This is a genomic window from Pseudomonas sp. NFACC32-1 (assembly GCF_900101215.1).
Classification (GTDB): domain Bacteria; phylum Pseudomonadota; class Gammaproteobacteria; order Pseudomonadales; family Pseudomonadaceae; genus Aquipseudomonas.
This window is the reverse complement of the sequence record NZ_FMUL01000004.1, coordinates 340,559-398,009: the sequence shown is the minus strand read 5'-3', so window position 1 is coordinate 398,009 and position 57,451 is coordinate 340,559. Positions and strand designations below refer to the sequence as shown.

The 57,451-nt window shown below is 61.6% G+C and carries 51 protein-coding genes and 1 pseudogene (1 of these 52 only partly in view); 17 read left to right on the top strand and 35 right to left on the bottom strand.

The window, feature by feature from the left end:
* The 3 genes and pseudogenes from BLP99_RS26185 to fdxA form a co-directional block, all read left to right on the top strand.
* Positions 1 to 106 (top strand): annotated as a pseudogene (locus BLP99_RS26185) (IS110 family transposase); the annotation flags it as partial.
* 479 nt (positions 107 to 585) lie between these two features.
* A complete protein-coding gene (gene mutS, locus BLP99_RS09800) occupies positions 586 to 3,153 on the top strand; it encodes a DNA mismatch repair protein MutS (protein WP_172834647.1) in 2,568 nt (855 codons plus the stop codon).
* A 142-nt stretch (positions 3,154 to 3,295) separates the two neighbouring features.
* Positions 3,296 to 3,619: a ferredoxin FdxA gene (gene fdxA / locus BLP99_RS09795; protein ID WP_072387901.1), complete on the top strand. Its 324-nt coding sequence runs from the start codon at positions 3,296 to 3,298 to the stop codon at positions 3,617 to 3,619.
* 531 nt (positions 3,620 to 4,150) lie between these two features.
* Here fdxA and rpoS read toward each other — a convergent pair.
* The 8 genes from rpoS to BLP99_RS09750 all read right to left on the bottom strand — a co-directional run bounded on the left by rpoS (position 4,151) and on the right by BLP99_RS09750 (position 11,418).
* Entirely contained in the window at positions 4,151 to 5,161 is a 1,011-nt protein-coding gene (gene rpoS / locus BLP99_RS09785) for an RNA polymerase sigma factor RpoS (RefSeq protein WP_072387904.1), read from the bottom strand.
* Positions 5,162 to 5,266: 105 nt separating this feature from the next.
* Positions 5,267 to 6,115 (bottom strand): peptidoglycan DD-metalloendopeptidase family protein, encoded by an 849-nt coding sequence (locus BLP99_RS09780; protein ID WP_072387907.1) that lies wholly within the window; start codon positions 6,113 to 6,115, stop codon positions 5,267 to 5,269.
* A 211-nt stretch (positions 6,116 to 6,326) separates the two neighbouring features.
* Complete coding sequence (locus BLP99_RS09775; protein ID WP_172679635.1) at positions 6,327 to 6,962, bottom strand: protein-L-isoaspartate(D-aspartate) O-methyltransferase; 636 nt, start codon at positions 6,960 to 6,962, stop codon at positions 6,327 to 6,329.
* A 41-nt stretch (positions 6,963 to 7,003) separates the two neighbouring features.
* Entirely contained in the window at positions 7,004 to 7,753 is a 750-nt protein-coding gene (gene surE / locus BLP99_RS09770) for a 5'/3'-nucleotidase SurE (RefSeq protein WP_072387909.1), read from the bottom strand.
* Positions 7,741 to 8,799: a tRNA pseudouridine(13) synthase TruD gene (gene truD / locus BLP99_RS09765; protein WP_072387911.1), complete on the bottom strand. Its 1,059-nt coding sequence runs from the start codon at positions 8,797 to 8,799 to the stop codon at positions 7,741 to 7,743. The genes surE and truD overlap by 13 nt, the downstream gene beginning before the upstream one ends.
* Positions 8,796 to 9,269 (bottom strand): 2-C-methyl-D-erythritol 2,4-cyclodiphosphate synthase, encoded by a 474-nt coding sequence (gene ispF, locus BLP99_RS09760; protein WP_072387913.1) that lies wholly within the window; start codon positions 9,267 to 9,269, stop codon positions 8,796 to 8,798. Before ispF ends, truD begins: the two co-directional genes overlap by 4 nt.
* Before the next feature lie 92 nt (positions 9,270 to 9,361).
* Positions 9,362 to 10,222: an S-formylglutathione hydrolase gene (gene fghA, locus BLP99_RS09755; protein ID WP_176776498.1), complete on the bottom strand. Its 861-nt coding sequence runs from the start codon at positions 10,220 to 10,222 to the stop codon at positions 9,362 to 9,364.
* Positions 10,223 to 10,305: 83 nt separating this feature from the next.
* Positions 10,306 to 11,418: an S-(hydroxymethyl)glutathione dehydrogenase/class III alcohol dehydrogenase gene (locus BLP99_RS09750; RefSeq protein ID WP_072387917.1), complete on the bottom strand. Its 1,113-nt coding sequence runs from the start codon at positions 11,416 to 11,418 to the stop codon at positions 10,306 to 10,308.
* Between the two features lie 107 nt (positions 11,419 to 11,525).
* On the opposite strand from BLP99_RS09750, the gene BLP99_RS09745 reads away from it, so the two are divergent.
* Positions 11,526 to 12,422 carry a LysR substrate-binding domain-containing protein gene (locus BLP99_RS09745; protein ID WP_072387919.1) on the top strand — a complete coding sequence of 299 codons (897 nt, stop codon included), beginning with the start codon at positions 11,526 to 11,528 and terminating at the stop codon, positions 12,420 to 12,422.
* A 165-nt stretch (positions 12,423 to 12,587) separates the two neighbouring features.
* Here the strand turns inward: BLP99_RS09745 and ispD are convergent, their stop codons facing one another.
* The 23 genes from ispD to rpsB form a co-directional block, all read right to left on the bottom strand.
* Positions 12,588 to 13,295 (bottom strand): 2-C-methyl-D-erythritol 4-phosphate cytidylyltransferase, encoded by a 708-nt coding sequence (gene ispD / locus BLP99_RS09740; protein ID WP_072387921.1) that lies wholly within the window; start codon positions 13,293 to 13,295, stop codon positions 12,588 to 12,590.
* Positions 13,292 to 13,570 carry a cell division protein FtsB gene (ftsB, locus tag BLP99_RS09735; protein ID WP_072387923.1) on the bottom strand — a complete coding sequence of 93 codons (279 nt, stop codon included), beginning with the start codon at positions 13,568 to 13,570 and terminating at the stop codon, positions 13,292 to 13,294. The genes ispD and ftsB overlap by 4 nt, the downstream gene beginning before the upstream one ends.
* 171 nt (positions 13,571 to 13,741) lie before the next feature.
* Positions 13,742 to 15,031 (bottom strand): phosphopyruvate hydratase, encoded by a 1,290-nt coding sequence (gene eno, locus BLP99_RS09730; protein ID WP_072387925.1) that lies wholly within the window; start codon positions 15,029 to 15,031, stop codon positions 13,742 to 13,744.
* 154 nt (positions 15,032 to 15,185) lie between these two features.
* Positions 15,186 to 16,031 (bottom strand): 3-deoxy-8-phosphooctulonate synthase, encoded by an 846-nt coding sequence (gene kdsA / locus BLP99_RS09725; protein ID WP_072387927.1) that lies wholly within the window; start codon positions 16,029 to 16,031, stop codon positions 15,186 to 15,188.
* A 4-nt stretch (positions 16,032 to 16,035) separates the two neighbouring features.
* Positions 16,036 to 17,667 (bottom strand): CTP synthase, encoded by a 1,632-nt coding sequence (locus BLP99_RS09720; RefSeq protein ID WP_072459449.1) that lies wholly within the window; start codon positions 17,665 to 17,667, stop codon positions 16,036 to 16,038.
* Between the two features lie 274 nt (positions 17,668 to 17,941).
* Positions 17,942 to 19,270, bottom strand: a complete 1,329-nt coding sequence (gene tilS, locus BLP99_RS09715) for a tRNA lysidine(34) synthetase TilS (RefSeq protein WP_072430848.1) — start codon at positions 19,268 to 19,270, stop codon at positions 17,942 to 17,944.
* Between the two features lie 134 nt (positions 19,271 to 19,404).
* Complete coding sequence (locus tag BLP99_RS09710) at positions 19,405 to 20,352, bottom strand: acetyl-CoA carboxylase carboxyltransferase subunit alpha (RefSeq protein ID WP_072387933.1); 948 nt, start codon at positions 20,350 to 20,352, stop codon at positions 19,405 to 19,407.
* A 150-nt stretch (positions 20,353 to 20,502) separates the two neighbouring features.
* Positions 20,503 to 24,024 carry a DNA polymerase III subunit alpha gene (dnaE, locus tag BLP99_RS09705; protein WP_072387936.1) on the bottom strand — a complete coding sequence of 1,174 codons (3,522 nt, stop codon included), beginning with the start codon at positions 24,022 to 24,024 and terminating at the stop codon, positions 20,503 to 20,505.
* Between the two features lie 231 nt (positions 24,025 to 24,255).
* Complete coding sequence (gene rnhB / locus BLP99_RS09700) at positions 24,256 to 24,900, bottom strand: ribonuclease HII (RefSeq protein ID WP_165887910.1); 645 nt, start codon at positions 24,898 to 24,900, stop codon at positions 24,256 to 24,258.
* Positions 24,901 to 24,911: 11 nt separating this feature from the next.
* On the bottom strand, positions 24,912 to 26,042 hold the full coding sequence (gene lpxB, locus BLP99_RS09695) for a lipid-A-disaccharide synthase (protein ID WP_092180239.1): 1,131 nt from the start codon (positions 26,040 to 26,042) through the stop codon (positions 24,912 to 24,914).
* A 2-nt stretch (positions 26,043 to 26,044) separates the two neighbouring features.
* A complete protein-coding gene (lpxA, locus tag BLP99_RS09690; protein WP_072387942.1) occupies positions 26,045 to 26,821 on the bottom strand; it encodes an acyl-ACP--UDP-N-acetylglucosamine O-acyltransferase in 777 nt (258 codons plus the stop codon).
* Positions 26,818 to 27,258, bottom strand: coding sequence for a 3-hydroxyacyl-ACP dehydratase FabZ (gene fabZ, locus BLP99_RS09685; protein ID WP_072387944.1), 441 nt, complete (start codon positions 27,256 to 27,258; stop codon positions 26,818 to 26,820). The genes lpxA and fabZ overlap by 4 nt, the downstream gene beginning before the upstream one ends.
* A gap of 107 nt (positions 27,259 to 27,365) precedes the next feature.
* Positions 27,366 to 28,421, bottom strand: a complete 1,056-nt coding sequence (lpxD, locus tag BLP99_RS09680; RefSeq protein WP_072459451.1) for a UDP-3-O-(3-hydroxymyristoyl)glucosamine N-acyltransferase — start codon at positions 28,419 to 28,421, stop codon at positions 27,366 to 27,368.
* Positions 28,422 to 28,424: 3 nt separating this feature from the next.
* Entirely contained in the window at positions 28,425 to 28,928 is a 504-nt protein-coding gene (locus BLP99_RS09675; RefSeq protein ID WP_024779019.1) for an OmpH/Skp family outer membrane protein, read from the bottom strand.
* A 45-nt stretch (positions 28,929 to 28,973) separates the two neighbouring features.
* The gene (gene bamA / locus BLP99_RS09670) at positions 28,974 to 31,349 is read right to left on the bottom strand and encodes an outer membrane protein assembly factor BamA (RefSeq protein ID WP_072387948.1); all 2,376 of its coding nucleotides are present in this window, start codon (positions 31,347 to 31,349) and stop codon (positions 28,974 to 28,976) included.
* 74 nt (positions 31,350 to 31,423) lie between these two features.
* Positions 31,424 to 32,776 carry a sigma E protease regulator RseP gene (rseP, locus tag BLP99_RS09665; protein ID WP_072430846.1) on the bottom strand — a complete coding sequence of 451 codons (1,353 nt, stop codon included), beginning with the start codon at positions 32,774 to 32,776 and terminating at the stop codon, positions 31,424 to 31,426.
* Between the two features lie 52 nt (positions 32,777 to 32,828).
* Positions 32,829 to 34,019 (bottom strand): 1-deoxy-D-xylulose-5-phosphate reductoisomerase, encoded by a 1,191-nt coding sequence (gene ispC, locus BLP99_RS09660; protein ID WP_072387953.1) that lies wholly within the window; start codon positions 34,017 to 34,019, stop codon positions 32,829 to 32,831.
* A complete protein-coding gene (locus BLP99_RS09655; protein ID WP_072387955.1) occupies positions 34,016 to 34,822 on the bottom strand; it encodes a phosphatidate cytidylyltransferase in 807 nt (268 codons plus the stop codon). The genes ispC and BLP99_RS09655 overlap by 4 nt, the downstream gene beginning before the upstream one ends.
* Entirely contained in the window at positions 34,822 to 35,577 is a 756-nt protein-coding gene (gene uppS, locus BLP99_RS09650) for a polyprenyl diphosphate synthase (protein ID WP_072387957.1), read from the bottom strand. The genes BLP99_RS09655 and uppS overlap by 1 nt, the downstream gene beginning before the upstream one ends.
* Positions 35,578 to 35,590: 13 nt before the next feature.
* The gene (gene frr, locus BLP99_RS09645) at positions 35,591 to 36,148 is read right to left on the bottom strand and encodes a ribosome recycling factor (protein WP_072387959.1); all 558 of its coding nucleotides are present in this window, start codon (positions 36,146 to 36,148) and stop codon (positions 35,591 to 35,593) included.
* On the bottom strand, positions 36,145 to 36,888 hold the full coding sequence (pyrH, locus tag BLP99_RS09640; protein ID WP_003198235.1) for a UMP kinase: 744 nt from the start codon (positions 36,886 to 36,888) through the stop codon (positions 36,145 to 36,147). The genes frr and pyrH overlap by 4 nt, the downstream gene beginning before the upstream one ends.
* A 208-nt stretch (positions 36,889 to 37,096) precedes the next feature.
* The gene (gene tsf, locus BLP99_RS09635; RefSeq protein ID WP_072387961.1) at positions 37,097 to 37,963 is read right to left on the bottom strand and encodes a translation elongation factor Ts; all 867 of its coding nucleotides are present in this window, start codon (positions 37,961 to 37,963) and stop codon (positions 37,097 to 37,099) included.
* Between the two features lie 194 nt (positions 37,964 to 38,157).
* Complete coding sequence (gene rpsB, locus BLP99_RS09630) at positions 38,158 to 38,895, bottom strand: 30S ribosomal protein S2 (protein ID WP_003198231.1); 738 nt, start codon at positions 38,893 to 38,895, stop codon at positions 38,158 to 38,160.
* Positions 38,896 to 39,241: 346 nt separating this feature from the next.
* On the opposite strand from rpsB, the gene map reads away from it, so the two are divergent.
* From map to dapC, 3 genes are all read left to right on the top strand, one after another.
* On the top strand, positions 39,242 to 40,024 hold the full coding sequence (gene map, locus BLP99_RS09625) for a type I methionyl aminopeptidase (protein ID WP_053152730.1): 783 nt from the start codon (positions 39,242 to 39,244) through the stop codon (positions 40,022 to 40,024).
* A gap of 37 nt (positions 40,025 to 40,061) precedes the next feature.
* A complete protein-coding gene (locus tag BLP99_RS09620; RefSeq protein ID WP_072387963.1) occupies positions 40,062 to 42,764 on the top strand; it encodes a [protein-PII] uridylyltransferase in 2,703 nt (900 codons plus the stop codon).
* A 70-nt stretch (positions 42,765 to 42,834) separates the two neighbouring features.
* On the top strand, positions 42,835 to 44,034 hold the full coding sequence (gene dapC, locus BLP99_RS09615) for a succinyldiaminopimelate transaminase (protein WP_072387965.1): 1,200 nt from the start codon (positions 42,835 to 42,837) through the stop codon (positions 44,032 to 44,034).
* Positions 44,035 to 44,097: 63 nt separating this feature from the next.
* Here dapC and BLP99_RS09610 read toward each other — a convergent pair whose 3' ends face one another.
* A complete protein-coding gene (locus BLP99_RS09610) occupies positions 44,098 to 45,744 on the bottom strand; it encodes a Na+/H+ antiporter (RefSeq protein WP_072387968.1) in 1,647 nt (548 codons plus the stop codon).
* Between the two features lie 296 nt (positions 45,745 to 46,040).
* Here BLP99_RS09610 and BLP99_RS09605 point away from each other — a divergent pair, with 296 nt between their 5' ends.
* The 4 genes from BLP99_RS09605 to BLP99_RS09590 all read left to right on the top strand — a co-directional run bounded on the left by BLP99_RS09605 (position 46,041) and on the right by BLP99_RS09590 (position 49,152).
* On the top strand, positions 46,041 to 46,403 hold the full coding sequence (locus BLP99_RS09605) for an ArsC family reductase (RefSeq protein ID WP_072387971.1): 363 nt from the start codon (positions 46,041 to 46,043) through the stop codon (positions 46,401 to 46,403).
* 33 nt (positions 46,404 to 46,436) lie between these two features.
* The gene (dapD, locus tag BLP99_RS09600; RefSeq protein WP_072387973.1) at positions 46,437 to 47,471 is read left to right on the top strand and encodes a 2,3,4,5-tetrahydropyridine-2,6-dicarboxylate N-succinyltransferase; all 1,035 of its coding nucleotides are present in this window, start codon (positions 46,437 to 46,439) and stop codon (positions 47,469 to 47,471) included.
* Between the two features lie 74 nt (positions 47,472 to 47,545).
* Positions 47,546 to 48,751 (top strand): cysteine desulfurase, encoded by a 1,206-nt coding sequence (locus tag BLP99_RS09595; protein ID WP_092180237.1) that lies wholly within the window; start codon positions 47,546 to 47,548, stop codon positions 48,749 to 48,751.
* Positions 48,748 to 49,152 (top strand): SufE family protein, encoded by a 405-nt coding sequence (locus BLP99_RS09590; protein WP_072387977.1) that lies wholly within the window; start codon positions 48,748 to 48,750, stop codon positions 49,150 to 49,152. Before BLP99_RS09595 ends, BLP99_RS09590 begins: the two co-directional genes overlap by 4 nt.
* Before the next feature lie 110 nt (positions 49,153 to 49,262).
* Here the strand turns inward: BLP99_RS09590 and tcdA are convergent, their stop codons facing one another.
* The gene (gene tcdA, locus BLP99_RS09585) at positions 49,263 to 50,081 is read right to left on the bottom strand and encodes a tRNA cyclic N6-threonylcarbamoyladenosine(37) synthase TcdA (RefSeq protein WP_072387980.1); all 819 of its coding nucleotides are present in this window, start codon (positions 50,079 to 50,081) and stop codon (positions 49,263 to 49,265) included.
* 311 nt (positions 50,082 to 50,392) lie between these two features.
* Here tcdA and dapE point away from each other — a divergent pair, with 311 nt between their 5' ends.
* The 3 genes from dapE (at position 50,393) to BLP99_RS09570 (ending at position 52,811) form a co-directional block, all read left to right on the top strand.
* A complete protein-coding gene (gene dapE / locus BLP99_RS09580; protein ID WP_092180235.1) occupies positions 50,393 to 51,544 on the top strand; it encodes a succinyl-diaminopimelate desuccinylase in 1,152 nt (383 codons plus the stop codon).
* Positions 51,544 to 52,353, top strand: a complete 810-nt coding sequence (locus BLP99_RS09575; protein ID WP_092180233.1) for a putative RNA methyltransferase — start codon at positions 51,544 to 51,546, stop codon at positions 52,351 to 52,353. Before dapE ends, BLP99_RS09575 begins: the two co-directional genes overlap by 1 nt.
* Before the next feature lie 80 nt (positions 52,354 to 52,433).
* Positions 52,434 to 52,811, top strand: coding sequence for a hypothetical protein (locus BLP99_RS09570; protein WP_072387988.1), 378 nt, complete (start codon positions 52,434 to 52,436; stop codon positions 52,809 to 52,811).
* A 147-nt stretch (positions 52,812 to 52,958) separates the two neighbouring features.
* Here the strand turns inward: BLP99_RS09570 and BLP99_RS09565 are convergent, their stop codons facing one another.
* The gene (locus tag BLP99_RS09565; protein ID WP_072387990.1) at positions 52,959 to 53,168 is read right to left on the bottom strand and encodes a cold shock domain-containing protein; all 210 of its coding nucleotides are present in this window, start codon (positions 53,166 to 53,168) and stop codon (positions 52,959 to 52,961) included.
* Between the two features lie 239 nt (positions 53,169 to 53,407).
* On the opposite strand from BLP99_RS09565, the gene plsB reads away from it, so the two are divergent.
* The 3 genes from plsB to BLP99_RS09550 are packed head-to-tail and all read left to right on the top strand — an operon-like array spanning position 53,408 to position 57,082.
* Positions 53,408 to 55,909 carry a glycerol-3-phosphate 1-O-acyltransferase PlsB gene (gene plsB / locus BLP99_RS09560; protein ID WP_072430837.1) on the top strand — a complete coding sequence of 834 codons (2,502 nt, stop codon included), beginning with the start codon at positions 53,408 to 53,410 and terminating at the stop codon, positions 55,907 to 55,909.
* Positions 55,910 to 55,962: 53 nt separating this feature from the next.
* Positions 55,963 to 56,361 carry a YbaY family lipoprotein gene (locus tag BLP99_RS09555; protein WP_072387994.1) on the top strand — a complete coding sequence of 133 codons (399 nt, stop codon included), beginning with the start codon at positions 55,963 to 55,965 and terminating at the stop codon, positions 56,359 to 56,361.
* 31 nt (positions 56,362 to 56,392) lie between these two features.
* Complete coding sequence (locus BLP99_RS09550; protein ID WP_072387996.1) at positions 56,393 to 57,082, top strand: DUF4197 domain-containing protein; 690 nt, start codon at positions 56,393 to 56,395, stop codon at positions 57,080 to 57,082.
* Between the two features lie 133 nt (positions 57,083 to 57,215).
* Here the strand turns inward: BLP99_RS09550 and BLP99_RS09545 are convergent, their stop codons facing one another.
* A protein-coding gene (locus BLP99_RS09545) for an efflux RND transporter permease subunit (protein ID WP_072387998.1) crosses the window boundary here: on the bottom strand, positions 57,216 to 57,451 show its 3' portion. Its footprint extends 2,830 nt past the window's final position; only the last 236 of its 3,066 coding nucleotides appear in the window; its start codon lies off the right edge, out of view — the gene reads right to left on this strand; the stop codon is at positions 57,216 to 57,218.

The following is a 57,451-nucleotide window of genomic DNA, read 5'->3' as shown; positions in this document are numbered from 1 at the left end:
TCGCCACTCCAATGTCGTCGCGTGTGCGCTAGCAAACAAACTGGCGCGAATCGTGTGGGCGGTACTGGCCAAAGGCGGCCAGTACGACCCACATCCGAACGCTTGAATGCACAGCGTTACCACCGGCTTTTGCGACGTCACTGACTGATGACAGTAAACGGCAAACGGCCCGACTGAGAACCTGGCAATAAAATCAGCTTTAGAAGCTGAGGGTTTTTTCAGGACAGTTGGGAGCGGCTACTCATCGAGGGCCGAGCGTTGTTGCAGCAACGCTCACAACGAGCCCGGATACATTAGCGCAAGCCAGCTTTACCGAAAACAGCCCATGAGGTTGCAGGAGAAGGGCTGACCATACATTTTATTATCTCCAGCCCATGCTCCGTAAGGCGACTGCAGGCACCTCGGCGGCAAGAAATACCCAAGGGTCAGAAATCCTGCTTTACCAAAGCGATGGAAGACGCTCATCCCTGGGTCCCACCAGACCACCCATGTTAACCTTGCGCCCATCGCGGAAAAGCCGGGCCAATGCCCCTCCTTTTGCCCCACCCCTTTCAACGAGCTTGCCTGACACCCATGAACACCGCCGTGAACGACCTGTCCTCCCACACGCCGATGATGCAGCAATACTGGCGCCTGAAGAACCAGCACCCCGACCAGTTGATGTTCTACCGCATGGGCGACTTCTACGAAATCTTCTACGAGGATGCGAAGAAGGCCGCCAAGTTGTTGGACATCACCCTGACGGCGCGTGGGCAATCGGCGGGCATGGCGATTCCGATGTGTGGGATTCCTTACCATGCGGCGGAAGGTTACCTGGCGAAGCTGGTCAAGCTCGGCGAATCCGTGGTGATCTGCGAGCAAGTCGGCGACCCGGCCACCAGCAAGGGCCCCGTGGAACGCCAAGTCGTGCGGATCATCACCCCGGGTACGGTCAGTGACGAGGCCTTGCTGGATGAACGCCGGGACAACCTGATCGCCGCAGTGCTGGGGGACGAGCGTCTGTTCGGCCTGGCGGTGCTGGACATCACCAGCGGCAATTTCTCGGTGCTGGAAATCAAGGGTTGGGAAAACCTGCTGGCGGAGCTGGAGCGGGTCAATCCTGTGGAACTGCTGATTCCCGACGACTGGCCCAAGGATCTGCCGGCAGAAAAACGCCGTGGCGTACGTCGCCGCGCGCCGTGGGATTTCGAGCGTGATTCGGCGCTGAAAAGCCTCTGCCAACAGTTCGCCACCCAGGACCTCAAGGGCTTCGGCTGTGAAAACCTGACCCTGGCCATCGGCGCGGCCGGCTGCCTGCTGGCCTACGCCAAGGAAACCCAACGCACCGCCCTGCCCCATTTGCGCAGCCTGCGCCATGAGCGTCTGGACGACACGGTGGTGCTGGACGGTGCCAGCCGCCGCAACCTGGAATTGGACACCAACCTGGCCGGCGGGCGCGACAACACTTTGCAATCGGTGGTCGACCGCTGCCAGACCGCCATGGGCAGCCGCTTGCTCACCCGCTGGCTGAACCGCCCCCTGCGAGACCTGACGGTGTTGCTGGCCCGACAGACGTCGATTACCTGCTTGCTGGACCGGTACCGCTTCGAACAATTGCAGCCACAGCTCAAGGAAATCGGCGACATCGAGCGGATCCTGGCGCGTATCGGCCTGCGCAACGCCCGTCCCCGTGACCTGGCGCGCCTGCGCGACGCCCTGGGCGTCTTGCCCGAACTCCAGGCAGCGATGACCGATCTCGAGGCCCCGCACCTGCAGCATCTGGCGCGCAACACCAGCACCTACCCGGAGCTGGCCGCGCTGCTTGAAAAAGCGATCATCGACAACCCGCCGGCAGTGATCCGTGACGGCGGCGTCCTGAAGACCGGCTACGATGCCGAGCTCGACGAACTGCAAGCCCTGAGCGAAAACGCCGGCCAGTTCCTCATCGACCTGGAAGCCCGGGAAAAAGCTCGCACCGGCCTGACCAACCTCAAGGTCGGCTATAACCGCATCCATGGTTATTTCATCGAGTTGCCGAGCAAGCAGGCCGAACAGGCCCCGGCCGACTACATTCGTCGCCAGACCCTCAAGGGTGCCGAGCGCTTCATCACCCCGGAACTCAAGGCGTTCGAAGACAAGGCCCTGTCGGCCAAGAGCCGCGCCCTGGCACGGGAGAAGATGCTCTATGACGCCCTTCTCGAGGATCTGATCAGCCAACTGCCGCCGCTACAGGACACCGCTGCCGCGCTGGCGGAGCTGGACGTATTGAGCAACCTGGCCGAACGAGCCTTGAACCTGGACCTGAACTGCCCGCGCTTCGTCAGCGAACCGTGCATGCGCATCAGCCAAGGTCGTCACCCAGTGGTCGAGCAGGTACTGACCACCCCGTTCGTGGCCAACGACCTGAGCCTGGACGACAATACCCGCATGCTGGTAATCACCGGTCCGAACATGGGCGGTAAATCCACCTACATGCGCCAGACCGCCCTGATCGTGCTGCTGGCTCACATCGGCAGTTTCGTACCGGCGGCCAGCTGCGAGTTATCCCTGGTGGACCGCATCTTCACCCGGATCGGCTCCAGCGATGACCTGGCCGGGGGACGCTCGACCTTCATGGTGGAAATGAGCGAGACCGCCAATATCCTGCACAACGCCACCGAGCGTAGCCTGGTGCTGATGGACGAAGTGGGACGCGGCACCAGCACCTTCGACGGCCTGTCGCTGGCCTGGGCGGCGGCGGAACGACTGGCACAGCTGCGCGCCTATACGTTGTTCGCAACTCACTATTTCGAGTTGACGGTGCTGCCGGAAAGCCAGCCGCTGGTGGCCAACGTCCACCTCAATGCCACCGAGCACAATGATCGAATCGTGTTCCTGCACCATGTACTGCCCGGCCCGGCCAGCCAGAGCTACGGCCTGGCGGTGGCACAGCTGGCCGGCGTGCCTGGCGACGTGATCAGCCGCGCCCGGGAGCACTTGAGCCGCCTGGAAACCACCAGCCTGCCCCACGAAGCACCGCGCCCGGCCAAGGGCAAACCCGCCGCCCCGCAGCAAAGCGACCTGTTCGCCAGCCTGCCGCATCCGGTACTCGATGAACTGGCCAAGCTCGACCTGGACGACTTCACCCCACGCCGGGCATTGGATTTACTCTATACATTGAAGACACGGATCTAACGCACAGGCTTTCAAGCTGTTAGAATCTCGCGCGGTTTGGGATGCTGCAGGCAACTAGCCTGGTCTGCAGACTATCGCTCCCAAACCTGGCGAGCCCACCGTGAAGGGTCTTCGCTGCCGCCGCCTGAGGAGAAAACTAGAAATGACCTTCGTCGTCACCGACAACTGCATCAAGTGCAAGTACACCGACTGCGTAGAAGTCTGTCCGGTGGACTGCTTCTACGAAGGGCCTAACTTCCTGGTCATTCACCCGGACGAGTGCATTGACTGCGCCCTGTGTGAACCGGAATGCCCGGCACAAGCCATCTTCTCGGAGGACGAAGTGCCGGCCGGCATGGAGAACTTCATCGAGCTGAACGCCGAGCTGGCGGATATCTGGCCGAACATCACCGAGAAGAAAGACGCCCTGCCAGACGCTGAAGAGTGGGATGGCAAGCCAGGCAAGATCGCGGACCTCGAACGCTGATCCTTCCTGCGCTCATCGAAAAGGCCCCTTGCGGGCCTTTTTGCTTTTGCGAATTCAAGGAATTACAGGCAAAAAAAGGGGCGGTTTGACCCGCCCACATTTTTTCCCTAATCCCTTTGATCCTTTTCATCATCCTGATGAATCGCATCCTGCGATGTCCTTCCTTCCCCATCGTCCGTGACGGGTGTGTCTGTCCGTCGACACAGGACTGATATTAGTGTTTTCCCAGGTGAGTGCAACGTGGCTGATACAGGTGGCTTGCTCTGTCACGCCACATTCACAAAATAAAAAACCTTACAAATCATATAAATACAAAAAAATCACAGTGCTTATAGCTGTCTGTCCCGCCAATGAGAAACCGATCACTTACGCAACACTAGGCAAAGGCTTACACGCTGAATCTATAAATAGAGAAGGCGTAGAAATCCCTCGCCACAAGCGTGCATCGCAGAGCGTAGTGCTCGATACATCTGCTCAAAAACGGAAAAACCCCGAACCAGTCGGGGTTTTTCTCGCTGCTCTGCACTCGGGTTACTGAAACAGCGACTCACTCGACAGGCCATTCTTCTCCAGGATCTCCCGCAAGCGCTTGAGGCCTTCCACCTGGATCTGCCTGACCCTTTCCCGGGTCAAGCCAATTTCCAGGCCGACGTCTTCGAGGGTGCTGCTTTCATGGCCGCGCAGGCCAAAACGCCGGATCACCACCTCCCGTTGCTTGTCCGTCAGTTCCGAGAGCCACTGATCAATGCTCTGGGACAAGTCGTCATCCTGGAGCAGTTCGCAAGGGTCGGTGGGGCGTTCGTCAGTGAGGGTGTCCAGCAGGGTCTTGTCCGAATCCGGCCCCAGCGAGACGTCCACGGAGGAAACCCGCTCGTTGAGTCCGAGCATGCGCTTGACCTCGCCCACCGGTTTTTCCAGCAGGTTGGCGATTTCTTCCGGTGAAGGCTCATGGTCGAGCTTCTGGGTCAGCTCGCGGGCGGCCCGCAGGTAGACATTCAGCTCCTTGACCACGTGGATCGGTAGCCGGATCGTACGGGTCTGATTCATGATCGCCCGTTCGATGGTCTGGCGAATCCACCAGGTGGCATAGGTCGAGAAACGGAACCCCCGTTCAGGGTCGAATTTCTCGACGGCGCGGATCAATCCCAGGTTGCCCTCTTCGATCAGGTCCAGCAACGAGAGCCCACGATTGACGTAACGTCGGGCGATTTTCACCACCAGGCGCAGGTTGCTTTCAATCATGCGTTTTCGACCGGCCGGATCGCCACTTTGCGACAGCCGCGCAAAATGAACTTCTTCCTCTGGGGAGAGCAGTGGCGAGAAACCGATTTCGTTGAGGTACAGCTGAGTGGCGTCCAGCGCCCGGGTGTAATCGATGTACTTATGTTGTTTAAGTGAAGCGGAGTGTCTGGATTTGGCACGAACGGAAGGTGGAGATGACGCCCCTTCATCATTCGACATCGAATCCATAGCGATGCCGGTCTCCATAAGGAGAACCTCATCGTCGATGTCAAACTCCGGCACTTCTTTACTGAGAGCCATTGTTATAGTCCTTTGGTGAGTTCGACCTCAAGCTCGAGCGACGCCTTTATCCTTGGCAACGCTGGAGCCTGTTCCCTCTACGTGACGGAACAGGCTGACAACCTATCAACGACGTGGCAGGAATTGCAGCGGATCTACCGGTTTACCTTGTCGGCGAATCTCAAAATGCAGTTTCACCCGGTCTGTACCCGTCGACCCCATTTCGGCAATTGTCTGTCCGACCTTGACCTGCTGCCCCTCCCGAACCAACAGCCTGCGGTTGTGACCGTAGGCACTGACGTAGGTATCGCTGTGTTTGATGATCACGAGTTCGCCGTAGCCCCTCAAACCACTCCCGGCGTACACAACCGTGCCATCAGACGCGGCTAAAACAGGCTGTCCCAAATCTCCGGCGATATCAATTCCTTTATTCAAACTACCGTTTGAAGAGAATTTTCCAATAAGAACGCCATTAGAAGGCCATCCCCAGCCTGTCGGGGCGGGGCCTGCCGGAGGCAGTGGAGCGGGGGCCGGTTTGTTCGCGACGGACGGTACTGTCGCCGTCGCAGCCCCCACTGGCCGGCGTATCACCGTGGTTTTACTCGAAGACGAAGGCGTCGATCCGGACTGGGTGACCACCGCGGTTGGCGTTGAACCGCTGCGACCATCGAAGCGAATCGTCTGACCTGGATGAATGGTATAGGGCGCAGGAATGTTGTTACGCGCCGCGAGAGCCTTGTAGTCCCAGCCATAGCGAAAAGCGATGGAAAACAGCGTATCGCCGCGACGGACTACATACTGACCGGTCGTTACTGTAGGACGTTGCGGCGCAGCATTGTTGCGATCGACGACCCGGACATTACCCGATGGTGTACTGGAACAACCGACCAGCAAGAAGCTGCTCAAGACAAGGCCAGTCAACAGGCGCTGAAAGCTCGTGATACTCATACGCTGCGCAATGACTGTGAGACTCACCCGCCGCTCCCTTTGTGGTGGCTGAAAAAATGGAAACTGCCTGTCCAGGCAGAGGTGGCGCGAGTATAACGGGCCGCGCCCACCCTTCTATCAATGACGCGCGGGACGCTACCGCACACGTTTGCTCGCCGCCGTTGAAGCGTATTCGACAAATCGATGCCGCTGTAAGACACAGCCAGCGTCACGGAATTCAGCCTCTGTTTATAAATGCTCAGGCCAACGGCCCATTGAGTAACGGCACGAACCGCACCGCCCCCAGGACGTGTCGCGAAAAGCCATGTTCTTCCCGCACGATCAGCATCAATTGCTGTACTTCGCCGGCGCCCACCGGGATGACCATGCGTCCACCCGGTGCGAGTTGATCCAACAGGGCCTGGGGCACATCGGTCGCCACGGCCGTGACGATGATTCCGTTATAAGGCGCCAGGGCTGGCCAGCCTTCCCAGCCGTCGCCCCAGCGAAATACCACGTTGCGCAGGTTCAGCTCCACCAGGCGCTCCTTGGCGCGATCCTGCAGCACCTTGATCCGTTCCACGGAAAACACCCGCTCCACCAGTTGCGACAAGACCGCCGTCTGGTAACCCGAACCGGTGCCGATCTCCAGCACCTTGTCCAGCGGGCCCGCCTCCAGCAGCAACTCGCTCATGCGAGCCACCATATAAGGCTGGGAAATGGTCTGGTTATGGCCGATCGGCAACGCCGTGTCTTCATAGGCCCGATGGGCCAGGGCTTCATCGACGAACAGATGCCGCGGCGTACGGCGAATCACTTCCAGCACCTGGGCGTTGGACAGACCTTCTTCGTAGAGCCGCTGGATCAGTCGTTCACGGGTCCGCTGGGAAGTCATGCCGATCCCGCGGCGTAGCATATCGTCTTGCTCACGAGCCATCAGTGCAGCCCCTCCAGCCAGCCATCGAGATGTCGGAAGGCATCATTGAAGGTGCGGTCGAGCTGCAACGGCGTGATCGAGACATAACCTTGCATCACCGCATGGAAATCCGTGCCCGGCCCGCCATCCTCGGCATCACCGGCGGCGGCGATCCAGTAGCCGGCCTTGCCCCGCGGGTCGACCACATGCATGGGCCGGGCGGCGCGGGCGCGGTGGCCCAGGCGGGTCAGCTGGATGCCGCGGATATGGTCCAGAGGCAGGTTCGGGATATTCACGTTCAGCACCGTGCGTGGCGGCAGGTCCAGTTCACCGTGGGCCTGCACCAACTTACGGGCGAAATAGGCGGCAGTGGGCAAATTGTCGACCTGCCGCGAAACGAACGAGAAAGCAAACGACGGATGATCGAGGAAGCGACCTTCCAGGGCAGCGGCGACCGTACCGGAATAAAGCACGTCATCGCCCAGGTTGGCCCCCAGGTTGATACCCGAAACCACCATGTCCGGTTCGCGTTCCAGCAAACCGTTGAGGCCCAGGTGCACGCAGTCGGTGGGGGTGCCGTTGAGACTGATGAAACCGTTATCCAGGTAGCAGGGGTGCAGCGGACGGTCGAGCGTCAGCGAGCTGCTGGCGCCGCTTTTGTCCTGGTCCGGGGCGATGACCACGCACTCGGCAAAATCCGCCAGCGCAGCATAAAGCGCGGCAAGACCGGGTGCTGTCACCCCGTCGTCGTTAGAAATCAGAATACGCATGGGCTGTCCGTCTGCCCTACCGGCACCAGATCGACGAGTTCGCGCACCAAGGCAGTGGCGAAACATCCGGCCGGCAGGACGAATTCCAGTTGCAGAATGTCAGGCTGGGGATAATGCCACGACAGCCCGCCAATGGGCAGTCGCAGGATGCGACGTTCGTGATTCATTCCCGCGTTTATCAACCAGTCCCGCAGATCGGCCTCCCCCTCGGCAACAGCCTGTTCCAGCTCGAAGGTGGCGCCAGCGGCGGGCGAAGGCCCCTCGCCCCACTGCGGTCCGGTCGGGTGCAGGTCGAGGATTGCCAGGCGCGGATCGCTGCATTCGGCTTCGCCGGCAGGGAAAAAACTGCGGCTGTCGGTGAAGGCCAGCAAGTCGCCAACCTGTGCCTTTTGCCAGGTTCCATCGGCTACCCGTGCCGCCAGTACCCGATTGAACAGATAACTGCGCGCGGCGGATAACAGCCTCGAGCGTACATTGCGCTGCTCCGGCAGGGCGCTGCGGGCAGCCCAGGCGCGCGCATCCACGACATTGCCGCCATCGTGCCCGAACCGCTGGGCGCCGAAATAGTTGGGGATGCCCTGGCGAGCGATCGTCTGCAGGCGAGCATCGACCGCCGCGCTGTCGCCCTTGAACCCAGTGAGCCGCAAGGTAAAGCCATTGGCCGAATGCGCGCCACGTTGCAGCTTGCGCCTGTGGCGGGCGGTCTTGAGAATCTTCAGTGTGTCGTTCTGCGCCGCCGAAAGGTCCGGGTCGGCCTTGCCGGGCAACTGGATGCTGAACCATTGCCGGGTCAGGGCCTGGCGGTCCTTGAGTCCCGCGTAGCTGACGGTGCGCAACGGCACGCCGGCAGCCTTGGCAATGCGCCGGGCGGCCTCCTCGGTGTTCAGGTCACGCTTTTCAACCCAGAGCCACAGGTGCTCGCCATCGCCGGTCAGTGGAATATCCAGCACTTCATCGACCTGGAAATCCTCGGCGGTGGCTTTCAGTACCGCACTGCCCAGCGACTCACCATAGGCACGCGGCCCCAACAGTTCCAGTTCGGTCATGGGCGCAGCAACAAGGCAACGGAATGGACGGCGATGCCTTCTTCGCGGCCGACGAAGCCCAGCTTCTCGGTGGTGGTGGCCTTCACGTTCACCTGGTCGATGCCGACCTGGAGATCCTCGGCGATCAACTGGCGCATCGTTTCGATGTGCGGTGCCATCTTCGGAGCCTGGGCCACGATGGTGTTGTCGACATTGCCGACCGTCCAGCCCTTGGCGTGGATCAGCGACACCACGTGGCGCAGCAGCGCACGGCTGTCGGCGCCCTTGAATTGCGGATCGGTATCAGGGAAATGCTTGCCGATATCGCCCAACGCGGCGGCGCCGAGCAAGGCATCGCTCAAGGCGTGCAGCAAGACGTCACCATCAGAATGCGCGAGCAGCCCGAAACCATGTGCGATCCGCACACCGCCCAGAGTAATGAAATCGCCTTCAGTGAACCGGTGAACATCATAGCCGTGGCCAATACGCATAAAAAAACGCCCTGATTTCTGTCAGGGCGTGATTCTACCTGCATTAGAGGTAGGGGTGTTCTCAATTAGTCTTCCCGACGTGGTGGAAAAAACTAACCGATTGCCCTCCCGAGCGCGCGGGCATGATGTTGCAGGTGATCGTCGATGAAACTGGCGATGAAGTAGTAGCTGTGGTCATAGCCCGGTTGCAGGCGCAACTCCAGGGGATGGCCGGCCGCCTTTGCCCCCTGCTGCAAGGCTTCGGGCTTGAGCTGGTTGGCCAGGAAGTCGTCACGGTCGCCCTGGTCCACCAGCAAGGGCAGCTTCTCCTCCGCTTCGGCGATCAGCGCACAGGCATCCCATTCCCGCCATTTGGAACGGTCCTCTCCCAGGTAACGGGAAAAAGCCTTTTGCCCCCAGGGGCAATCCATCGGATTGGTGATCGGCGAAAATGCCGACACCGACTGGTAACGACCCGGATTGCGCAAGGCGCAGACCAACGCCCCATGCCCACCCATGGAGTGCCCGCTGATACTGCGCTTGTCCGAGGCGGGGAAATGGGTCTCGACGAGCGCAGGCAACTCCTGCACCACGTAGTCATACATCCGATAGTGCCGCGCCCAGGGTTCCTGCGTGGCATTCAGATAAAATCCCGCGCCCAGGCCGAAGTCCCAGGCACCGTCCGGATCCCCCGGTACATCGGCCCCACGGGGGCTGGTGTCCGGCGCGACAATGATCAACCCCAGCTCGGCGGCCATGCGCTGGGCGCCGGCCTTCTGCATGAAGTTCTCGTCGGTGCAGGTCAGCCCCGACAGCCAGTACAGCACAGGCAGCTTGCCGCCCTGCTCGGCCTGGGGTGGCAGGTAGACGGCGAATACCATGTCACAGCCAAGCACTTCGGAACGATGCCGGTAACGCTTGTGCCAGCCGCCGAAGCTTTTCTGGCAAGAGATGTTTTCGAGGTTCATGGACATTCCAGTGGCAAGCGCCAAGCTTCAAGCTGCAAGAGAGTGCCAGGCCTACTTGCAGCTTGTAGCTCGCCGCTTGCCGCTGCTCCTTAGAAATGAATGACGGTGCGGATGCTCTTGCCTTCATGCATCAGGTCGAAAGCCTTGTTGATGTCTTCCAGGCCCATGGTATGAGTGATGAAAGTATCCAGTGGAATCTCGCCCTTCTCGGCCATTTCCACGTAGCTCGGCAGTTCGCTGCGACCACGCACGCCACCAAACGCCGAACCGCGCCAGACGCGCCCCGTCACCAACTGGAATGGACGGGTGGAGATTTCCTGGCCGGCACCGGCCACGCCGATGATTACCGACTCGCCCCAGCCCTTGTGGCAGCACTCCAATGCGGCACGCATCAGCTGGACGTTGCCGATGCATTCGAAGGAAAAGTCCACGCCGCCATCGGTCATGTCCACAATGACCTCCTGGATCGGACGGTCGAAGTCCTTCGGATTGACGAAATCGGTGGCGCCCAGTTGCCGGGCGATTTCGAACTTGGACGGGTTGATGTCGATGGCGATGATGCGCGAGGCCTGGGCTTTCACGGCGCCGATCACAGCCGACAGGCCGATGCCGCCCAGGCCGAAGATCGCCACGGTATCACCCGGCTTGACCTTGGCCGTATTGAGCACCGCGCCGATACCGGTGGTGACGCCACATCCCAACAGGCAGACTTTTTCCAGCGGTGCATCCTTGGCGATCTTGGCGACGGAGATTTCCGGCAACACGGTGTACTCGGAGAAAGTCGAGGTTCCCATGTAGTGGAAGATCGTCTCGCCCTTGTAGGAAAAACGCGAAGTGCCATCCGGCATCAGGCCCTTGCCCTGGGTAGCACGGATGGCCTGGCAGAGGTTGGTCTTGCCCGACTTACAGAATTTGCACTGGCCGCACTCGGGTGTGTACAGCGGAATCACATGGTCGCCCACCGCCACGGAGGTCACGCCTTCGCCAATGGCCTCGACGATGGCGCCGCCTTCATGACCGAGGATCGACGGAAAAATCCCTTCCGGGTCGGCACCCGACAGCGTGTAGGCGTCAGTGTGGCAGACACCGGAAGCCACCACGCGCAGCAACACTTCGCCAGCCTTGGGCATGGCGACGTCGACTTCAACGATTTCCAGGGGTTTCTTGGCCTCGAAGGCAACGGCGGCGCGCGACTTGATCATCCTGTAGCTCCAGCAAATAAAAACGAGACAGGGAGTGTAATCCGCCTGCAGCCAGGGAATAATCCAGCCAAAAGCAAAACATTATTGCCATACAGGGATAATCCTCCATGTCCGATAATCGCTGGGAAGGGATCGACGAGTTCGTCGCCGTGGCCGAATGCAGTCAGTTCACCGCCGCAGCGGAGCGTCTTGGTGTGTCGTCTTCCCACATCAGCCGCCAAATCGTACGGCTTGAGGAGCGTCTTCAGACCCGACTGCTTTATCGCAGCACCCGCCGCGTCACGCTCACCGAGGCCGGGCAGACGTTCCTGCAGCACTGCCAACGCCTGCAGGATGGCCGCGAGGAAGCCCTTCGCGCGGTGGGCGACCTCGCCAGCGAGCCCAAGGGCATGCTGCGAATGACTTGTGCCGTGGCCTATGGCGAACGTTTCATCGTGCCGCTGGTGACACGTTTCATGGGACTTTATCCACAACTGCGGGTGGACATCGAACTGAGCAACCGCCCCCTCGATCTCGTCCATGAAGGACTGGACCTGGCGATCCGCCTGGGCCGCTTGCAGGACTCACGTCTGATTGCCACCCGCCTGGCGCCACGGCGCATGTACTTGTGTGCCTCGCCGTCCTATCTGGAACGGTATGGCCGGCCCCATAGCCTGTCGGAGTTGAGCCGCCACAATTGCCTGATCGGTAGCTCCGATCTTTGGCAACTGGAACAGAACGGGCGGGAATTTTCCCAACGAGTGCAGGGAAACTGGCGCTGCAACAGCGGGCAAGCGGTGCTGGATGCGGCGTTGCAAGGGGTGGGGTTGTGTCAGTTGCCGGATTACTACGTGCTGGAGCATCTGCACAATGGTGCGTTGATCTCGCTGTTGGAAGCCCATCAGCCGCCGAATACGGCAGTATGGGCGTTATATCCACAGCAGCGACATCTGTCGCCCAAGGTGCGCAAGTTGGTGGATTACTTGAAGGAAGGGTTGGCGCAGCGGCCGGAATATCGGGGGTGACCGGGTCTTTGTTGCCTGGGCTGAGGTTATCGCGAGCAAGCTCGCTCCCACAGGGGTTTATCGTCGAATGATGGACAACTGTTCACACCGGTTCATTGTCGGAGCGAGTTTGCTCGCGATGACGTCGGCCCAGATGATGACAATCCAACGAGGGGCAGATCCCGCTTAATGCCGATTCGCCCAACGCTGGCGCAACCACTCCAGGTCTTCGGGTCGAGTGACCTTGATATTGTCGGCCCGCCCTTCGATCAACCGTGGTGCCTGTCCCGCCCATTCCATGGCGGAGGCTTCATCGGTAATCACCGCGTCCGCGACCAGGCTGTCGGCAAGGGCCCGATGCAAGGCACCGAGGCGAAACATCTGCGGTGTATAGGCTTGCCAGATCACGCTGCGGTCGATGGTTTCCAGCACTCGGCCATGCCGGTCGACCCGCTTGAGGGTGTCGCGCGCCGGAACAGCCAGCAGGCCGCCGACCGGATCGCTCGCCAGCTCGCCGAGCAATGTATCGAGATCGTCCCGGGCCAGGTTGGGCCGGGCCGCGTCATGCACCAGCACCCAATCGTGATCGTCGGCACCCTGGGCATGCAGGTGCAACAAGGCATTGAGCACCGAGTCCGAACGCTGCGCGCCGCCGTCCACGCGCTGGATGCGCGGGTCGTTGGCGCAGGCCAGGGTTGGCCAGTAGGGATCGTCGCATGCAACGCTGACCACCACGCCCTTGACGGTCGGATGATCGAGGAAACAGCCAAGGCTGTGTTCAAGAATTGTGCGTCCGCCCAGTTGCAGGTACTGCTTGGGACGGTCCGCGGCCATACGGGCTCCGACGCCCGCGGCAGGAATCACGGCCCAGAAGGCCGGCAAACGAATACTCATTGGGCCAACTGGTAGAGGGTCTCGCCCTCCTTGACCATGCCCAACTCATGGCGAGCCCGCTCTTCGACGGTCTCCATGCCTTTTTTCAGCTCCATCACTTCGGCGTCCATCACCCGGTTGCGCTCCAGCAGTGCCTCGTTCTCGGCACGCTGCTCGGCAATCTGCTGAGTCAGGTCGGCCACTTGCGCCAGGCTGCCATTACCTACCCACAGGCGGTACTGCAGGCCGGCCAGCAACAGGAGCAAGACAAGAAACAACCAATTGGGACTGCGCATCGAATATCGGGTATCCAGTGAAAAAAGACCGCCATGCCAAACTTTGAAGCACCTGATAGCACGAAGCCTGGAAAACCCAGGCTTGTGCTTGATAAGGCATCAGATTAGAGGGAAAGCCACCGTTATGGCGACTTTTCCGACACAATCCGCTGTCTTTTTACCATTTACCGCTTAACCGCGAAACTCGGCACGACCGTTGTACTTGGCCTTGCCATTCAACTGCTCTTCGATACGCAGCAGTTGGTTGTACTTGGAAACGCGGTCGGAACGGCACAGCGAACCGGTCTTGATCTGGCCCGCCGCGGTGCCCACCGCCAGGTCGGCGATGGTCGAATCCTCGGTTTCACCGGAGCGGTGGGAGATCACGGCGGTGTAGCCGGCAGCCTTGGCCATCTGGATGGCTTCCAGGGTCTCGGTCAGGGTGCCGATCTGGTTGAACTTGATCAGGATCGAGTTGGCGATCTGCTTGTCGATGCCCTCTTTCAGGATCTTGGTGTTGGTCACGAACAGATCGTCACCCACCAGCTGGGTCTTGGCACCGATCTTGTCAGTGAGGATCTTCCAGCCAGCCCAGTCGGACTCGTCCAGGCCATCTTCGATGGAGATGATCGGATAACGCTCGGTCAGGCCCTTGAGGTAGTCGGCGAAACCTTCGGCGGTGAACACCTGGCCTTCGCCGGACAGGTTGTACTTGCCGTCTTCGAAGAATTCACTGGCGGCGCAATCCAGGGCCAGGGTCACGTCGGTGCCCAGCTTGTAGCCGGCGTTGGCCACGGCTTCGGAGATGACTTTCAGGGCGTCTTCGTTAGAGGCCAGGTTCGGTGCGAAACCGCCTTCGTCGCCCACCGCGGTGCTCAGGCCGCGTGCCTTCAGCACTGCCTTGAGGTGATGGAAAATCTCGGTGCCCATGCGCAGGCCTTCGGAGAAGGACTTGGCGCCAACCGGCTGCACCATGAACTCCTGGATGTCGACGTTGTTGTCGGCATGCTCGCCGCCGTTGATGATGTTCATCATCGGCACCGGCATCGAGTAGACGCCAGGGGTACCGTTGAGGTTGGCGATGTGCGCGTACAGCGGCAGGTCCTGGTCCTGGGCGGCGGCCTTGGCGGCGGCCAGGGATACGGCGAGGATCGCGTTGGCGCCCAGGGAGGCTTTGTTCTCGGTACCGTCGAGCTTGATCATGGCCTGATCGAGGGCTTTCTGGTCGGCAGGGTCCTTGCCCAGCAACAGGTCGCGGATCGGACCGTTGATGTTGGCGACGGCTTTCAGCACGCCCTTGCCCAGGTAACGGCTCTTGTCGCCATCACGCAGCTCCAGCGCTTCGCGCGAGCCAGTGGAAGCACCGGACGGCGCGCAGGCGCTGCCGATGATACCGTTATCGAGAAGCACGTCCGCTTCGACAGTGGGGTTGCCACGGGAGTCGAGAACTTCACGACCTTTGATGTCGACGATTTTTGCCATTGTTGTAAACACTCCAAAGTTGACGAAAACGACGCAGCGAGAGGAAATCTTTTACCGTCGGCGGGAAGACAGCAGCGGGCAGGCTTGCCGACGATAACGCCCGGCCCGCAGGCCAGAGCGTTTGTCGAGCGGTACTTTACCGGAGAAAACCGGGTTACGCGGTTTCTATCGTCGGAAAACCCTTGACCAGCTCATCCAATGCCTTGAGCTGAGACAGGAATGGTTCCAGCTTGTTCAAGCGCAAGGCGCAAGGACCGTCGCACTTGGCATTGTCAGGGTCCGGGTGGGCCTCCAGGAACAGGCCCGCCAGGGACTGGCTCATGCCGGCCTTGGCCAGGTCGGTCACCTGGGCGCGGCGTCCGCCAGCGGAGTCGGAACGACCGCCAGGCATCTGCAGCGCATGGGTGACGTCGAAGAACACCGGATACTCGAACTGCTTCATGATGCCGAAGCCGAGCATGTCCACCACCAGGTTGTTGTAGCCGAAGCTGGAGCCGCGCTCGCACAGGATCAACTGGTCATTGCCGGCCTCTTCGCACTTGCTCAGGATGTGTTTCATTTCCTGGGGCGCGAGGAACTGGGCTTTCTTGATGTTGATCACCGCGCCGGTCTTGGCCATCGCGACCACCAGGTCGGTCTGGCGCGACAGGAAGGCCGGCAGCTGGATGATGTCGCAGACCTCGGCGACGACCGCAGCCTGATAAGGCTCGTGGACGTCGGTGATGATCGGCACGCCGAAGGCTTGCTTGATGTCCTGGAAGATCCGCATGCCCTCTTCCAGGCCCGGGCCACGGTAGGAAGTCACCGACGAGCGGTTGGCCTTGTCGAAGCTGGCCTTGAAGACGTAGGGGATGCCCAGCTTCTGGGTCACCTTCACGTATTCCTCGCACACCTGCATCGCCATGTCGCGGCTTTCCAGCACGTTCATGCCGCCGAACAGCACCATGGGCTTGTCGTTGGCAATCTCGATGTCGCCGACGCGGATGATCTTCTGGGCCATCGTCTTATGCCTTTTTCCGGTGTTGAGCCAAAGCGGCCTTCACGAAACCGCTGAACAGCGGGTGGCCGTCCCGTGGCGTCGAGGTGAACTCGGGATGGAACTGGCAGGCCACGAACCATGGATGATCCGGGGATTCCACCACTTCCACCAGCGCGCCGTCACCGGAGCGACCGGAAATCTTCAGGCCCGCCTCGATCAGCTGCGGCAGCAGGTTGTTGTTCACTTCGTAGCGATGACGGTGACGCTCGACGATCACGTCCTTGGCATAGCACTGGTGCACCAGGGAGCCTGGCTCGAGCAGGCATTCCTGGGCGCCGAGGCGCATGGTGCCACCCAGGTCGGAGGCTTCGGTACGGACTTCGACGGCGCCGGTGGCATCTTCCCACTCGGTGATCAGGCCCACGACCGGGTGGCCGCTGGCACGATCGAATTCGGTGGAGTTGGCGTCCTTCCAGCCCATCACGTTACGGGCGAACTCGATGACGGCCACTTGCATGCCCAGGCAGATGCCCAGGTATGGCACCTTGTTTTCACGTGCGTATTGGACGGCGGTGATCTTGCCTTCCACGCCCCGCAGGCCGAAACCGCCCGGTACCAGGATCGCATCGGCGCCTTCCAGCAGGCCGATGCCCTGGTTCTCGATGTCTTCGGAATCGATGTAGCGCAGGTTGACCTTGGTGCGGTTGCTGATGCCGGCGTGACTCATCGCCTCGATCAGCGATTTGTAGGCATCCAGCAATTCCATGTACTTGCCGACCATGGCGATGGTGACTTCGTGCTCCGGGTTGAGCTTGGCATCGACCACGGCGTCCCATTCGGACAGGTCGGCGCCAGCGCATTGCAGGCCGAAACGCTCGACGACGAAATCGTCCAGGCCCTGGGAGTGCAGGATGCCGGGGATCTTGTAGATGGTGTCGGCGTCTTCCAGGCCGATGACCGCGCGCTCTTCAACGTTGGTGAACTGGGCGATCTTGCGGCGCGAAGAGATGTCGATCGGGTGGTCGGAGCGGCAGATCAGCACGTCCGGCTGCAGGCCGATGGACCGCAGTTCCTTGACCGAATGCTGGGTCGGCTTGGTCTTGGTTTCGCCGGCGGTGGCGATGTACGGCACCAGGGTCAGGTGCATGAGCATCGCACGCTTGGCGCCGATTTCGAAACGCAACTGGCGGATAGCCTCGAGGAACGGCTGGGACTCGATGTCGCCCACGGTACCGCCGATCTCCACCATCGCCACGTCGGCATCGCCGGCACCCTTGATGATGCGGCGCTTGATTTCGTCGGTGATGTGCGGAATGACCTGGATGGTCGCACCCAGGTAGTCACCACGACGTTCCTTGCGCAGCACGTGCTCGTAGACGCGGCCGGTGGTGAAGTTGTTGTTCTGGGTCATGGTCGTGCGGATGAACCGCTCGTAGTGGCCCAGGTCCAGGTCGGTCTCGGCGCCGTCGTGGGTGACGAACACTTCGCCGTGCTGGAACGGGCTCATGGTGCCCGGGTCGACGTTGATGTACGGGTCCAGCTTGAGCATGGTGACCTTAAGTCCCCGCGCCTCCAGGATGGCCGCCAATGAAGCCGAGGCAATGCCTTTCCCCAATGAAGAAACAACACCGCCCGTGACGAATATGTAGCGCGTCATGAAAAACCCTAGAAGTCTGCGTTAAAGCGGTCCGAGCCGCCGGGGAAAGCGAAGGAAGGCCGAAGCCCCCGATCACCTGCATTAATCACAGTGCACCTTTCAAAAAAACCGCCGCGTTGGGACAGACCGGAGGTGAAATCACCGGTACGTTGCTCGCTACACATTTTTTGGAATCGCCCAGCAAAGACTGCTTGGTAATCGGCAACTCCTGCAATTCAGGCGAATCCACAGAAGTTGTATCAAGAAGGGAGCGTAGTCTACCGGAAAGCCCCTTTCAGCTCAAACCCAGATCTTGTCCCGATGGTTGCCAGCCCAATCGCCAGGTGCCATCGCGGTCGCCATCCAGCCCTGGCAGGTTGGCCACCGCCAGCAGTTGCCCGCCCCGGTACAGCAGCGGCAATCGGCCGCGAACGAAGGCCGGCACGCCCCTCTCGTTGAGCAAGCGCTTGAGATCCCGATGGCCACGCCCGGGCAGCTCCATGACCTCGCCACCTTGACGATAGCGCAGGCAAAGCGGGCCGGCAGGAGGGCTGCCGACAAGGAACACCCGGCCATTTCCTGGCAACCGCACGAAATCAGCCGCCTCTGGCCACTCGACGGTGCCCGAGACGGGACGCAACCAGTGGTCGGATAACCACCAGGCTCGTCCGCCGGCCCGATGCAGCTCACCTGCGGCCAGTCGCCAGACAGGCCGCGCGTCGTCCGCTGCGTCGCGCAGTGACTCCCAGCCGGCCCAGTGGTCACTGTCGGGCAACGTCGTCTGCGTCGCCAGCCAATGGCTCAAGGCGTTGCGTTGCCGGGCCGGCGACAATGCCTGAAGAGGCGCGAGTTCCAGCGAAGGCAGCCCAAGCCAGTCGAACGCTCCAGGCGTCATGGCCCGGGCCAGGTCGATCCGTGCCAGGTCATCGAGCAACCCCTGGGCCTCACCCAGATGCGCGGCGCTGCGAGCCAGGGTCATCGAAGCCTGGGGCCATTGCTCGACCAGCCGCGGAAAGACCCGTTGGCGCAGGTAATTGCGTGCGTACCGCTGATCGTCGTTGGAGGGGTCTTCGATCCAGCTCAGGCCCTGTTGCGTCGCATAGGCCTGCAGCTCGGCCCGAGACACCTCCAGCAGCGGCCGCAGCAGATGCCCCTGGCCCAGCGGACGCTGCCTCGGCATGGCCGACAGGCCCCTGGCTCCTGCCCCTCGCAGCAAACGAAACAACAGGGTTTCGGCCTGATCGTCGCGGTGCTGGGCAACGAGCAGCGCTTCATTGCCGTGGGTCGCCGCGGCGAAGGCTTCATAACGCGCGTCCCGGGCGGCACGCTCGATGCTGGCGCCGGGCTTGACCTGGACATGAACCACCTGCAACGGGACCTCAAGGGCCTCGCAGACCGAACGACAGTGGTCCGGCCAGGTGTCAGCCACAGCCTGCAGGCCATGATGGACATGGATCGCGCAGAGCGTTGGCAGGGAATGGCTTTTTGAGAGAGACGCGAGCAGGTGCAACAGGACGGTGGAGTCGAGACCGCCGGAGAAGGCGATGCGCCAAGTGGTGGCGTTGCGCCAGGGGGATAACTGTGTGAGGAGCCGGGTTGGCAGATCAATCCTGGACGGGTTCATAGAAACTGACCTTCACACAAATCGAATGTGGGAGCGGGCTTGCTCGCGATAACGGTGTTTCAGTCAACGTATCTGTTGAATGTTAAACCGTTATCGCGAGCAAGCCCGCTCCCACACAGGGTACAGCGCTCGGATCAGAGGCCGTAGCTCATCAACCGCTCATAGCGACGGGCCAGCAACGCGTCGTTGTCGAACTTCTTCAGCATCGCCAACTGCGAGCTCAGCTCGGCACGAATCAATGCCGCGGCTGCGGCCGGATCGCGGTGGGCGCCGCCCACGGGTTCGTTGATGACCTTGTCCACGATTCCAAGGCCTTTGAGGCGCTCGGCGGTGATGCCCATGGCTTCGGCGGCATCCGGCGCTTTCTCGGCGGTTTTCCAGAGGATCGAGGCGCAACCTTCCGGCGAGATCACCGCGTAAGTGGAATATTGCAGCATGTTCAACTGGTCGCAGACACCGATAGCCAATGCACCACCGGAACCACCCTCACCGATCACGGTGGCGATGATCGGGGTTTTCAGCCGTGCCATTACCCGCAGGTTCCAGGCAATCGCTTCGCTCTGGTTGCGCTCTTCGGCATCGATCCCCGGATAGGCGCCCGGCGTGTCGATGAAGGTCAGGATCGGCATCTTGAAGCGTTCGGCCATTTCCATCAGGCGGCAAGCCTTGCGATAACCTTCAGGACGCGGCATGCCGAAGTTGCGGCGTACTTTCTCGCGAACTTCGCGGCCCTTCTGATGACCGATCACCATGACTGGCTTGTCTTCCAGACGGGCCACACCACCGACAATCGCGGCGTCGTCGGCAAAGTGACGGTCGCCGTGCAGCTCATCGAATTCGGTGAAGATGTGTTCAATGTAGTCCAGGGTGTATGGACGACGGGGATGACGTGCCAGGCGCGCGATCTGCCAACTGGTCAACTTGCCGAAGATGTCTTCGGTGAGCGTGCGGCTTTTGTCCTGCAGACGAGAGATTTCATCGCCGATATTCAGCGAATTGTCATTACCGACCAAGCGCAACTCTTCGATCTTGGCTTGCAGGTCGGCGATCGGCTGTTCGAAATCTAGAAAATTCGGGTTCATAGGCGTCCGTCTTGGGTCGACGTCCAAGAGAGCTTGGGCCGGCCGGTTGTCTATTCGCGCCCTACCTTAAGGGAGAGGCGCGTTCAGGTCGAGATTAAAAATTCGGGTTGAGGTCAGGGGTGCTCTGGGTCCAAGAGTGGCCCCTGGCCGTCAACGGTATTGGAGGAAGACGTTGTCTTTGCCGAACTGGTCACGCAAGGCTTGAATCAACGCATCCGCCGGATCGATCCGCCAGCCTTCGCCGAACTGCAGCACGGCCTTGGCGTCGGGGCGCACGTACTCCATGGTGATCGGGCAGGCACCGCGATGGCGAGTGAACAACTCTCCCAGCCAGCGTAGCTGATCGCCCTTGAGGTCCTGGGTCTGCAACTTCAGGCGCAAGCTCTCGGCCAGGTTGGTACGGGCATCCTCCATGCTCATCACCCGCTTGACCCTCAACCGCAGGCCACCGGAGAAGTCGTCATTGCTCACCTCGCCTTCCACCACCACCATGGCGTCGGTCTGCAACAGCGACTGCGCGGAGTGGAACGCATCGGCAAACAGCGAAGCCTCGATGCGCCCGGAACGGTCGTCCAGGGTGATGAACCCCATCTTGTCGCCCTTCTTGTTCTTCATGACCCGCAGGGCAATGATCATACCGGCGACCGTCTGCGTATCGCGGGCCGGCTTCAGGTCGATGATGCGCTGGCGGGCGAAGCGGCGGATCTCGCCTTCGTATTCATCGATCGGGTGGCCGGTGAGGTACAGCCCCAAGGTGTCCTTCTCGCCCTTGAGGCGCTCCTTGAGGGTCAGCTCCTTGGCCTTGCGATGATTGCTGTAGACGTCGGCATCTTCCTCGACGAACAGACCGCCGAACAGGTCGGCATGGCCACTGTCGTGGGTACGGGCCGTCTGCTCGGCCGCCTTGATCGCTTCCTCCATGGCCGCCAGCAATACCGCGCGGTTGCGGTCGATGTTGGCTTGATAGGCCTTGGGCTCATCATGGAAATAAGGCCCCAGGCGATCCAGCGCGCCGCTGCGGATCAAGCCGTCGAGGGTGCGCTTGTTGATGCGCTTGAGATCGACCCGGGCGCAGAAATCGAACAGGTCCTTGAACGGCCCGTCCTGGCGCGCTTCGGTGATGGCTTCCACCGGCCCCTCGCCCACGCCCTTGATCGCACCCAGGCCGTAGATGATGCGGCCTTCGTCGTTCACCGTGAACTTGAACTCCGAAGCGTTCACGTCCGGCGCGTCGAGGCGCAACTTCATGGTCCGCACTTCTTCGATCAAGGTCACGACCTTGTCGGTGTTGTGCATATCCGCCGACAGGACGGCTGCCATGAACGGTGCCGGATAATGCGCTTTGAGCCAGGCAGTCTGGTAGGAAACCAGGCCATAGGCGGCAGAGTGGGATTTATTGAAGCCGTAGCCGGCGAACTTTTCCACCAGGTCGAAGATGTTGCCGGCCAGGTCCGCATCGATGCCGTTGTTGGCGCAGCCCTCGATGAAGCCACCGCGCTGCTTGGCCATTTCCTCGGGCTTCTTCTTACCCATCGCCCGGCGCAGCATGTCCGCGCCGCCGAGGGTATAGCCCGCCATCACCTGGGCAATCTGCATCACCTGTTCCTGATACAGGATGATGCCGTAGGTCGGAGCCAATACCGGCCTGAGACCGTCGTACTGGTAATCGGGGTGCGGATACGCCAGCTCGGCACGACCGTGCTTACGGTTGATGAAGTCATCCACCATGCCCGATTGCAGCGGGCCCGGACGGAACAGGGCCACCAGAGCGATGAGGTCTTCCAGGCAGTCGGGCTTGAGCTTCTTGATCAGTTCCTTCATGCCACGGGATTCGAGCTGGAACACCGCCGTGGTTTCGGCTTTCTGCAGCAGGTTGTAGGTCGGCTTGTCATCCAGCGGAATGAAGGCGATATCCAGGGGCTCTTCGCCTGCCCTGGCCCGGTCGCGGTTGATGGTTTTCAATGCCCAGTCGATGATCGTCAGGGTCCGCAGCCCCAGGAAGTCGAACTTCACCAGGCCCGCTGCCTCGACGTCGTCCTTGTCGAACTGGGTCACCAGGCCATCGCCCTCTTCGTCGCAGTAGATCGGCGAAAAGTCGGTCAGCTTGGTCGGCGCGATCACCACGCCACCGGCGTGCTTACCGACGTTGCGCACCACGCCTTCGAGCTTGCGGGCCATTTCCCAGATTTCCGCGGCCTCTTCATCGACCTTGATGAAGTCCCGCAGGATTTCTTCCTGCTCATAGGCCTTTTCCAGGGTCATGCCGACTTCGAACGGAATCATCTTCGACAGGCGATCGGCCAGGCCATAGGACTTGCCCTGCACCCGCGCCACGTCTCGCACCACCGCCTTGGCCGCCATGGAACCGAAGGTGATGATCTGGCTTACGGCGTTGCGGCCGTATTTCTCCGCCACGTAGTCGATCACCCGGTCGCGGCCATCCATGCAGAAGTCGACGTCGAAGTCGGGCATGGATACCCGTTCCGGGTTGAGGAAACGTTCGAACAGCAGGTCGTATTCCAGGGGGTCGAGGTCGGTGATTTTCTGCACGTAGGCCACCAGCGACCCCGCACCCGATCCACGGCCCGGGCCTACCGGCACGCCGTTATTCTTGGCCCACTGGATAAAGTCCATCACGATCAGGAAGTAACCGGGGAAGCCCATCTGGATGATGATGTCCAGTTCGAAATTCAACCGGTCGACATAGACCTGGCGCTTGGCTTCGTAATCTTCGGTCGTGTCCTTGGGCAGCAGGACGCTGAGGCGTTCCTCCAGGCCGTCGAAGGAAACCTTGCGGAAATACTCGTCGATGGTCATGCCATCGGGAATCGGGAAGTTGGGCAGGAAGTGCTTGCCCAGCTTCACTTCGATGTTGCAGCGCTTGGCGATCTCGACGGTGTTTTCCAGCGCCTCGGGCAGGTCGCTGAACAACTCGGCCATTTCCTCGGCGCTCTTGAGATACTGCTGGTCGCTGTAGTTCTTGGGCCGGCGCGGGTCGTCGAGGGCGCGGCCTTCGCCGATGCAGACGCGGGTTTCGTGGGCCTCGAAATCCTCCTGCTTGATGAAACGCACGTCGTTGGTGGCCACCAGCGGCGCGCCGATCCGGTCGGCCAAGGCAACGGCGGCATGCAGGTGCTCTTCATCGTTGGGCCGGTTGGTACGTTGAACTTCGATGTAGAAGCGATCCGGGAATACGTCCATCCACTCCCGGGCCAGGGTTTCGGCTTCCTCGTTGTTCCCGCTGAGCAGCGCCAGGCCGATTTCGCCCTCCTTCGCCGCCGACAGCATGATCAGGCCTTCGCTCGCCTCGGCCACCCATTCGCGCTCGATGATGATCGAGCCGTTGCGCTGGCCATCGATGAAGCCCCGGGAAATCAACTCGGTGAGGTTGCGATAGCCCACGGCATTCATCACCAGCAGGCTGATACGGCTCAACGGCGCGTCCGGATCCTTGCTCGCCAGCCACAGGTCGGCACCACAGATCGGCTTGATTCCGCCGCCCATGGCCGCCTTGTAGAACTTGACCAGCGAACACATGTTGTTCTGGTCGGTGACCGCCACGGCAGGCATGTTCATGCCCGCGAGGGTCTTGATCAGCGGCTTGATCCGCACCAGACCATCGACCAGGGAGTATTCAGTGTGCAGGCGTAGATGAACGAATGAAGCCGGCATAGTGATCCTGCGTTAAGTCATGAGAACAACAAGGCCCGGATTGTACCGGGCCTTGGGTAAAACATCAGCCATGAGTGTCCAGCCGCGAACACGGCATTTGTGGCGAGGGTTTTGTCCCGGTTGGGCGCGAAGCGGTCCTTGAACCTGAAATCCCGTTACGTTTGACAGACTTTGGGACTGCTTCGCGGTCCAGCGGAAACCAATCCCCTCGCCACAGAAGCAGCGTTTGCATCAGGAAACAGGGCACTGACTGTTCGCGATCACCCCTTCACGGGCCTCATAGGCCAACCGCACCGGGGCGAAGGAACGCCGATGGATAGGCGTCGGCCCCAGGCGTGCCAGGGCCTCCAGATGAACGGGGGTCGGATAGCCCTTGTGGCTGCCGATGCCGTACCCCGGGTAGATCAGTTCGAAGGCGGCCATTTCCCGATCACGGCTGACTTTCGCCAGGATCGACGCCGCCGCGATAGCTGGAACCTTGCCGTCGCCCTGGATGACGGCTTCGGCGCGCATCGACAGTTTCGGGCAGCGGTTGCCATCGATCATCGCCAGTTTCGGCGTGATGTGCAGCCCTTCCACCGCACGCTGCATGGCGAGCATGGTGGCGTGCAGGATGTTCAACTCGTCGATCTCCTCCACCTCGGCCCGAGCGATGCACCAGCTCAGGGCCTTCTCGCAGATTTCATCGTAGAGTTTTTCGCGACGGGCCTCGGTGAGCTTCTTGGAGTCGTCAAGACCCAGGATTGGCCGGTTCGGGTCGAGAATCACCGCTGCCGTCACCACCGCGCCGCACAGCGGGCCGCGCCCAACCTCGTCGACACCGGCCACCAGTTCTTCCACCTCGGCCACCAGGTTGAAGTCCAGGCCCAGTTGTATCTTCGAATGGCTCATGGTTTTGCGCCGACCAGGGTCAGTACTGCATCCGCCGCCTGGTTGGAGGCGTCGCGACGCAGGGTACGGTGAATTTCATCGAAGCCACGAGTCTGCTCCTCGCCGCCGTCGATCAAGGGTAGCAGTGTACTGGCCAGCGCCTCGGGCGTCGCCTCGTCCTGCAGCAACTCCGGCACCAGCAGACGCTGGGCCAACAGGTTGGGCAGGGAGATGTAAGGGCTCTTGACCATACGCTTGAGAATCCAGAACGTCAGCGGCGCCAGGCGATAGGCGACCACCATGGGGCGTTTGTACAACAACGCTTCAAGGGTAGCAGTCCCGGAGGCAATCAACACGGCATCGCAGGCTGCCAGCGCCTGGTGGGAGCAGCCATCGAGTAACGTGACCGGCAGATCGCGTCCGGCCAGCAAGGCCTCGAGCTGGACCCGCCGTTGCGGGCTGGCACAGGGCAGGACGAAACGCACGTCGGGGCGTATCGCCTGCATGCGTTGGGCAGCGTCGAAGAACACGCTTGCCAGACGACTGACTTCGCCGCCCCGGCTGCCGGGCATCAAGGCCACCAGCGGACCGTCGGGAAGGCCCAGCGCCCGGCGGGCCTGGTCGCGATCAGCCTCCAGGGGAATGGTGTCGGCCAGGGTGTGACCGACAAACCGTACCGGCACGCCTTTCTCTTCGTAGAATCGGGCTTCGAAGGGCAGCAACGTCAGCATCAGGTCGCAGCCTTCGCGAATCTTCAGCACCCGCTTCTGCCGCCAGGCCCAGACCGACGGGCTGACGTAATGCACCGTCCTGATCCCGGCCTGACGCAACTTGAGTTCGATGTTGAGGGTGAAATCCGGCGCATCGATGCCGATGAATACATCCGGCTTTTCATCGATCAGGGTCTGGATGAGCCGCTTGCGCCGGGCCAGCAATTCCCGCAGGCGGCCGAGCACTTCTACCAGCCCCATCACCGACAGACGCTCCATCGGAAAATAGGAGGCCAGCCCCTCGGCCTGCATCAACGGTCCGCCGACACCGATGAACTCGACCGCCGGATGCTGCGCCTTGAGCGCACGCATCAGGCCCGCGCCCAGGATATCGCCGGAAGCCTCCCCCGCCACCAGCGCAACACGCAAGGTAGCCATGGTCAGCGGGTGATGCCGCGGGTCGAGGACTGGATGGAGTCGCGGAATATCGCGACTTCCGGGAACTGGGTCGCCGCTTCGGCCAACTCGGCCAACGCCTGCTCGACGGTCAGCCCCTGGCGATAGACGACCTTGTAGGCACGACGCAACGCCGCGATCGCCTCTTCGCTGAAGCCACGACGGCGCATGCCTTCGAAGTTCATGCTGCGGGCTTCGGCCGGATTGCCGAACACCGTGACATAGGCCGGGACGTCCTTGCCAATGGCGGTGCCCATGCCGGAAAAGCTGTGGGCACCGATGTGGCAGTACTGGTGTACCAGGGTGAAGCCGGACAGGATCGCCCAGTCGTCCACGTGTACATGGCCGGCCAGCGCGGTGTTGTTGACCAGGATGCAGTGGTTGCCAATAACGCTGTCGTGGCCGATGTGGGCATAGGCCATGATCAGGTTGTGGTCACCCAGGGTAGTTTCGGAACGATCCTGTACAGTGCCGCGGTGGATCGTCACGCCTTCGCGGATCACGTTGTGATCGCCGATGACCAGGCGGGTCTCCTCGCCTTTGTACTTGAGATCGGGGGTGTCTTCGCCTACCGAGGAAAACTGGTAGATGCGATTGTGCCGGCCGATCCGGGTCGGCCCCTTGAGAACTACGTGGGGCCCGATCACCGTGCCCTCGCCGATTTCCACACCTGCGCCGACAATCGACCACGGGCCGACCTCGACATCGGCGGCCAGAACGGCCGTCGGATCGATGATTGCGCGAGGGTCGATCAAACTCATAGTTTGCGTTCCGCACAAATGATTTCAGCGGAGCAGACCGGCTTGCCATCGACCGAAGCCTGGCATTCGAACTTCCAGATCTGGCGCTTGCAACTGATGAACTTGGCTTCGAGGATCAACTGGTCGCCCGGGGTCACCGGCTGGCGGAAACGCAGTTTGTCGGAGCCTACGAAATAGTAGAGCGTGCCGTCGGCGGGTTTCACGTCCATGATCTTGAAACCGAGAATCCCGGCAGCCTGGGCCATTGCCTCGATGATCAGCACACCCGGCATGATTGGATGCGCGGGGAAATGGCCATTGAAGAACGGCTCGTTGATGCTGACATTCTTGTAGGCGCGAATGCGCTTGCCTTCGACATCCAGCTCCACTACCCGATCCACCAGCAGGAACGGGTAACGGTGAGGCAGGTATTCGCGAATCTCGTTGATGTCCATCATTTCGGGAGGAAGCCTATGTAAAGATTGGGAGCGCGGATTGACGCGCACTCCGCTGGCAAATCAAGGAGGCAGTCTAGCGGCTGTGCACACTTGATATGGAAATGGTATCAGCCATCTGATGAAGCATTACCGTCAGGGGTCACGTCCCCTACACGCTTTTCCAGCTGTCGCAGACGTCGCGCCATGTCGTCGAGCTGACGAATCCGGGCCGCGCTCTTGCGCCATTCGGCCGCCGGCTGCATCGCCGTTCCGGAGGAATAGGCGCCCGGCTCGGTAATCGAGTGGGTCACCATGGTCATGCCGGTCAGGAAAACGTTGTCACAAATGTCGATGTGCCCCACCAGCCCTACGCCACCGGCGAGCATGCAATGCTTGCCGATCTTGGTGCTGCCGGAAATGCCCACGCAGGCGGCCATGGCCGTGTGATCGCCGATCTGGACGTTGTGGGCAATCTGGATCTGGTTGTCGAGCTTGACGCCGTTGCCGATGATCGTGTCTGCCAACGCACCGCGGTCGATGGCCGTATTGACGCCGATCTCCACATCGTCGCCGACGGTCACGCCACCGATCTGGGCGATCTTCTGCCAGACACCCTTCTCGTTGGCAAAACCGAACCCTTCGCCACCCAGCACCGCGCCGGATTGAATCACTACCCGCTTGCCGATGCGCACATCGTGATACAGGGTGACCCGGGGGGCCAGCCAACCGCCCTCGCCGATCTCGCTACGCGCGCCGACGAAGCAGTGAGCCCCCAGGGTGACCCCCGCACCGATGCGCGCCGCACTCTCGATGACCACGAAAGGCCCGATGCTGGCGGTAGGATCCACCACGGCATCGGCGGCGATCACCGCGCTGGGATGAATGCCGGCAGGTGCCTTGGGCTTGGGGTCGAACAGATGGGAAATCCGTGCATACGCCAGGTACGGGTCGGGCACGATCAGGGCGTCACCATGGAACCCCTCGGCATCGGCAGCCTTGAGCAACAGCGCGGCAGCGCGGCTGTCTGCAAGGTACTTTCGGTACTGGGGATTTGCCAGGAAGCTCAACTGAGCTGGGCCAGCCTCTTGTAAAGTGGCCAGCCCAGTAATTGCCTTCTCCGGGTCGCCACGCAGGGTGGCGCCGAGGAACTCGGCCAGCTGGCCAAGCTTGATAGTCGCTGTCATGGATTACTTCAGCTGATTCATGCGCTCGATGACCTGGCGCGTGATGTCGTACTGAGGCTTGACATCGATCACTGCGCCACGCTCGAACACCAGGTCAAAACCACCCTTCTTGATGACTTCTTCCACGGCGCTGTCGAGCTTGGGCTTGAGCTGCTTGAGCATTTCACGGTCAGCCACGGCTTTCGCTTCGTTCAGCTCCTTGGACTGGAACTGGAAGTCACGGGCCTTTTGCTTGAACTCGAGCTCCAGGCGCTCACGCTCGCCCTGGGCCATCTTGTCGCCACCGGCCACCAGACGATCCTGGATGCCCTTGGCGCTGCTTTCCAGGCTCTTGAGCTTGGTCAGCTGCGGGCCGAACTTCTTCTCGGCATCCACGGCGTATTTCTTAGCCGCGTCGGATTCCAGCAGGGCCATCTGATAGTTCAGCACGGCGATCTTCATGTCGGCAAAAGCCGGACCTGCGACCAGTACGGTCGCCAGGAGAACCAATTGAGTCAACTTACGCACGATGTACTCCTACAAAATCCATTGTCGTTATCTTGGGGCAGACGCTTAGAACGTCTGGCCGAGGGAGAATTGGAACACTTGGGTTTCAGCGTCATCCGGTTTCTTGATCGGCATCGCCAGGGCGAAGCTCAAAGGACCGAGCGCGGTGACCCAGGTCACACCCACACCAACGGAGCTGGCCATGTTGCTCAGGCTGATGTCGTTGCACTGAGTGTTGGACCTGGTGCCGTTGGCGTTGGTAGTGTCGCTGCACTTGGAGTCGAATACGTTACCCACGTCCCAGAATACCGAGGTACGCAGGGAGCGCTGATCCTTGACGAACGGCATCGGGAAGAGGACTTCCAGACCACCCTGGATAAGGACGTTGCCACCGAACGGCAGCGGATCCTGATCCGGGTCTCTGATGGTGCCCGGATTGTTACCCCGGCTCGGCGTACTGCGTGGACCCAGGGTGCTGTCCTTGAAGCCACGCACCGAGTTGAAACCACCGGCGTAGTAGTTCTCGTAGAACGGCAGGCCGTCAGTGGAACCGTAGCCGTCACCATAGCCCAGCTCGGTGTGCAGGCGCATGGTGTAGTTATCGGACAATGGCTGGAACAACTGGCCCCGGTAGTCGAGTTTGAAGAACGACAGGTCGCTGCCAGGGGTGGTGGTTTCGAACACCAGGCTCTGGGAATGACCGCGGGTCGCCAGCACACCTTTGTTCAGGGTCGACTCGGACCAGCCGGCGGACGCCTTGAAGTTCAGGTAGCTGTCGCCTTCCTTGTTAACGAAGTCGAAGATCTCGTCGACGGTGTAGCGACCGGTGTTGATCTTGTCCTGCTGGGCGGTGAGGCCGAAGGTCAGGCGCGAGGTCTCGCTGATCGGGTAGCCGATGTTGGCGCCCACACCGTAGCTGTCCACCGCATAGCTGGAGATGTCCGAGTCCAGCTCGTCGTAGTCGGTGGTGCGATAGAAGGCGTTGTAGCCCAGGCTCACCCCGTCGGCGGTCCAGTAGGGGTCCACGAAGCCGAAGTTGTAGCGGGTCTGGTATTCGCTGCGGGTCAGGCCGACGCTGACCCTGTTACCGGTACCCAGGAAGTTGTTCTGGGTGATCGAACCACCCAGGATCAGGCCCGCGCTCTGGGCGAAACCGACGCTGGCGGTGATGGAGCCGGACGCCTGCTCCTCGACGCTGTAGTTCACATCGACCTGGTCATCGACGCCCGGTACCGCCGGGGTCTCGACGTTGACTTCCTTGAAGAAGCCCAGGCGTTCCAGGCGGGTCTTGGACTGGTCGATCAGGTAGGTCGAAGCCCAGCCACCTTCCATCTGGCGCATTTCACGACGCAGTACCTCGTCCTCGGACTTGGTGTTGCCGCGGAAGTTGATGCGGTTGACATAGGCACGCTTGCCCGGGTCAACGGCGAAGGTGATATCGACGGTATGGTCTTCGTCGTGAGGCTGCGGCACGCCGTTGACGTTGGCGAAGGTATAACCTTCGTTACCCAGGCGGCGGGTGATCAGCTCGGACGTGGTGGTCATCAGCTTGCGCGAGAACACCTGGCCCTTCTGCACCAGCAACAGCGACTTGACCTGGTCTTCCGGCACCTTCAGGTCACCACTGAGCTTGACGTCGCGAACGGTGTATTTATCGCCCTCGTTGACGTTGACAGTGATGTAGACGTGTTTCTTGTCCGGCGTGATAGACACCTGGGTCGAGGCGATGTCCATGTTGATGTAGCCCCGGTCCAGGTAATAGGAACGCAGGCGCTCCAGGTCACCGGACAGTTTTTCACGGGCGTACTTGTCGTCGTTCTTGAAGAACGACAGCCAGTTGGTGGTCTTGAGTTCGAACAGGTCGATCAGGTCTTCATCGGGGAAAACCGTATTGCCCACCACGTTGATGTGCTGGATGGCCGCCACGGTGCCTTCGTTGATGTTGACCTTCAGGCCGACACGGTTACGTGGCTGAGGAACCACTTCGGTGTCGACGGTGGCCGAGTAGCGGCCCTGGGCCACGTACTGGCGCTGCAGTTCGTTACGCACGCCTTCGAGGGTCGCGCGCTGGAAGATCTCGCCTTCGGCCAGACCGGATTGCTTGAGACCTTTCATCAGGTCTTCGGTGGAGATCGCCTTGTTGCCTTCGATCTCGATGCTGGCGACCGACGGCCGCTCGACAACCGTAATGACCAGGACATTGCCATCACGGCCCAGCTGGATATCTTGAAAGAAGCCGGTCTTGAACAGCGCACGAGTGGACTCCACCAGGCGCCGATCATCCGCCTGCTCGCCGACGTTCAACGGCAAGGCACCAAAGACGCTACCCGCGGAGACCCGCTGGAGGCCGTTGACGCGAATATCAGAGATAGTGAAGGACTCGGCGTGAACTTCGGCGATCATCAACACGGTAATAACCGCGGTTAGCAGCAGACGTTTCATGAAGTCCTTTCTTATTCCAACTGGCAATAAACAAACTGCCGCAAAATGCGGCAGATTCGCAATTCAGCGAAGCGTTACAGACGACCCAGATCGTTGACCAGGGCAAGCAACATCACCCCGACCACCAAGCTGATCCCGATCTGTATCCCCCAACCTTGAACCCGATCCGACAAGGGACGACCACGCGCCCACTCGATCAGATAGAACAGCAGATGCCCCCCATCCAGCACCGGGATAGGCAGCAAATTCAGAACCCCCAGGCTAATGCTCAGATAAGCAAGGAAATTCAGGAAATCAGCAACGCCCGACTGGGCAGAAGCGCCCGCCACTTTAGCAATGGTTATCGGTCCACTCAAGTTTTTTACCGAGAGCTCGCCGAACAACATTTTCTTGAGCGAATCGAGGGTCAGGACGCTCATGGTCCACGTACGACGCGCACCCTCGCCAATCGCAGCGACAGGACCGAAGCTGACCTCGCGAATCATCTCTGGCGGCCAGTCGACAGCCTTGACGCCAGCGCCCAGGTAGCCGTTCGGCGCCTTGCTCTCGCCCCGCGCGCCCAAGGTGACAGGGACGTCAATTGGAGCACCATCACGCTCGATGCGCAGCACAATCTTGGTATCAGGACGTACACGAACCGCATCCACCACCTGCTGCCAGTCACCGACCGGCTGCCCATCGAGGGCCAGCAGGCGATCACCGGTCTTCAGGCCCGCGGCCTGGGCCGGGCCCTTCGGATCGAGCTCGGCCAATATCGGCGGCAGCGCCGGACGCCAGGGGCGAATACCCAGGGAGCGGATCGGATCCGGCTCATCGGCGCCCTTGAGCCAGTTGTCCAGCACCAGTTCCCGAGGCGAATCCGTGGTCGAGCCCTCGTCGCGCACCATCAACTGCAACGAGCCACTTTCGCCCAGGCGACGCACCAACTGCAGGTTGACGGCGGCCCAGCCGGAAGTGGGCTCTCCATCGATCGCCACGATCTCCTGGCCAGGGCTCAGCCCGGCCCGTGCGGCCACGCTACCGGCCTCTACGCCACCGATGACCGGCCGCACCTGCTCGCTGCCCAGCATGGCCAGCGCCCAGAAAAACACCAGGGCCAACAGGAAGTTGGCGACGGGCCCCGCCGCCACGATGGCGATGCGCTGACGAACGGTCTTGCGATTGAAGGACTGATGCAGCTGATCGGCGGGCACTTCACCTTCGCGCTCGTCCAGCATCTTCACGTAGCCGCCCAGAGGGATAGCCGCCACGACGAACTCGGTGCCGCTCTTGTCATGCCAGCGCAGCAAGGGCATGCCGAAGCCGACGGAAAAACGCAGCACCTTGACGCCACAGCGACGCGCGACCCAGAAATGACCGAATTCGTGAAAAGTGACCAGCACACCCAGTGCAACCAGGGTGCCGACAATCATATAGAGCGCGCTCATCTGCTTTCTCCGCAATCCAGTCCAGGGCAACCCTGGCTAACGTATCGCAACCTCAACGCCCGTGACGCCTCAGCCATTGGCTCGCCAGCTCACGAGCCCTGGCATCGGCAGTGAATACCGCGTCCAGATCATCGAGGCAAACCACAGCCTCCAGGTTCAAGACTTCCTCGATGATACTCGCGATCTCGAGGTAACGGACACGTCCATCGAGAAACGCCGCCACTGCCACTTCATTGGCCGCATTGAGCATGGCCGGCGCGCTGTTGCCTGCCTCGCCAGCCTGGCGAGCCAGGCGCAGGCACGGGAAACGCTGCTCATCGGGCGCCTGGAAGTCCAGGCGAGCGATGGCGAACAGGTCCAGGGGGGCCACGCCGGAGTCGATCCGCTCCGGCCAGGCCAGTGCATTGGCGATAGGGGTGCGCATGTCCGGGTTGCCCAGCTGGGCCAGCACCGAACCGTCCACGTAGTCCACCAGGGAATGGATCACGCTCTGGGGATGGATCACCACCTCGACCTGGGAAGGCTTGGCATCGAACAGCCAGCAGGCCTCGATCAGCTCCAGGCCCTTGTTCATCATGCTGGCCGAATCCACGGAAATCTTGCGCCCCATGGACCAGTTCGGATGAGCGCACGCCTGTTCAGGCGAAACATGTTCCAGCTCGGCCAGGGGAGTCTGGCGGAACGGACCGCCGGAAGCCGTCAGCAGAATCCTCCGAACCCCCACCGCACCCAGGCCTCGGGAAAAGTCCCGGGGCATGCACTGAAAAATCGCGTTGTGTTCGCTGTCGATCGGCAGCAGCACCGAGCCGCTCTGGCCCACCGCCTGCATGAACAGCGCCCCGGACATGACCAGGGCCTCCTTGTTGGCCAGCAGGATCTTCTTGCCCGCCTTCACCGCCGCCAGCGTCGGACGCAAGCCCGCCGCACCGACGATCGCCGCCATCACCGCATCGACTTCGGGATCGGAGGCCACCTCGCACAGGCCCTCCTCCCCTACCAGCACGCGGGTCTGCAAGCCTGCCGCGCGCAGGTCGTCCTGCAGCGCCCGCGCCACACTGGCTTGCGGCACCACGGCGAACCGCGGGACGTGACGCAAGCACAACGCCAGCAGCTCGTTCAGGCGCGTGAAGCCACTGAGGGCGAAGACCTGGTAACGCTCTGGATGCCGGGCAATGACGTCCAGGGTGCTGAGGCCAATGGAACCGGTGGCGCCCAGTACAGTGATCTGCTGAGGACGACTCACGGTGCAGCCATCCACAACAGCACGGCGAAGATCGGGATCGCGGCAGTCAGGCTGTCAATGCGATCCAGTACGCCGCCATGGCCCGGCAACAGGTTGCTGCTGTCCTTGATCCCGGATTGACGCTTGAACATGCTTTCAGTCAGGTCGCCGACCACCGAGACAAATACGATGAGCGCGGCACCGAACAGGCCGATCAGCAGTTGCCCGGCAGTCCACTCGCGTGTGACACCGACCACTGTCGTGATCACCAGGCTCAAGGCCAGCCCACCATAGACACCTTCCCAACTCTTGCCTGGACTGACCTTTGGCGCCAGCTTGCGTTTGCCAAAGGCCCGACCGGAAAAGTAGGCACCGACGTCGGCCCCCCATACCAGCACCATCACAGCCATGATCTGCCAATTGCCCAACGGTCCCTGCTTGATCCAGATCAGGCCTTGCCAGGCCGGCAACAGGATCAACAGGCCGATGGTCAGCTTGGTCGCTGCGTTGGCCCAGTGATGGGTAGTCCGGGGGTAGGTCAAAACCAGGAACGCTGCCGTTGCCCACCACAGCACCGAAGCACCCAGCACCCAGGGTGCGATGCCCGGCACCACGTACATGACGAACAGCATGGCCGCCACGGCCGCCGCATAGGTCATGCGCGCCGACTGCGCGGCGAAACCCGCCAGCCGGGCCCACTCCCAGGCCCCCAGCGTCACGACCAGCCCGATGAACAGGGCAAAGCCGGCCCCCTCGAGCAGGAAGAAACCACCCAGGGCGATGGGCAACAGGATCAGGGCTGTGATGATTCGTTGTTTAAGCATTAAACCCGGGCTCCAGCTTCGATCTGCTCGCTCGTTTTACCGAAGCGACGCTGACGGGAAGCGAAATCGGCCAGTGCGACGCGCATGGCTTCGTGTTTGAAGTCCGGCCAGAAAAGGTCGGAGAAGTACAGCTCGGCATAAGCCAGCTGCCAGAGAAGGAAATTGCTGATGCGGTGCTCGCCGCCAGTGCGAATGCACAGGTCCGGCAATGGCAGGTCGCCCGTGGCCAGGCAGGCCTGCAACAGGTCGGGAGTGATGTCCTCCGGCCGCAAATGCCCGGCCTGGACCTCCCGCGCAAGGCGCTGGGCAGCCTGGGCGATGTCCCACTGGCCACCATAGTTGGCGGCGATCTGCAGGACAAACCGGTCGGCACCGGCCGTCGCGGCCTCGGCTTCGCGCATCGCCGCCTGCAGCTCCGGATGGAAGCGCGAACGATCACCGATGATGCGCAGGCTGATGCTGTTCTCGTTGAGGCGCTTGGCCTCGCGACGCAGGGCCTTGAGGAACAACTCCATCAAGGCGCTGACCTCGTCGGCCGGACGCTGCCAGTTTTCGCTGGAGAAAGCGAACAGGGTCAGCACCTCGACTCCCGCCTCGGCACACACCTCGATGACCGCACGAACCGCATCGACACCCGCCTTATGCCCGGCGACGCCGGGCATGAAGCGTTTCTTGGCCCAGCGATTGTTGCCGTCCATGATGATCGCCACATGGCGAGGCACCGCGAACGACACGGCCTGCTTGGTCTTTTCCATGAAAACGAGACCCTTATACGGCCATCAGGTCTTTTTCTTTCTGCGCCAAATCCGCGTCGATCTTAGCCACATACTTCTTGGTCAGGTCGTCGATCTCGCCGGCGGCGCGACGCTCTTCGTCTTCGCTGATTTCCTTTTCCTTGACCAGGTCCTTGAGCTGGCTGTTGGCATCACGACGGATGTTGCGCACGGCAACACGAGCGTCTTCAGCCACGTCACGAGCCTGCTTGGTGAAGCCCTTGCGGGTCTCTTCGGTCAGGGCCGGCATGGAGATCAGCAGCAACTCACCCAGGTTGGTCGGGTTCAGGTTCAGGCCGGCACTGCCAATGGCCTTGTCGACCGCCGCGAGCATGTTGCGCTCGAAAGCCACGACCTGCAGGGTACGGGCGTCCTTGACGGTGATGTTGGCCACTTGCTTGATCGGAGTGTCTGCACCGTAGTAAGGCACCATCACGCCCTCGAGAATGCTCGGGTGGGCCTGGCCGGTACGGATGCGGCCGAAGTTGTGCGCCAGAGACTCCACGGACTTCTGCATGCGCTGTTCGGCGTCTTTCTTGATTTCATTGATCATTGTTGAACTTCCTCGATCAGGGTTCCTTCGGCGCCGCCATGCACGATGTTCAGCAGGGCGCCGGGCTTGTTCATGTTAAAGACACGCAGCGGCATCTTGTGATCGCGACACAGGCAGATTGCCGTCAGGTCCATTACACCCAGCTTGCGATCCAGTACTTCATCGTAGGTCAGATGATCGAACTTCTCGGCATGCGGGTCCTTGAACGGGTCAGCGGTGTAGACGCCATCGACCTTGGTTGCCTTGAGCACGACATCGGCATCGATCTCGATCGCTCGCAGGCAGGCAGCCGAATCCGTGGTGAAGAACGGATTACCGGTGCCGGCGGCAAAGATCACCACTTCCTTGGAATTGAGGTGGCGCATGGCTTTGCGGCGGTCGTAGTGATCGGTCACGCCAACCATGGAAATGGCCGACATCACGATGGCCGAGATATTGGCACGCTCGAGCGCGTCGCGCATAGCCAGGGCGTTCATCACAGTGGCCAGCATGCCCATGTGGTCGCCCGTGACCCGATCCATGCCGGCCGCGCTCAGCGCCGCGCCGCGGAACAGGTTGCCGCCGCCGATGACCAGGCCGACCTGGACACCGATGCCGACCAACTGGCCAACTTCCAGGGCCATGCGATCCAGGACCTTCGGATCGATCCCGAACTCTTCCGAGCCCATCAGGGCCTCGCCGCTAAGCTTGAGTAGAATGCGTTTATAGCGAGCCTGATAACCACTGCCCTGCTGAGCCATTGCGAATCTCTCCTGCGGCGTATTTTCAAAAATTCTTCAAGCTGTTTACAGCCTGCGTTCACTCTAGCTTGACGCTGACACAGCGCCATCGGAACACGGCTTTGTGAGCCAGTTCCGACAGGAAACCAATAATAATCGGCCTCCGATCCAAAAAGAGGCTGCGCGCGTGAGCGGGCAGCCTCTTCTGGGCGACAGTTGTAAAACCGTCTTATTGCTTGCTGGCAGCAGCTACCTGAGCGGCAACTTCTTCTGCGAAGTTGTCGACCGGCTTCTCGATGCCTTCACCTACTTTGAAGTAGGTGAACGAAACGATTTCAGCACCGGCTTTCTTCGCCAGGTCGCCGACCTTGATTTCCGGGTTCTTGACGAAGGCCTGCTCAACCAGGCTGGCTTCGGCCAGGAACTTGGAGATACGGCCGCTGACCATTTTCTCTGCGATTTCAGCAGGCTTGCCTTTCAGCTTCTCTTCGTTCAGCTGCAGGAAAACACCCTTCTCGCGCTCGATCGCTTCAGCGGAAACGTCCGAAGGCAGCAGGAACTCAGGGTTGGTAGCAGCCACGTGCATGGCGATGTCTTTGGCCAGCTCGGTGTCGCCGCCCTTCAGGACAACCGCAACACCGATCTTGTTGCCGTGCAAGTAGGTACCGACCACATCACCTTCAACGCGAACCAGGCGACGGATGTTGACGTTTTCGCCGGTCTTGCCAACCAGGACCAGGCGCGCTTCTTCCTGGGCTTCGATCAGCGGAGCTGCGTCGGTCAGTTTGTCAGCGAAGGCTTTTTCGACGCTGGCAGCGACGAAGGCCTTGAAGTCATCCTGCAGAGCCAGGAAGTCGGTCTGGGAGTTGACTTCCAGCAGGACGGCAGCCTTGCCGTCGTCCTTGATGGCGATGGCGCCTTCAGCGGCGACGTTGCCGGCTTTCTTGGCAGCCTTGATGGCGCCCGAAGCACGCATGTCATCAATGGCTTTCTCGATGTCGCCGCCAGCCTTGGTCAAGGCTTTCTTGCAGTCCATCATGCCTTCGCCGGTACGCTCGCGCAGTTCTTTGACCAACGCTGCAGTAATCTCTGCCATTTCAAAATCCTCTTGGATAGGTTTTCAACCATTCCACCCGACCGAACGGGCGATCAATTCTTCCTGGAAAACCACTGCTTATAGGCCGCGGCAGGTTACAAACAAGTCACTGCGCCGGCGACAAATGGTTTTCGAGGTGGCAAAAAGGGGGCCAAGCCCCCTTTTTGCTTACTGAGTCAACGCCAGGGCGTCGATTACTCAGCGGCTGCTGCCGGAGCTTCTTCAGCGAAGACTTCGGTGCCGCCGTTAACATTGTTGCGACCACGGATAACAGCGTCAGCCATCGAACCCATGTACAGCTGGATGGCGCGAATGGCGTCATCGTTGCCTGGGATGATGTAGTCAACGCCTTCCGGGCTGCTGTTGGTATCGACAACGCCGATGACCGGGATACCCAGCTTGTTGGCTTCGGTGATCGCGATGCGCTCGTGGTCAACGTCGATCACGAACAGTGCGTCAGGCAGACCGCCCATGTCCTTGATACCGCCCAGGGAGCGGTCCAGCTTCTCAAGATCGCGAGTGCGCATCAGCGCTTCTTTCTTGGTCAGCTTGGCGAAAGTGCCGTCTTCGGACTGGACTTCGAGATCACGCAGACGCTTGATGGAAGCGCGAATGGTCTTGAAGTTGGTCAGCATGCCGCCCAACCAGCGGTGATCGACGTACGGCGAACCGCAACGTGCTGCTTCTTCAGCAACGATCTTGCCAGCGGAGCGCTTGGTGCCGACGAACAGAATCTTGTTTTTGCCCTGGGCCAGGCGCTCTACGAAGGTCAGTGCCTCGTTGAACATCGGCAGGGTTTTTTCAAGGTTGATGATGTGGATCTTGTTGCGCGCGCCGAAAATGTACTTGCCCATTTTCGGGTTCCAGTAACGGGTCTGGTGGCCGAAGTGCACACCGGCCTTCAGCATATCGCGCATGTTGACTTGGGACATGATAGTTCCTTGATAAGTCGGGTTTGGCCTCCACGTATCCCAATGACCAACCAGCGGCCTATATAAGCCGAAGGCACCCAGGTCATCGTGTCGACACGTGTGTGGATTTAAGCTCTCGGGGTCATCCCCGGAAAGCGGCGCATTTTATACCACAGCGAGGGCGAAAACGAAACCCGGATTCTTAAAACCTATTGTGGCAAGGGGATAACCCCCTCAGCACAGAGTTCCGGCCTGGAGAGCTCATTGTACTGATCGTCTGTTAGAATCGCGTTTTCGGGGCCGCAGGGAACCTCTTGCGCCGCCCATTTCGTTTCGAACAGCGCCACCAGGCGCAGAGAGAGCCTGTATGACCGTCACCCTCAAGACTCCCGAGGACATCGCAAAGATGCGTGTCGCCGGCAAGCTCGCCGCCGACGTGCTGGAAATGATCGCCGACTACGTCAAGCCGGGCGTGACCACCGAAGAGCTGGACCGGATCTGCCACGATTATATCGTCAACGAGCAGAAGGCCATTCCCGCACCGCTCAACTACAAGGGCTTTCCGAAGTCGATCTGCACTTCGATCAATCACGTGGTCTGCCACGGCATCCCCAACGAGAAGCCGCTGAAGGATGGCGACACCCTGAACATCGACGTCACCGTCATCAAGGATGGCTATCACGGCGATACCAGCCGCATGTTCCACGTCGGCAACGTGCCGGAGTGGGCCCAGCGCCTGTCGAAAGTGACCCAGGAATGCATGTACATGGCCATCGAGCTGGTGAAGCCGGGCTGCCGACTGGGTGACATCGGCGAGGTGATCCAGAAGCACGCGCAGAAGAACGGCTTCTCGGTGGTACGTGAATTCTGTGGCCACGGCATCGGCAAGGTCTTCCACGAAGAGCCACAGATCCTGCACTACGGCCGCGCCGGCACCGGCATGGAGCTCCAGGCGGGCATGACCTTCACCATCGAGCCGATGATCAACCAGGGTCGCGCCGAAACCAAGGTACTGGGCGACGGCTGGACCGCCATCACCAAGGACCGCAAGCTATCGGCCCAGTGGGAACACACCCTGCTGGTGACCGAGACCGGGTACGAAATATTTACCCTGCGCAGCGACGACACCATCCCTCGCGTTTCCGCCTGAACCGACCCCAGCTATAGATAGAAAGGAAAGCCATTCGATGCCGCAGGTGGATCCCGAACTCTTCGACCGCGGCCAGTTCCAGGCTGAACTGGCACTGAAGGCAAGCCCCATCCCGGCCTTCAAGAAGGCGATCCGCCAGGCCCACGAAGTGCTCGACCAGCGCTTTCGCAATGGCCGGGATATCCGTCGGCTGATCGAGGATCGCGCCTGGTTCGTCGATAACATCCTGCAAAGGGCCTGGGAGCAGTTCAGCTGGAACCCCGACACCCACATCGCCCTGGTGGCGGTGGGCGGTTACGGCCGGGGGGAGCTGCACCCCTACTCCGACATCGACTTGCTGATCCTGCTGGACGGCGACGATCACGAAGTCTTTCGCGACTCCATCGAACGCTTCCTGACGCTGCTGTGGGACATCGGCCTGGAAGTCGGCCAGAGCGTGCGGTCGGTACAGGAATGCGCCGATGAAGCCCGCGCCGACCTGACGGTGATCACCAACCTGATGGAAAGCCGCACCATCGCCGGCCCTGAGCGCTTGCGCCAGCGCATGCTTGACGTTACCAGCACGGCGCACATGTGGCCCAGCAAGGATTTTTTCCTGGCCAAGCATGCCGAGCAAAAGGCCCGTCACCACAAGTACAACGACACCGAGTACAACCTGGAACCCAACGTGAAGGGCTCCCCCGGCGGTTTGCGGGACATTCAGACGATCCTGTGGGTTGCCCGCCGCCAGTACGGCACCCTGAACCTGCGAGCCCTGGCCGGCGAAGGGTTCCTGGTCGAGAGCGAGAACGCCCTGCTGGCATCCTCCCAGGAGTTCCTGTGGAAGGTACGCTACGCCCTGCACATGCTCGCCGGGCGCGCCGAAGATCGCCTGCTGTTCGACCATCAGCGCTCCATCGCCGGCCTGCTGGGCTTCGAAGGGAGCGATGCCAAGCAGGCCATCGAAAACTTCATGCAGCAGTACTACCGGGTGGTGATGAGCATCGCGCAGCTCAGCGAGCTGATCATCCAGCATTTCGAGGAAGTCATCCTCGCGCCGGAAGACGCCGAGCCGCCCCAGCCCATCAACGCCCGCTTCCAGTTGCACGACGGTTACATCGAGGCACGCAACGACAACGTATTCCGGCGTACGCCCTTCGCCATGATCGAGATTTTCGTGCTCATGGCCCAGCAGCCGGAAATCAAGGGCGTGCGCGCCGACACCATTCGCCTGCTGCGGGAAAACCGCCACCTGATCGATGACGATTTCCGTCACGACATCCGCAACACCAGCCTGTTCATCGAGTTGTTCAAGTGCAAGATCGGCGTGCACCGCAACCTGCGACGCATGAACCGCTACGGGATCCTGGGGCGCTACCTGCCGGAGTTCGGCTTCATCGTCGGGCAGATGCAGCATGACCTGTTCCACATCTACACGGTCGATGCCCACACGCTGAACCTGATCAAGCACCTGCGCAAGCTGCAATACACCCAGGTATCGGAGAAATTCCCACTGGCCAGCAAGCTCATGGGCAAGCTGCCCAAGCCTGAGCTGATCTACATGGCCGGGCTGTACCACGACATCGGCAAGGGCCGCCAGGGCGACCATTCGGAAATCGGCGCAGTGGATGCCGAAGCGTTCTGCCAGCGCCATCAGTTGCCAGCATGGGACAGCCGGCTGATCGTCTGGCTGGTGCAGAACCACCTGGTGATGTCCACCACCGCCCAGCGCAAGGACCTGTCCGACCCGCAGGTGATCCATGACTTCGCCCAGGTCGTCGGCGACGAAACGCGGCTGGACTACCTCTACGTGCTCACCGTGGCCGACATCAACGCCACCAACCCGACCCTGTGGAATTCCTGGCGGGCCAGCCTGTTGCGCCAGCTCTACACCGAGACCAAGCGTGCCTTGCGTCGCGGCCTGGAAAACCCGGTGGATCGCGAAGAGCAGATCCGCCGCACTCAGAGTGCCGCCCTGGATATCCTGGTACGCGGCGGTACCGACCCGGACGATGTAGAACAGCTCTGGTCGCAGCTGGGCGATGACTACTTCCTGCGCCACACCGCCGGCGACGTGGCCTGGCACAGCGATGCAATCCTTCAGCAACCGGCCGATGGCGGGCCCCTGGTGCTGATCAAGGAAACCACGCAACGCGAGTTCGAAGGCGGTACGCAAATCTTCATCTACGCCCCGGACCAGCATGATTTCTTCGCCGTGACCGTGGCCGCGATGGACCAGCTCAACCTCAACATCCATGACGCACGGATCATCACCTCCAGCAGCCAGTTCACCCTCGACACCTACATCGTGCTCGACACCGACGGCGATTCGATTGGCGACAACCCGGCACGGGTCAAGCAGATTCGCGACGGGCTCACCGAGGCCCTGCGCAATCCGGCGGACTACCCCACCATCATCCAGCGCCGGGTGCCACGCCAGCTCAAGCATTTTGCCTTTGCGCCCCAGGTGACGATCCACAACGATGCCCAGCGCCAGATCACGGTGCTGGAACTCAGCGCCCCGGACCGTCCCGGCCTGCTGGCGCGGATCGGCCATATTTTCCTGGAATTCGACCTGTCGCTACAGAACGCCAAGATCGCCACCCTCGGCGAGCGGGTGGAAGACGTGTTCTTCATCACCGATGCCCACAACCAGCCGTTGTCCGATCCGCAACTGTGCAGCCGTCTGCAGGACGCGATCGTCCGGCACCTGAGCGTCAACCAGGAACCCGATGCTCACCCGACACGCATCAGCATCTGAACGAACAATCCCCCTCTGTGGGAGCGAGCCAGCTTCCACAAGGACCGCGCCCACATTGACGAGGCCCTCGATGAACAACGCTTTGAACCAGTTGCAGCCCTACCCGTTCGAAAAGCTCCGCGCGCTGCTGGGCAGCGTCACGCCCAACCCCGACAAACGCCCCATCGCGTTGTCCATCGGCGAACCCAAGCATCGCTCGCCCAGCTTCGTGGCTGAAGCCCTGGCCAGTAATCTGGAAAAGATGGCTGTGTACCCGACCACCCTCGGCATCCCGGAACTGCGTGAAGCAATCACCGGCTGGTGCGAGCGTCGCTTCAATATACCCAACGGCTGGCTCGACCCGGCGCGTCATGTCTTGCCAGTCAACGGCACCCGCGAAGCGCTGTTCGCCTTCACCCAGACCGTGGTCAACCGTGGCGACGACGCCCTGGTCGTCAGCCCGAACCCCTTCTACCAGATCTACGAAGGCGCCGCGTTCCTGGCCGGGGCCAAGCCGCACTACCTGCCATGCCTGGACGCAAATGGCTTCAACCCGGATTTCGACGCCGTGTCGCCAGACATCTGGAAACGCTGCCAGATCCTGTTCCTGTGCTCCCCTGGCAACCCGACCGGTGCCCTGATTCCGGTGGATGTGCTGAAGAAGCTCATCGCCTTGGCCGACGAGCACGATTTCGTGATCGCTGCGGACGAGTGCTACAGCGAACTGTATTTCGACGAACAGAGCCCGCCGCCGGGCCTGCTCAACGCCTGCGTCGAACTGGGTCGCAAGGACTTCAAGCGCTGCGTGGTGTTCCACAGCCTGTCCAAGCGCTCCAACCTGCCAGGCCTGCGCTCCGGCTTCGTCGCCGGCGATGCGGACGTTCTCAAAGGCTTTTTGCTGTACCGCACCTATCATGGCTGCGCGATGCCGGTCCAGACCCAACTGGCGAGCATCGCTGCATGGAACGACGAAGAGCACGTGCGGGCCAACCGCGCGCTGTACCGGGAGAAATTCGACGCCGTGCTGGAAATCCTCAGCCCGGTGCTGGACGTGCAACGCCCCGACGGCAGCTTCTACCTGTGGCCGAATGTGGCCGGCGATGATGCAGCGTTCTGCCGCGACCTGTTCGAACAGGAACATGTGACCGTGGTACCGGGCTCCTACCTGTCCCGCGATGTGGACGGCGTCAACCCAGGGGCCGGGCGCGTGCGCATGGCCCTGGTGGCGCCACTGGCAGAATGCGTGGAAGCGGCGGAACGGATCCGCGCGTTTATCCAGCGTCGGGGTTGAAGCGTACCGCCGTTGTGGTGAGGGGTCTTATCCCCTCACCACGGTGAGTCCTGCGCAAAACTACTATTTACCCAACCCCAGATTCGCCTCTGCCAGATCCAACTCCCCCAGCACCTCACGCAGTACATCATCCCCGATCTGGTGATGACGACTGAGGCGATACAACTCCAGCCGTTGCGCCCGATAAGCCTTCAAGCGCAGCCGGCGCTCCAGCAGGTCCATTTCGAATGCCAACGCCTGGGCCTCGGCGGAATCGTTGAACACGTCGAGCTGATGACGATACTCGGACATCAACCGCGCCTTGACCTCAGTGGCCAGCGCCGCCTGGGCCGCATCCGGCGTACTTGTCGCCTCACTCGGCTCCTCCACTTCCAGCGCGCGGATCGCCGCTTCAGCAGTCTTGCGCCAGGCATCGCGGACTTCGTTGCGGCGCTTGTCATCGGGGCTTTTCTCGATGCCCTTCAGTAACAGCGGCAAGGCAATGCAGGCCGCGATCAATGACAACAGGATCACCCCGGCGGCAATGAAGATCAGCAGGTCCCGCTCGGGAAAGGGCTCGCCCGCGCCCAATAGCAACGGCACAGAGAGCACGCCCGCCAGGGTCACCGCGCCCCTCACCCCACCGAACGTCAGCAGCCAGCAGGAGCGCGCGGTGGGCACCAGTGTCAGTTCCCCCTTGCCGCGCCAGCGCCGCAACAACCCGGACAGGCGCCAGATGCTCTGCACCCAGACGAACCGCAGCACCAGCAGCACCAGGAAAATCACCACGACATCCAGGCAGCGGTAGAACAGGGTTGGCCACAGCGTGGTTTCGTGGCTGGTCACGGCCTTGATGATGTCCGGTAACTGCAAGCCCAACAGCAGGAAGATCAAACCGTTGAAGGCGAACTCCAGCAGCGCCCAGACACTGCGATTGAGCAGCCGCGTACCGGTCTGGCGTGGCAACAGGTCGAGCCAGCTCTGCATCATCCCCGCCGCCACCGCCGAGAGAATGCCCGAGGCGCCCAGTCGCTCAGCCACCACGTAGGCGGCGAAGGGTAGCAACAACATGAACACCACGTGGGTGGCCGGGTCGTCCCAGCCCCGGGCGACCATCCAGGCTCGCAGGCGTCCCATCAACCAGCTCAAGGCGACCCCGACGAGCAGCCCACCTACCGCCACCAGCACGAACGTCACGCTGGCGTTGGCCAGGGAAAACACGCCAGTGACAGCCGCCGCCAAGGCAAACTTGAACGTCACCAGGCCCGAGGCATCGTTCATCAGCGCCTCGCCCTGGAGCATGTGCATCAGGGGCCCAGGCAAGCGGTCGCGGGCAATCGCCGAGACCGCCACCGCGTCGGTGGGCGACAGCACTGCCGCCAGGGCGAAAGCCATCGGCAGTGGAATATCCGGCAACAACCAGTGAATGAAATACCCGGCACCCACCACGGTGAACAACACCAGCCCCACCGCCAGGGTCAGGATCGGCCCGCGCAAGCGCCACAGTTCACGCTTGGGCATGCGCCAGCCATCGGAGAACAGCAGTGGCGGCAGGAAGAGAAACAGGAACAGTTCCGGGTCGAGGGTGACATGCAGGCCCAGGGACGGCCAGGCCAGCACGGCACCGGCGCCGATCTGGACCAGGGGCAACGGCAGGGGGATCAACCGTCCGATCAGGCGTGAGACGCCCACCAGCGTCAGCAGGATCAGGACGGTGTAGGCGCTTTGCATAGCGGTTTCCAATGACAGCGATACACATCCGGCAACAGCTTGCCGTTGAAGTGCCATATTAACCGCTTAGCATGAACCTGGCCGTTACACCTATGTCGCAGCCCCACTATTGTGGGAGCGAGCTTGTTCGCGATAGCGATGTATCAATCGATTCATTGCTGGCTGATCGGACGCCATCGCGAGCAAGCTCGCTCCCACAGGTTTTGGTGTCCATCAACCTGGGCCGTCGCGAAACCGTCCGGTCATGGCATAATCCTTCACCTTTTATTTCCAGCACCTGCAAAGGGGGCAGTTCCTTGACCGATTCAAGCAAAACGTTGCACCTTTTCGGCATCAAAGCCTGTGACACGATGAAAAAAGCGCGCACCTGGCTCGATGAACACGCAGTACGCTACGAATTTCACGACTACAAGAGCGCCGGCATCGACCGTGAGCACCTGACCCAATGGTGCAACGAGCATGGCTGGCAAGTGGTGTTGAACCGTGCCGGTACGACCTTTCGCAAGCTCGATGACGAACGCAAAGCCGATCTCGACCAGACGAAAGCCATCGAACTGATGCTCGCCCAACCCTCGATGATCAAGCGCCCGGTGCTCGATCTCGGTGACCGAACCCTGATTGGCTTCAAGCCAGATATTTATGCGGCAGAGATCAAGTAAGCCTGCCCAGTCCATTTTGTTGAGGTAACGTTCATGTCCACTACCCTGTTCAGCCTGGCCTTCGGTGTCGGCACCCAAAACCGCCAAGGCGCCTGGCTGGAAGTGTTCTACGCACAGCCACTGCTCAATCCTTCGGCCGACATCGTCAAGGCCATCGCGCCGATCCTGGGCTACAGCGAAGGCAACCAGGCCATCAGCTTCACCACCGCCCAGGCCTCGCAACTGGCCGATGCCCTCAAGGGTGTCGATGCCGCCCAAGCCGCGCTGCTGACCCGTCTGGCCGAGAGCCACAAGCCGTTGGTCGCCACCCTGCTGGCCGAAGATGCACAACTGAGTTCCACCCCCGAGGCGTACCTCAAGCTGCACCTGTTGTCCCATCGCCTGGTCAAGCCCCACGGCCTGAACCTGGCCGGTATCTTCCCGCTGCTGCCGAACGTGGCCTGGACCAGCCAGGGCGCGATCGACCTGAGCGAACTGGCCGAGCACCAGCTTGAAGCCCGCCTGCGCGGCGAATTGCTGGAAGTGTTCTCGGTGGACAAGTTCCCGAAAATGACCGACTACGTGGTCCCGGCCGGCGTGCGCATCGCCGACGCCGCGCGTATCCGCCTGGGCGCCTATGTGGGTGAAGGCACCACGGTCATGCACGAAGGTTTCGTCAACTTCAACGCCGGCACCGAAGGCCCGGGCATGATCGAAGGTCGTGTTTCGGCAGGCGTATTCGTCGGCAAGGGTTCGGACCTGGGCGGCGGTTGCTCCACCATGGGCACCCTGTCGGGCGGCGGCAACATCGTGATCAAGGTCGGCGAAGGCTGCCTGATCGGTGCCAACGCCGGTATCGGCATTCCGTTGGGCGACCGCAATACCGTGGAGTCGGGCCTGTATGTCACCGCCGGCACCAAGGTGGCGCTGCTGGACGAGAACAACCAACTGGTCAAAGTGGTCAAGGCCCGCGACCTGGCCGGCCAGCCCGACCTGCTGTTCCGCCGCAATTCCGAGACCGGCGCGGTGGAATGCAAGACCCACAAGTCGGCCATCGAGCTGAACGAAGCACTGCACGCGCACAACTAAGCCGCGTCCCCCTCACCTGTGGGAGCAACCTTGCTCCCACAGGGTCCGGCGTAACTCCAGCAGGGCCCGAAAGCATGTTGATCCAATCCCCCTGGCGGGCCGATTTCCCGGCCATCGCCGCCCTGCAACGGCAAGGCCAGACCTACCTGGACAGTGCCGCCACCACGCAGAAACCCCAAGCCCTGTTGGATGCCCTGACGCATTACTACGCCAATGGCGCGGCCAACGTGCACCGGGCGCAGCATCTGCCGGGGGCTCACGCCACCCAGGCGTTCGAAGACAGTCGCCTCAAGGTGTCGCAATGGCTCAATGCACAGGGTTGCGGGCAGATCGTCTTTACCCATGGCGCGACCTCCGCGCTGAATCTGCTGGCCTATGGGCTGGAACATCTATTCCACCCGGGCGATGAGATCGCCATCAGCGCCCTGGAACACCACGCCAACCTGCTGCCGTGGCAGCAGTTGGCCGAGCGCCGATCGTTGACCCTGGTGGTGTTGCCCCTGGATGCCGACGGAGTGATCGACCTGGAAGCCGCCACCGGCCTTATCGGCCCCCGGACACGCTTGCTGGCGGTCAGTCAGCTGTCCAATGTGCTGGGGGCCTGGCAGCCATTGCCGGCGCTGCTGGCCCTGGCCAAGGCCCAGGGCGCGCTGACAGTGATCGACGGCGCCCAGGGCGTGGTCCATGGCCGCCACGATGTGGAGGCGCTGGGCTGCGACTTTTACGTGTTTTCCAGCCACAAACTCTACGGCCCGGACGGGCTGGGCATGCTGTTCGGCCGTACCGACGCCCTTGGCAAGCTGCGTCATTGGCAGTTCGGCGGCGAAATGGTGCAACAGGCCGACTACCACTGCGCCACTTTCCGTGCGGCGCCGCTGGGCTTCGAAGCCGGTACGCCGCCGATTGCCAGCGTGATCGGGTTGGGCGCGACCCTGGACTACCTGTCCGCGCTCGATTCGCAAGCGGTCATCGATCATGAAGCGGCGCTGCATGACTACCTGCTCCATGGCCTGCTGGCTCGCAACGGCATTCGCCTGCTGGGCAACCCGCGCCTGGCCCTGGTCAGTTTCGTGGTCGAAGGCATCCATAACGCCGACCTGGCGCATCTGCTGACCGAGCAAGGCATTGCCGTACGCGCCGGGCATCACTGCGCGATGCCGCTGTTCAAGCATTTGAAGCTGTCCGGGGCGATCCGCGTGTCGCTGGCGCTGTACAACGACTCCGCCGACATCGAGCGTTTCTTCGACGCCTTGGATCAGGCCTTGGAGATGTTGCGATGAACCTGCCGACCGATGCCGCCACGGCGCTACGGGTTTTCCAGGACGCTTCAGGCTGGGAACAACGGGCACGGCTGCTGATGCAATGGGGTGAACGCCTGCCGCCGCTGAATGACGAGGACAAGTGCGAGGCCAACCTCGTCCACGGCTGTGAAAGCCAGGTATGGTTGGTGGGTCGCTTGCACGACGGGCACTGGCAGTTTTGCGCCGGCAGCGATGCGCGGTTGATCCGTGGCCTGGTGGCGTTGCTGCTGGCGCGGGTCAACGGGTTGCCCGCTGAGGAGTTGCGGCAGGTGGATTTGCCGGATTGGTTCAACCAGCTGGGATTGTCGCGGCAGCTGTCGCCGTCCCGTAGCAACGGTTTGAATGCGGTGTTGAAGCGGATGCTGGAGTTGACTCAGTAACGGCAATCGCGAGCAAGCTCGCTCCCGCAGGGGATTTGGTGCACGCAAATACTGCGTTCAGCCTGACCCTATGTGGGCGCGAGCTTGCTCGCGATGAGGCCATAAGCCCCTCAAACCTGAGGCTTGACCCTGTCCGCCGGTCGTCGCACACCCGCCACGATCTTATCCACAGCCTTGGTCGCCGCGACCATGCCGAATGTCGCCGTGACCATCATGACCGCGCCGAACCCTCCGGCGCAGTCGAGCTTCACGCCATCGCCGACAAAACTCTTCTGCAGACAAATGCTGCCGTCCGGTTTCGGGTAGCGCAGCTGTTCGGTGGAAAACACACAGGGCACGCTGTAGTGACGGGTCACGGTGCGGGAAAAACCGTAGTCGCGGCGCAAGGTGGAACGCACTTTCGACGCCAGCGGATCATTGAACGTACGGTTCAGGTCGCAGACCTGGATCAGCGTCGGGTCGATCTGCCCGCCTGCGCCGCCCGTGGTGATGATCTGGATCTTGCGGCGCTTGCACCAGGCAATCAGCGCGGCCTTGGCATTGACACTGTCGATGCAGTCGATCACGCAGTCGATGTTCGGCGTGATGTATTCGGCCATGGTGTCGCGGGTGACGAAATCCGCCACCGCGTGCACCGTGCAGTCGGGGTTGATCCCGCGCAAACGCTCGGCCATCACCTGCACCTTGGGTTTGCCGACGGTGCTGTCGAGGGCATGCAGCTGACGATTGGCGTTGCTGACACAGACGTCGTCCAGGTCGAACAGCGAAATCTCGCCCACGCCGCAACGGGCAATGGCTTCCGCCGCCCAGGAACCGACCCCGCCGACCCCGACGATCGCCACATGGGCCGCCCGCAGGCGTTCCAGGCCCTCGATGCCATACAAACGGGCGATGCCGGCAAAGCGTGGATCTTCTGTACTCATGACCATTACCCCAGAAACCGGCGCGCATTATAGGGCTTTGTCGGAGCAATTCGAGCCCCAGGCGCCCGGTCGCGGCATCAATTCCAGACAAACCCTCTGTGGGAGCGAGCCTGCTCGCGATAGCGGTATGACAGTCGATGAAGTATTGCCTGATACACCGCCTGCGCGCGCAAGCTCGCGCCCACAGGTTTTGTGTCAATCACCGTAGGCATACTTGGGCCCATGGTGGTGGTTTTGCTATAAGATAACCGCCATTTTGCGGGAGCCTGCCCGCTGATCTACAAGCCTTGCGTTCATTCTATATTCCCGGAGCTTCCATGACGGCCCACGCCGACCTCTCGCCGACCCTGCAACTTGCCTGCGACCTGATCCGCCGTCCGTCCGTGACGCCCGTGGATGCCGACTGTCAGAAACTGATGATGCAGCGCCTGGGCAACGCAGGCTTCAAGCTCGAACCCATGCGCTTCGAGGATGTGGATAACTTCTGGGCCAGCCATGGCAAGCACGAGGGGCCGGTGCTGTGCTTCGCCGGGCATACCGACGTGGTGCCCACCGGCCCGGTACAGGCCTGGCAGCTCGATCCGTTCGATGCGGTCATCGACGAGCATGGGATGCTCTGCGGCCGTGGCGCGGCGGACATGAAAGGCAGCCTGGCGGCGATGGTGGTGGCGGCCGAGCGTTTTGTCACCGACTACCCGGACCACAAGGGTTCGGTCGCCTTCCTGATCACCAGCGATGAAGAAGGCCCGGCCCACCACGGCACCAAGGCTGTGGTGGAACGCCTCAAGGCCCGCCAGGAACGACTGGACTGGTGCATCGTCGGCGAACCGTCGAGCACCACGCTGGTGGGCGATGTGGTCAAGAACGGCCGCCGCGGCTCCCTCGGCGCGCAATTGACCGTGCGCGGCAAGCAGGGCCACGTGGCTTACCCACACCTAGCGAAGAACCCGATCCACCTGGCGGCGCCGGCGCTGGCGGAACTGGCCGCCGAACATTGGGACCACGGCAACGACTTCTTCCCGCCCACCAGCTTCCAGATCTCCAACCTCAACGCCGGCACTGGCGCGACCAACGTGATTCCGGACGACCTGGTGGCGGTGTTCAACTTCCGCTTTTCCACCGAATCCACCGTCGAAGGCCTGCAACAGCGAGTTGCCGACATCCTCGACAAGCATCAACTGGACTGGCACATCGACTGGGCACTGTCCGGCCTGCCGTTCCTCACCGAACCGGGTGCGCTGCTGGACGCCGTGTCTTCCAGCATCCGGGACGTCACCGGGCGTGAAACCCAGGCGTCCACCAGCGGCGGTACGTCCGACGGGCGCTTCATCGCCACCATGGGAACGCAAGTGGTGGAACTGGGGCCGGTCAACGCCACCATCCACCAGGTCAACGAACGCGTGCTGGCGGCCGATCTCGACGTACTGACCGAGATCTACTACAAGACGCTGATCAAGTTACTCGCCTGATGCTCGCCTGTCCGATCTGCAGCGAACCGCTCAAGGCGCTGGACAACGGCGTGGTGTGCCCGGCCGGCCATCGCTTCGACCGGGCGCGCCAGGGTTACCTCAACCTGCTGCCGGTGCAGCACAAGAACAGCCGCGACCCTGGGGACAACCAGGCCATGGTCGAAGCCCGTCGCGCCTTCCTCAATGCCGGGCACTACGCTCCGGTGGCCCGGCGCCTGGCCGAACTGGCTGCGCAACGAGCCCCCGGTCGCTGGCTGGACATCGGCTGTGGCGAGGGCTACTACACCGCGCAGATCGCCGATGCCCTGCCCGACGCTGATGGCTACGCCCTGGACATCTCGCGGGAGGCGGTCAAGCGTGCCTGCAAACGCAACCCACGGTTGACCTGGTTGATCGCCAGCATGGCCCGGGTACCGTTGGCGGATGGTTGCTGCCAGTTCCTGGCAAGCGTGTTCAGCCCCTTGGACTGGCAGGAGGCCAGGCGCCTGCTCAGCCCTGGTGGTGGCCTGATGAAAGTCGGCCCCACCCGCGGTCACCTGATGGAACTGCGCGAGCAGCTGTACGACGAAGTGCGCGAATACACCGATGACAAGCATCTGGCCCTGGTGCCGCCGGGCATGACGCTGGAGCACAGCGAAACCCTGGAGTTTCGCTTGACGCTGGACAGCGGCCCGGATCGGGCCAACCTGCTGGCCATGACGCCCCACGGCTGGCGCGCCAGTGCCGAGCGCCGCGCCAGCGTGATCGAGCAGGCCGAGCCCTTCGAGGTCACGGTGTCGATGCGCTACGATTATTTCGTTCTTCAATAACCCTATCGGGCCCCGGGCGAGCGTTCGGGGCCGACACTAAATCCGCGAATGGATTTTTCGAGACCACAGTGAGGACATCCATGCGCCAACCCGATATCGAGATTTACCTCAAGGACGCCGATGTTGACCACAAGGCCATCGCCGCCTGGCTGAGCCAGGCCCTGGGACCTTGCAGCGAATGGACCCAGAAAGGCCAGACCTACAAATGCAAGGCTGGCGATATCCCGGTGACCTGGCTGCCCAAGGCCGTGGGCAAATGGAACAGCCTTTACCTGGAAAGCGACCGGACCCCATGGGAAGACGACATCGCCTGCGCCCGCGCCGCCTTCGCCGCGCTGAACGTCGAAGTACGCTGTGCGCCGGGCTCCTGGGTTGAAGAGGAAGGCGAGGAATCGGCGGATCGCTGGATTCGCATCAGCGCCGATGGGGAAGAAGAGATCACCTGGAAGACGGCGTGACGCTGACTTCCAGCCCACCGCAGAGCCAATGTGGGAGCGAGCTTGCTCGCGATAGCGGTAGATCAGCCAGATTAGAAGTGACTGACACACCGCTATCGCGAGCAAGCTCGCTCCCACAATGGGTTTCGCGTAGCCAGTGAATGCGGTTTACAACCCCACCACATCCTCAGCCTGCAGGCCCTTCTGCCCTTCCACCACCGCGTACTCGACCTTCTGGCCCTCGATCAGCGAACGGTGGCCTTCGCCGCGGATCGCGCGATAGTGCACGAATACATCCGCCCCGCCTTCACGCTGGATAAAACCGTAGCCCTTGGCGTCGTTGAACCACTTCACGTTGCCGGTTTCGCGTGCTGCCATGATTGCTCACTCCCAATTCTTATTTTTCAAGCCAGCTCTCCCGCCCGACGGCAAAGATAAAGCTGTACGAACTTTCGCCGCCCCGCAGCCGTCCATGGGAAGGCCGAGGCGATCAGCGACCGAGTATAAGACACACACGAAAACTCTCAACTGACTTTACTTCGCCGCTTTTTTGCCGATTTTCGACGAATCCGGCACACTAGCGACCGCTCGATTCTTTCCACTCACGCAGAAGCCGTATGACCCGCTCCCCGTTCCGTCGTCTTGTATTTGGCACCCTGCGCCGCCTGTTGTATCTCTGGGTTCGTTCCGAGACGATCAACCAGTCGTCCTTCACCCTCGATCTCGACCGCAGCCGTCCGGTGTTCTACGTCCTGCAAGACCCTTCGCTCACCGACCTGGCGGTGCTCGACACCGAATGCACCAAGGCCGGCCTGCCCCGTCCCGTATTACCGGTAGCGGTGGGGAACCTGCTGGAGCCGGCAGCCTTTTTCTATCTGACCCCGGCCCCCGACTGGCTCGGGCGCCAGGACAAGCGCGGCGCGCCCCCCACGTTGACACGACTGGTCAATGCCCTGACGCAGAACGCCGCCGAAGACGCGCAGATCATCCCGGTGAGTGTGTTCTGGGGCCAGTCGCCCGACAGCGAATCCAGCCCATGGAAACTGCTGTTCGCCGACAGCTGGGCCGTCACCGGACGCCTGCGCCGCCTGCTGAGCATCATGATCCTGGGACGCAAGACCCGGGTGCAGTTTTCCGCGCCGATCCACCTGCGCGAACTGATCGAACACGACAAGGGCCACGAGCGCACCGTACGCATGGCCCAGCGGATCCTGCGGGTGCACTTGCGCAACCTGAAGTCGGCGGTGATCGGCCCCGACATCTCCCATCGCCGCAACCTGGTCAAAGGGCTGGTGAACCAACCGTTGGTCAGGCAGGCGATTGCCGAGGAGGCCGAGCGGGAAAAGATATCCACAGAGAAAGCCAAGGCCCAGGCCCTGCGCTATGGCAACGAGATCGCCTCGGACTACACCTATACCGCTATCCGCTTCCTGGAGGTGGTGCTGAGCTGGTTCTGGAACAAGATCTACGACGGCATCAAGGTCAACCACATCGAGAGCGTGCAGAAGATCGCTCCCGGCCACGAAGTCATCTATGTGCCCTGCCATCGCAGCCATATCGACTACCTGCTGCTGTCTTACCTGCTGTTTCGCAACGGCCTGACCCCACCGCACATCGCCGCCGGCATCAACCTCAACATGCCGGTGATCGGCGGCCTGCTGCGCCGCGGCGGGGCGTTTTTCATGCGCCGCACATTCAAGGGCAACCCGCTCTATACGGCGGTGTTCAACGAATACCTGCACACGCTGTTCACTAAAGGCTTCCCCGTGGAGTACTTCGTCGAGGGCGGGCGATCGCGTACCGGGCGCATGCTGCAGCCCAAGACCGGCATGCTTGCCATCACCTTGCGCAGCTTCCTGCGCTCCTCGCGCACGCCCATCGTGTTCGTGCCGGTCTACATCGGTTATGAGCGGGTACTGGAAGGCCGTACCTACCTGGGCGAACTGCGCGGCGCCAGCAAGAAGAAAGAGTCGATCTTCGACATTTTCAAGGTCGTCGGCGCCCTCAAGCAGCGCTTCGGCCAGGTGGCAGTCAACTTCGGCGAACCGATCAGGCTGGCCCAGTTCCTCGACAGCGAACAGCCGGACTGGCGCCAACAGGCGCTTGGCCCGCAATTCAAGCCAGCCTGGCTCAACGCAACCACCCATCGTCTCGGCGAACGTGTGGCCCGGCACCTGAACGAAGCCGCCGCGATCAACCCGGTCAACCTCGTCGCCCTGGCGCTGTTGTCCACCAGCCGCCTGGCCCTGGACGACCGCGCCATGGCCCGGGTACTGGACCTGTACCTGGCCTTGCTGCGCAAAGTACCGTATTCACCCTACACCACCCTTCCCGAAGGCGATGGCCTGGCCTTGATCGAGCATGTCAAAGGCATGGACCTGCTGTCGGAACAGAGCGATGCCCTGGGCAAGATCCTCTACCTGGACGAGCAGAACGCGGTACTGATGACCTATTACCGCAACAACGTGCTGCATATCTTCGCCTTGCCCGCGTTGCTGGCCAGTTTCTTCCAGAGTACGTCGCGCATGAGTCGCGAGCAGATCCTGCGCTACACTCGCGCCTTGTACCCGTACCTGCAATCGGAGCTGTTCATCCGCTGGTCCCTGGACCAGTTGGATGAAGTGGTGGACCAATGGCTCGAAGCATTCGTCGAACAGGGCCTGCTGCGCTTCGAAAAGGACCTGTACCTGCGCCCGGCCCCGAGTTCGCGGCACTTCGTGCTGTTGACCCTGTTGTCCAAGAGCATTGCCCAGACCCTGCAGCGCTTCTACATGACGGTCTCGCTGCTGCTCAACAGTGGCCAGAACAGCATCAGTGCCGAGGAGCTGGAAGACCTCTGTACCGTGATGGCCCAGCGCCTGTCGATTCTCCATGGCCTGAATGCACCGGAATTCTTCGACAAGAGCCTGTTCCGCCACTTCATCCAGACCATGCTGGATCTCGACGTGCTGCGCCGGGACGAAGCGGGCAAGCTAAGCTATCACGAGTTGTTGGGCGAACTGGCCGAAGGCGCGGCCAAACGGGTGCTGCCGGCGGAAATCCGCCTGTCGATCCGTCAGGTGGCGTTGCATCGCAGTGAAGACGCGGCGGAACAGGTTGCCCCGGTGTCCCAGGACTGACCACCCAGGCGCCCGCTTGACCGCTGGCGCCTCCCCAACCAAGGAATTGCCCGATGAACAAGCTTCCCCTCATCGCCCTCGCGGCACTGCTCGGTGCCTGTTCCAGCGCACCGCTGGCGAGCCGGCACAGCCTCGACGGCGAAGTGTTCTACCTGCAGCGCATCGCCCTGCCACCCAGCGCGATCCTGAGCGTCAGCCTGCAGGACGTTTCCCTGGCCGATGCCCCGGCCACGGTGCTCGATGAGCAGAGCGGCCCGGTCAAAGGCCAGGTCCCGCTGCCGTTCCACCTCAGTTATGATCCGGCCCAGGTCAAGCCCGGGCACCGGTATGCCGTGAGTGCCCGTATCGAGGTGGACGGACGCGTGATGTTCATCACCACCGAACAACATACCGTGCAACTCGATGGCAATGATCCGCAGCCGTTGAAGATCCGTGTCGACGCTGCCCGCTGATTCCTTTCCCATTCACTTCAAGGACGCTGTCATGCTCCGCTCTACCCTGCGTTTCACCGGCCTGTGCGCCGGCCTGTTGATCAGTGCCCAAGCCATGGCCCTGTCCCTTGGCGACCTGTCGCAAAAAGATGCCACGGGCGGCCTCAAGGACGCCTTGACCCAAGGCGCTCAAGTCGCGGTCAAGCAACTCGGCACCCCAGGCGGCTTCAGCAACAACCCCGAGGTCAAGATCGAGCTGCCGGGCAAGCTCGGCAAGGTCGCCAGCAAGATGAAGGCCTTCGGCATGGGCGACCAGGTCGAGCAACTGGAGAGCAGCATGAACCAGGCCGCCGAGGCCGCCGTGGTCCAGGCCCAGCCGATCCTGGTCAACGCAGTGAAGAACATGAGCGTGGACGATGCCAAGGGCATCCTCAGCGGCGGCAACGACTCGGCCACGCAGTACCTGAACAAGAGCAGCCGCGAGCAGATCCGTGCCAAGTTCCTGCCTATCGTCAAGCAAGCCACCGACAAGGTCGGCCTGGCCCAGCAATACAATGCCTTCGCAGGCCAGGCCGCGACCTTCGGTGTACTGGACGCGAAAAGCGCCAACGTCGAGAACTACGTGACTGAACAGGCGCTCGATGGCTTGTTCGAAATGATCGGCAAGCAGGAAGCCGCCATTCGCCAGAACCCGGCGGCCGCGGCCACCAGTCTGGCGAAGAAGGTGTTCGGCGCGCTCTGACACCCAGCATAAACACCTGTGGGAGCGAGCCTGCTCGCGAAGCGATATCAGCCATGACACCTTCGTTGGCTGTTACACCGCTATCGCGAGCAGGCTCGCTCCCACATTGTCTTTTGGCGTCAGAGAACTGCAGTCAGGTTTTCTTGACCCTGAACCAGGCCGCATACAGCGCCGGCAGGAACAGCAGCGTCAACGCCGTCGCCACGATCAGTCCCCCCATGATCGCCACGGCCATCGGCCCGAAGAAAAGGCTGCGGGACAAGGGGATCATTGCCAGCACCGCCGCCAGGGCGGTGAGCACGATGGGTCGGAAACGGCGCACGGTGGCTTCGATGATCGCCTGCCAGGGCGTCAGTCCTGCCTCGATAT

Bases quoted from the DNA above. Each gene is read 5' to 3' on its own strand.
- BLP99_RS09610 (WP_072387968.1), bottom strand. From the start codon at position 45,744: ATGCAAAGCGCCTACACCGTCCTGATCCTGCTGACGCTGGTGGGCGTC.
- BLP99_RS09720 (WP_072459449.1), bottom strand. From the start codon at position 17,667: ATGACGCGCTACATATTCGTCACGGGCGGTGTTGTTTCTTCATTGGGG.
- tsf (WP_072387961.1), bottom strand. From the start codon at position 37,963: ATGGCAGAGATTACTGCAGCGTTGGTCAAAGAACTGCGCGAGCGTACC.
- BLP99_RS09590 (WP_072387977.1), top strand. From the start codon at position 48,748: ATGAACCTGCCGACCGATGCCGCCACGGCGCTACGGGTTTTCCAGGAC.
- bamA (WP_072387948.1), bottom strand. From the start codon at position 31,349: ATGAAACGTCTGCTGCTAACCGCGGTTATTACCGTGTTGATGATCGCC.
- BLP99_RS09550 (WP_072387996.1), top strand. From the start codon at position 56,393: ATGCTCCGCTCTACCCTGCGTTTCACCGGCCTGTGCGCCGGCCTGTTG.
- BLP99_RS09620 (WP_072387963.1), top strand. From the start codon at position 40,062: ATGCCGCAGGTGGATCCCGAACTCTTCGACCGCGGCCAGTTCCAGGCT.
- rpoS (WP_072387904.1), bottom strand. From the start codon at position 5,161: ATGGCTCTCAGTAAAGAAGTGCCGGAGTTTGACATCGACGATGAGGTT.
- ispD (WP_072387921.1), bottom strand. From the start codon at position 13,295: ATGAGTATTCGTTTGCCGGCCTTCTGGGCCGTGATTCCTGCCGCGGGC.
- eno (WP_072387925.1), bottom strand. From the start codon at position 15,031: ATGGCAAAAATCGTCGACATCAAAGGTCGTGAAGTTCTCGACTCCCGT.
- BLP99_RS09555 (WP_072387994.1), top strand. From the start codon at position 55,963: ATGAACAAGCTTCCCCTCATCGCCCTCGCGGCACTGCTCGGTGCCTGT.
- BLP99_RS09655 (WP_072387955.1), bottom strand. From the start codon at position 34,822: ATGCTTAAACAACGAATCATCACAGCCCTGATCCTGTTGCCCATCGCC.
- dnaE (WP_072387936.1), bottom strand. From the start codon at position 24,024: ATGCCGGCTTCATTCGTTCATCTACGCCTGCACACTGAATACTCCCTG.
- BLP99_RS09595 (WP_092180237.1), top strand. From the start codon at position 47,546: ATGTTGATCCAATCCCCCTGGCGGGCCGATTTCCCGGCCATCGCCGCC.
- lpxB (WP_092180239.1), bottom strand. From the start codon at position 26,042: ATGGCTACCTTGCGTGTTGCGCTGGTGGCGGGGGAGGCTTCCGGCGAT.
- BLP99_RS09710 (WP_072387933.1), bottom strand. From the start codon at position 20,352: ATGAACCCGAATTTTCTAGATTTCGAACAGCCGATCGCCGACCTGCAA.
- tcdA (WP_072387980.1), bottom strand. From the start codon at position 50,081: ATGGTCATGAGTACAGAAGATCCACGCTTTGCCGGCATCGCCCGTTTG.
- BLP99_RS09775 (WP_172679635.1), bottom strand. From the start codon at position 6,962: ATGACTTCCCAGCGGACCCGTGAACGACTGATCCAGCGGCTCTACGAA.
- map (WP_053152730.1), top strand. From the start codon at position 39,242: ATGACCGTCACCCTCAAGACTCCCGAGGACATCGCAAAGATGCGTGTC.
- uppS (WP_072387957.1), bottom strand. From the start codon at position 35,577: ATGGAAAAGACCAAGCAGGCCGTGTCGTTCGCGGTGCCTCGCCATGTG.
- tilS (WP_072430848.1), bottom strand. From the start codon at position 19,270: ATGAACCCGTCCAGGATTGATCTGCCAACCCGGCTCCTCACACAGTTA.
- BLP99_RS09565 (WP_072387990.1), bottom strand. From the start codon at position 53,168: ATGGCAGCACGCGAAACCGGCAACGTGAAGTGGTTCAACGACGCCAAG.
- BLP99_RS09750 (WP_072387917.1), bottom strand. From the start codon at position 11,418: ATGATCAAGTCGCGCGCCGCCGTTGCCTTCGAGGCCAAGAAACCCCTG.
- truD (WP_072387911.1), bottom strand. From the start codon at position 8,799: ATGACCGAACTGGAACTGTTGGGGCCGCGTGCCTATGGTGAGTCGCTG.
- fghA (WP_176776498.1), bottom strand. From the start codon at position 10,222: ATGTCCATGAACCTCGAAAACATCTCTTGCCAGAAAAGCTTCGGCGGC.
- dapC (WP_072387965.1), top strand. From the start codon at position 42,835: ATGAACAACGCTTTGAACCAGTTGCAGCCCTACCCGTTCGAAAAGCTC.
- frr (WP_072387959.1), bottom strand. From the start codon at position 36,148: ATGATCAATGAAATCAAGAAAGACGCCGAACAGCGCATGCAGAAGTCC.
- lpxD (WP_072459451.1), bottom strand. From the start codon at position 28,421: ATGACAGCGACTATCAAGCTTGGCCAGCTGGCCGAGTTCCTCGGCGCC.
- dapD (WP_072387973.1), top strand. From the start codon at position 46,437: ATGTCCACTACCCTGTTCAGCCTGGCCTTCGGTGTCGGCACCCAAAAC.
- rseP (WP_072430846.1), bottom strand. From the start codon at position 32,776: ATGAGCGCGCTCTATATGATTGTCGGCACCCTGGTTGCACTGGGTGTG.
- lpxA (WP_072387942.1), bottom strand. From the start codon at position 26,821: ATGAGTTTGATCGACCCTCGCGCAATCATCGATCCGACGGCCGTTCTG.
- ftsB (WP_072387923.1), bottom strand. From the start codon at position 13,570: ATGCGCAGTCCCAATTGGTTGTTTCTTGTCTTGCTCCTGTTGCTGGCC.
- fdxA (WP_072387901.1), top strand. From the start codon at position 3,296: ATGACCTTCGTCGTCACCGACAACTGCATCAAGTGCAAGTACACCGAC.
- BLP99_RS09575 (WP_092180233.1), top strand. From the start codon at position 51,544: ATGCTCGCCTGTCCGATCTGCAGCGAACCGCTCAAGGCGCTGGACAAC.
- fabZ (WP_072387944.1), bottom strand. From the start codon at position 27,258: ATGATGGACATCAACGAGATTCGCGAATACCTGCCTCACCGTTACCCG.
- rpsB (WP_003198231.1), bottom strand. From the start codon at position 38,895: ATGTCCCAAGTCAACATGCGCGATATGCTGAAGGCCGGTGTGCACTTC.
- dapE (WP_092180235.1), top strand. From the start codon at position 50,393: ATGACGGCCCACGCCGACCTCTCGCCGACCCTGCAACTTGCCTGCGAC.
- surE (WP_072387909.1), bottom strand. From the start codon at position 7,753: ATGCGTATTCTGATTTCTAACGACGACGGGGTGACAGCACCCGGTCTT.
- BLP99_RS09570 (WP_072387988.1), top strand. From the start codon at position 52,434: ATGCGCCAACCCGATATCGAGATTTACCTCAAGGACGCCGATGTTGAC.
- kdsA (WP_072387927.1), bottom strand. From the start codon at position 16,031: ATGGCCCAGAAGATCATCCGCGTCGGCGACATCGAGATTGCCAACGAC.
- BLP99_RS09745 (WP_072387919.1), top strand. From the start codon at position 11,526: ATGTCCGATAATCGCTGGGAAGGGATCGACGAGTTCGTCGCCGTGGCC.
- pyrH (WP_003198235.1), bottom strand. From the start codon at position 36,888: ATGGCTCAGCAGGGCAGTGGTTATCAGGCTCGCTATAAACGCATTCTA.
- plsB (WP_072430837.1), top strand. From the start codon at position 53,408: ATGACCCGCTCCCCGTTCCGTCGTCTTGTATTTGGCACCCTGCGCCGC.
- ispF (WP_072387913.1), bottom strand. From the start codon at position 9,269: ATGCGTATTGGCCACGGCTATGATGTTCACCGGTTCACTGAAGGCGAT.